General features: G+C 50.7%; 52 protein-coding genes, 11 tRNA genes, 3 rRNA genes, 1 other RNA gene and 1 pseudogene (2 of these 68 cut by a window edge). 58 read left to right on the plus strand and 10 right to left on the minus strand.

Annotated elements, in window-relative coordinates; translation table 11 throughout:
- From DCC85_RS00620 to rpmE, 5 genes are all read left to right on the plus strand, one after another.
- Positions 1 to 144, plus strand: the end of a protein-coding gene (locus tag DCC85_RS00620; RefSeq protein WP_108463833.1) for a class II fructose-bisphosphate aldolase. Its footprint begins 711 nt before the window's first position; 144 of the gene's 855 nt are visible here — the last part of the coding sequence; its start codon lies off the left edge, out of view; its stop codon occupies positions 142 to 144.
- Positions 145 to 290: 146 nt separating this feature from the next.
- The gene (locus DCC85_RS00625) at positions 291 to 1,544 is read left to right on the plus strand and encodes a UDP-N-acetylglucosamine 1-carboxyvinyltransferase (RefSeq protein WP_108463834.1); all 1,254 of its coding nucleotides are present in this window, start codon (positions 291 to 293) and stop codon (positions 1,542 to 1,544) included.
- Between the two features lie 255 nt (positions 1,545 to 1,799).
- Positions 1,800 to 3,122, plus strand: a complete 1,323-nt coding sequence (gene rho / locus DCC85_RS00630; RefSeq protein WP_108463835.1) for a transcription termination factor Rho — start codon at positions 1,800 to 1,802, stop codon at positions 3,120 to 3,122.
- Between the two features lie 60 nt (positions 3,123 to 3,182).
- Positions 3,183 to 4,460, plus strand: a complete 1,278-nt coding sequence (locus DCC85_RS00635) for a radical SAM family protein (RefSeq protein WP_108463836.1) — start codon at positions 3,183 to 3,185, stop codon at positions 4,458 to 4,460.
- Between the two features lie 105 nt (positions 4,461 to 4,565).
- Positions 4,566 to 4,763, plus strand: coding sequence for a 50S ribosomal protein L31 (gene rpmE / locus DCC85_RS00640; RefSeq protein ID WP_108463837.1), 198 nt, complete (start codon positions 4,566 to 4,568; stop codon positions 4,761 to 4,763).
- A 77-nt stretch (positions 4,764 to 4,840) separates the two neighbouring features.
- On the opposite strand, the gene DCC85_RS00645 is transcribed toward rpmE, so the two are convergent.
- Positions 4,841 to 6,103, minus strand: coding sequence for a stalk domain-containing protein (locus DCC85_RS00645; protein WP_108463838.1), 1,263 nt, complete (start codon positions 6,101 to 6,103; stop codon positions 4,841 to 4,843).
- A 178-nt stretch (positions 6,104 to 6,281) separates the two neighbouring features.
- Between DCC85_RS00645 and ffs the strand changes: the two genes are divergently transcribed.
- The 25 genes from ffs to DCC85_RS00770 all read left to right on the plus strand — a co-directional run bounded on the left by ffs (position 6,282) and on the right by DCC85_RS00770 (position 22,494).
- An RNA gene (gene ffs, locus DCC85_RS00650) (signal recognition particle sRNA large type) lies at positions 6,282 to 6,549 on the plus strand.
- A gap of 204 nt (positions 6,550 to 6,753) precedes the next feature.
- The gene (dnaX, locus tag DCC85_RS00655; RefSeq protein WP_108463839.1) at positions 6,754 to 8,499 is read left to right on the plus strand and encodes a DNA polymerase III subunit gamma/tau; all 1,746 of its coding nucleotides are present in this window, start codon (positions 6,754 to 6,756) and stop codon (positions 8,497 to 8,499) included.
- Between the two features lie 51 nt (positions 8,500 to 8,550).
- Positions 8,551 to 8,862, plus strand: a complete 312-nt coding sequence (locus DCC85_RS00660; RefSeq protein WP_108463840.1) for a YbaB/EbfC family nucleoid-associated protein — start codon at positions 8,551 to 8,553, stop codon at positions 8,860 to 8,862.
- A gap of 137 nt (positions 8,863 to 8,999) precedes the next feature.
- On the plus strand, positions 9,000 to 9,596 hold the full coding sequence (recR, locus tag DCC85_RS00665; protein WP_108463841.1) for a recombination mediator RecR: 597 nt from the start codon (positions 9,000 to 9,002) through the stop codon (positions 9,594 to 9,596).
- A 210-nt stretch (positions 9,597 to 9,806) separates the two neighbouring features.
- Positions 9,807 to 10,106 (plus strand): DUF2508 family protein, encoded by a 300-nt coding sequence (locus tag DCC85_RS00670; RefSeq protein WP_108463842.1) that lies wholly within the window; start codon positions 9,807 to 9,809, stop codon positions 10,104 to 10,106.
- A gap of 4 nt (positions 10,107 to 10,110) precedes the next feature.
- On the plus strand, positions 10,111 to 10,374 hold the full coding sequence (locus DCC85_RS00675) for a pro-sigmaK processing inhibitor BofA family protein (protein WP_108463843.1): 264 nt from the start codon (positions 10,111 to 10,113) through the stop codon (positions 10,372 to 10,374).
- Between the two features lie 298 nt (positions 10,375 to 10,672).
- Positions 10,673 to 12,228, plus strand: a 16S ribosomal RNA gene (locus tag DCC85_RS00680).
- A 108-nt stretch (positions 12,229 to 12,336) separates the two neighbouring features.
- Positions 12,337 to 12,453 (plus strand): 5S ribosomal RNA (rrf, locus tag DCC85_RS00685).
- Positions 12,454 to 12,492: 39 nt separating this feature from the next.
- Positions 12,493 to 12,569, plus strand: a tRNA-Ile gene (locus DCC85_RS00690).
- 17 nt (positions 12,570 to 12,586) lie between these two features.
- Positions 12,587 to 12,662, plus strand: a tRNA-Ala gene (locus tag DCC85_RS00695).
- Between the two features lie 229 nt (positions 12,663 to 12,891).
- Positions 12,892 to 15,822, plus strand: a 23S ribosomal RNA gene (locus DCC85_RS00700).
- Together the 16S, 23S and 5S rRNA genes with 10 tRNA genes alongside form the textbook arrangement of a ribosomal RNA operon.
- Before the next feature lie 68 nt (positions 15,823 to 15,890).
- Positions 15,891 to 15,982, plus strand: a tRNA-Ser gene (locus tag DCC85_RS00705).
- 32 nt (positions 15,983 to 16,014) lie between these two features.
- A tRNA-Met gene (locus tag DCC85_RS00710) sits at positions 16,015 to 16,091 on the plus strand.
- A 19-nt stretch (positions 16,092 to 16,110) separates the two neighbouring features.
- Positions 16,111 to 16,186, plus strand: a tRNA-Val gene (locus DCC85_RS00715).
- Between the two features lie 5 nt (positions 16,187 to 16,191).
- Positions 16,192 to 16,267 (plus strand) — tRNA-Thr (locus DCC85_RS00720).
- A 13-nt stretch (positions 16,268 to 16,280) separates the two neighbouring features.
- Positions 16,281 to 16,357: transfer RNA gene (locus DCC85_RS00725), tRNA-Asp, on the plus strand.
- Between the two features lie 82 nt (positions 16,358 to 16,439).
- Positions 16,440 to 16,512: transfer RNA gene (locus DCC85_RS00730), tRNA-Phe, on the plus strand.
- A gap of 11 nt (positions 16,513 to 16,523) precedes the next feature.
- Positions 16,524 to 16,608: transfer RNA gene (locus DCC85_RS00735), tRNA-Tyr, on the plus strand.
- 8 nt (positions 16,609 to 16,616) lie between these two features.
- Positions 16,617 to 16,689 (plus strand) — tRNA-Lys (locus DCC85_RS00740).
- Positions 16,690 to 16,844: 155 nt separating this feature from the next.
- Complete coding sequence (locus DCC85_RS00745) at positions 16,845 to 17,939, plus strand: PucR family transcriptional regulator (RefSeq protein ID WP_108463844.1); 1,095 nt, start codon at positions 16,845 to 16,847, stop codon at positions 17,937 to 17,939.
- 123 nt (positions 17,940 to 18,062) lie between these two features.
- Positions 18,063 to 19,184, plus strand: coding sequence for an ABC transporter ATP-binding protein (locus DCC85_RS00750; protein WP_108463845.1), 1,122 nt, complete (start codon positions 18,063 to 18,065; stop codon positions 19,182 to 19,184).
- Positions 19,185 to 19,347: 163 nt separating this feature from the next.
- Positions 19,348 to 20,289 (plus strand): HPr(Ser) kinase/phosphatase, encoded by a 942-nt coding sequence (gene hprK / locus DCC85_RS00755; protein WP_108463846.1) that lies wholly within the window; start codon positions 19,348 to 19,350, stop codon positions 20,287 to 20,289.
- Positions 20,290 to 20,300: 11 nt separating this feature from the next.
- Positions 20,301 to 21,335 carry a prolipoprotein diacylglyceryl transferase gene (gene lgt / locus DCC85_RS00760; protein WP_108463847.1) on the plus strand — a complete coding sequence of 345 codons (1,035 nt, stop codon included), beginning with the start codon at positions 20,301 to 20,303 and terminating at the stop codon, positions 21,333 to 21,335.
- A gap of 5 nt (positions 21,336 to 21,340) precedes the next feature.
- The gene (ppaX, locus tag DCC85_RS00765) at positions 21,341 to 22,006 is read left to right on the plus strand and encodes a pyrophosphatase PpaX (RefSeq protein ID WP_108463848.1); all 666 of its coding nucleotides are present in this window, start codon (positions 21,341 to 21,343) and stop codon (positions 22,004 to 22,006) included.
- A complete protein-coding gene (locus tag DCC85_RS00770; RefSeq protein ID WP_199909959.1) occupies positions 22,003 to 22,494 on the plus strand; it encodes an acyltransferase in 492 nt (163 codons plus the stop codon). The genes ppaX and DCC85_RS00770 overlap by 4 nt, the downstream gene beginning before the upstream one ends.
- 50 nt (positions 22,495 to 22,544) lie before the next feature.
- Here the strand turns inward: DCC85_RS00770 and DCC85_RS00775 are convergent, their stop codons facing one another.
- Entirely contained in the window at positions 22,545 to 23,960 is a 1,416-nt protein-coding gene (locus DCC85_RS00775) for a DUF4179 domain-containing protein (protein WP_159081728.1), read from the minus strand.
- Positions 23,953 to 24,475: pseudogene (locus DCC85_RS00780) on the minus strand (sigma-70 family RNA polymerase sigma factor). The gene DCC85_RS00775 and the pseudogene DCC85_RS00780 overlap by 8 nt, the downstream one beginning before the upstream one ends.
- Positions 24,476 to 24,783: 308 nt before the next feature.
- On the opposite strand from DCC85_RS00780, the gene DCC85_RS23230 reads away from it, so the two are divergent.
- The 13 genes from DCC85_RS23230 (at position 24,784) to trxB (ending at position 37,179) form a co-directional block, all read left to right on the plus strand.
- A complete protein-coding gene (locus tag DCC85_RS23230; protein ID WP_234414286.1) occupies positions 24,784 to 25,185 on the plus strand; it encodes an acyltransferase family protein in 402 nt (133 codons plus the stop codon).
- 402 nt (positions 25,186 to 25,587) lie between these two features.
- A complete protein-coding gene (locus DCC85_RS00790; RefSeq protein ID WP_108463851.1) occupies positions 25,588 to 26,766 on the plus strand; it encodes an ATP phosphoribosyltransferase regulatory subunit in 1,179 nt (392 codons plus the stop codon).
- 25 nt (positions 26,767 to 26,791) lie between these two features.
- On the plus strand, positions 26,792 to 27,427 hold the full coding sequence (gene hisG, locus DCC85_RS00795) for an ATP phosphoribosyltransferase (RefSeq protein WP_108467649.1): 636 nt from the start codon (positions 26,792 to 26,794) through the stop codon (positions 27,425 to 27,427).
- A gap of 37 nt (positions 27,428 to 27,464) precedes the next feature.
- A complete protein-coding gene (gene hisD / locus DCC85_RS00800; RefSeq protein ID WP_108463852.1) occupies positions 27,465 to 28,775 on the plus strand; it encodes a histidinol dehydrogenase in 1,311 nt (436 codons plus the stop codon).
- Entirely contained in the window at positions 28,772 to 29,398 is a 627-nt protein-coding gene (hisB, locus tag DCC85_RS00805; RefSeq protein WP_108463853.1) for an imidazoleglycerol-phosphate dehydratase HisB, read from the plus strand. The genes hisD and hisB overlap by 4 nt, the downstream gene beginning before the upstream one ends.
- Before the next feature lie 4 nt (positions 29,399 to 29,402).
- A complete protein-coding gene (hisH, locus tag DCC85_RS00810; protein ID WP_108463854.1) occupies positions 29,403 to 30,044 on the plus strand; it encodes an imidazole glycerol phosphate synthase subunit HisH in 642 nt (213 codons plus the stop codon).
- Between the two features lie 134 nt (positions 30,045 to 30,178).
- A complete protein-coding gene (gene hisA / locus DCC85_RS00815) occupies positions 30,179 to 30,922 on the plus strand; it encodes a 1-(5-phosphoribosyl)-5-[(5-phosphoribosylamino)methylideneamino]imidazole-4-carboxamide isomerase (protein WP_108463855.1) in 744 nt (247 codons plus the stop codon).
- 50 nt (positions 30,923 to 30,972) lie between these two features.
- On the plus strand, positions 30,973 to 31,731 hold the full coding sequence (gene hisF, locus DCC85_RS00820; protein ID WP_108463856.1) for an imidazole glycerol phosphate synthase subunit HisF: 759 nt from the start codon (positions 30,973 to 30,975) through the stop codon (positions 31,729 to 31,731).
- Positions 31,728 to 32,429, plus strand: coding sequence for a bifunctional phosphoribosyl-AMP cyclohydrolase/phosphoribosyl-ATP diphosphatase HisIE (hisIE, locus tag DCC85_RS00825; protein WP_108463857.1), 702 nt, complete (start codon positions 31,728 to 31,730; stop codon positions 32,427 to 32,429). The genes hisF and hisIE overlap by 4 nt, the downstream gene beginning before the upstream one ends.
- Before the next feature lie 15 nt (positions 32,430 to 32,444).
- Positions 32,445 to 33,269: a histidinol-phosphatase HisJ gene (gene hisJ / locus DCC85_RS00830; protein ID WP_108463858.1), complete on the plus strand. Its 825-nt coding sequence runs from the start codon at positions 32,445 to 32,447 to the stop codon at positions 33,267 to 33,269.
- A gap of 66 nt (positions 33,270 to 33,335) precedes the next feature.
- Positions 33,336 to 34,283 (plus strand): ribose-phosphate diphosphokinase, encoded by a 948-nt coding sequence (locus tag DCC85_RS00835; protein WP_108463859.1) that lies wholly within the window; start codon positions 33,336 to 33,338, stop codon positions 34,281 to 34,283.
- Positions 34,284 to 34,426: 143 nt separating this feature from the next.
- Entirely contained in the window at positions 34,427 to 36,154 is a 1,728-nt protein-coding gene (locus tag DCC85_RS00840; protein ID WP_108463860.1) for a tetratricopeptide repeat protein, read from the plus strand.
- Positions 36,155 to 36,222: 68 nt separating this feature from the next.
- A complete protein-coding gene (trxB, locus tag DCC85_RS00845; protein ID WP_108463861.1) occupies positions 36,223 to 37,179 on the plus strand; it encodes a thioredoxin-disulfide reductase in 957 nt (318 codons plus the stop codon).
- 136 nt (positions 37,180 to 37,315) lie between these two features.
- Here the strand turns inward: trxB and DCC85_RS00850 are convergent, their stop codons facing one another.
- From DCC85_RS00850 to DCC85_RS00870, 5 genes are all read right to left on the minus strand, one after another.
- Positions 37,316 to 38,053, minus strand: a complete 738-nt coding sequence (locus DCC85_RS00850; protein WP_108463862.1) for an ABC transporter permease — start codon at positions 38,051 to 38,053, stop codon at positions 37,316 to 37,318.
- 2 nt (positions 38,054 to 38,055) lie between these two features.
- Entirely contained in the window at positions 38,056 to 38,772 is a 717-nt protein-coding gene (locus DCC85_RS00855; RefSeq protein ID WP_108463863.1) for an ABC transporter permease, read from the minus strand.
- Positions 38,769 to 39,683 carry an ABC transporter ATP-binding protein gene (locus DCC85_RS00860; protein ID WP_108463864.1) on the minus strand — a complete coding sequence of 305 codons (915 nt, stop codon included), beginning with the start codon at positions 39,681 to 39,683 and terminating at the stop codon, positions 38,769 to 38,771. Before DCC85_RS00860 ends, DCC85_RS00855 begins: the two co-directional genes overlap by 4 nt.
- Positions 39,684 to 39,826: 143 nt before the next feature.
- Positions 39,827 to 41,221: a sensor histidine kinase gene (locus tag DCC85_RS00865; RefSeq protein ID WP_108463865.1), complete on the minus strand. Its 1,395-nt coding sequence runs from the start codon at positions 41,219 to 41,221 to the stop codon at positions 39,827 to 39,829.
- Positions 41,218 to 41,898 (minus strand): response regulator transcription factor, encoded by a 681-nt coding sequence (locus DCC85_RS00870; protein WP_234414287.1) that lies wholly within the window; start codon positions 41,896 to 41,898, stop codon positions 41,218 to 41,220. The genes DCC85_RS00865 and DCC85_RS00870 overlap by 4 nt, the downstream gene beginning before the upstream one ends.
- 258 nt (positions 41,899 to 42,156) lie before the next feature.
- On the opposite strand from DCC85_RS00870, the gene DCC85_RS00875 reads away from it, so the two are divergent.
- The 14 genes from DCC85_RS00875 (at position 42,157) to DCC85_RS00940 (ending at position 55,183) form a co-directional block, all read left to right on the plus strand.
- On the plus strand, positions 42,157 to 43,398 hold the full coding sequence (locus DCC85_RS00875; RefSeq protein ID WP_108463867.1) for a DUF438 domain-containing protein: 1,242 nt from the start codon (positions 42,157 to 42,159) through the stop codon (positions 43,396 to 43,398).
- A gap of 254 nt (positions 43,399 to 43,652) precedes the next feature.
- Positions 43,653 to 44,603, plus strand: a complete 951-nt coding sequence (locus DCC85_RS00880; RefSeq protein WP_108463868.1) for an ROK family glucokinase — start codon at positions 43,653 to 43,655, stop codon at positions 44,601 to 44,603.
- Between the two features lie 56 nt (positions 44,604 to 44,659).
- Positions 44,660 to 45,553: an RNase adapter RapZ gene (rapZ, locus tag DCC85_RS00885; protein ID WP_108463869.1), complete on the plus strand. Its 894-nt coding sequence runs from the start codon at positions 44,660 to 44,662 to the stop codon at positions 45,551 to 45,553.
- 58 nt (positions 45,554 to 45,611) lie between these two features.
- Positions 45,612 to 46,556, plus strand: a complete 945-nt coding sequence (locus DCC85_RS00890) for a gluconeogenesis factor YvcK family protein (RefSeq protein WP_159081955.1) — start codon at positions 45,612 to 45,614, stop codon at positions 46,554 to 46,556.
- Positions 46,557 to 46,561: 5 nt separating this feature from the next.
- Positions 46,562 to 47,491: a DNA-binding protein WhiA gene (whiA, locus tag DCC85_RS00895; RefSeq protein WP_108463871.1), complete on the plus strand. Its 930-nt coding sequence runs from the start codon at positions 46,562 to 46,564 to the stop codon at positions 47,489 to 47,491.
- Positions 47,492 to 47,586: 95 nt separating this feature from the next.
- Positions 47,587 to 47,856: an HPr family phosphocarrier protein gene (locus tag DCC85_RS00900; RefSeq protein WP_108463872.1), complete on the plus strand. Its 270-nt coding sequence runs from the start codon at positions 47,587 to 47,589 to the stop codon at positions 47,854 to 47,856.
- 216 nt (positions 47,857 to 48,072) lie between these two features.
- The gene (locus DCC85_RS00905) at positions 48,073 to 48,831 is read left to right on the plus strand and encodes an SIMPL domain-containing protein (RefSeq protein ID WP_108463873.1); all 759 of its coding nucleotides are present in this window, start codon (positions 48,073 to 48,075) and stop codon (positions 48,829 to 48,831) included.
- A gap of 304 nt (positions 48,832 to 49,135) precedes the next feature.
- Positions 49,136 to 50,104 carry an ABC transporter ATP-binding protein gene (locus DCC85_RS00910; protein WP_108463874.1) on the plus strand — a complete coding sequence of 323 codons (969 nt, stop codon included), beginning with the start codon at positions 49,136 to 49,138 and terminating at the stop codon, positions 50,102 to 50,104.
- Positions 50,101 to 50,955, plus strand: coding sequence for an ABC transporter permease (locus DCC85_RS00915; protein WP_108463875.1), 855 nt, complete (start codon positions 50,101 to 50,103; stop codon positions 50,953 to 50,955). The genes DCC85_RS00910 and DCC85_RS00915 overlap by 4 nt, the downstream gene beginning before the upstream one ends.
- Positions 50,952 to 51,758 carry an ABC transporter permease gene (locus DCC85_RS00920; protein WP_108463876.1) on the plus strand — a complete coding sequence of 269 codons (807 nt, stop codon included), beginning with the start codon at positions 50,952 to 50,954 and terminating at the stop codon, positions 51,756 to 51,758. Before DCC85_RS00915 ends, DCC85_RS00920 begins: the two co-directional genes overlap by 4 nt.
- A gap of 64 nt (positions 51,759 to 51,822) precedes the next feature.
- Entirely contained in the window at positions 51,823 to 52,830 is a 1,008-nt protein-coding gene (locus tag DCC85_RS00925) for a polyamine ABC transporter substrate-binding protein (RefSeq protein WP_108467650.1), read from the plus strand.
- 143 nt (positions 52,831 to 52,973) lie between these two features.
- Positions 52,974 to 53,606 (plus strand): GDSL-type esterase/lipase family protein, encoded by a 633-nt coding sequence (locus DCC85_RS00930; RefSeq protein WP_108463877.1) that lies wholly within the window; start codon positions 52,974 to 52,976, stop codon positions 53,604 to 53,606.
- 218 nt (positions 53,607 to 53,824) lie between these two features.
- Complete coding sequence (locus tag DCC85_RS00935; RefSeq protein WP_108463878.1) at positions 53,825 to 54,913, plus strand: PdaC/SigV domain-containing protein; 1,089 nt, start codon at positions 53,825 to 53,827, stop codon at positions 54,911 to 54,913.
- A 27-nt stretch (positions 54,914 to 54,940) separates the two neighbouring features.
- Positions 54,941 to 55,183: a YciI family protein gene (locus DCC85_RS00940; protein ID WP_234414288.1), complete on the plus strand. Its 243-nt coding sequence runs from the start codon at positions 54,941 to 54,943 to the stop codon at positions 55,181 to 55,183.
- Positions 55,184 to 55,266: 83 nt separating this feature from the next.
- Here DCC85_RS00940 and clpP read toward each other — a convergent pair whose 3' ends face one another.
- Both clpP and DCC85_RS00950 read right to left on the minus strand, forming a co-directional pair.
- Entirely contained in the window at positions 55,267 to 55,863 is a 597-nt protein-coding gene (gene clpP, locus DCC85_RS00945) for an ATP-dependent Clp endopeptidase proteolytic subunit ClpP (protein ID WP_108463879.1), read from the minus strand.
- Positions 55,864 to 56,154: 291 nt separating this feature from the next.
- Positions 56,155 to 56,229 (minus strand) — tRNA-Arg (locus DCC85_RS00950).
- A gap of 255 nt (positions 56,230 to 56,484) precedes the next feature.
- Here DCC85_RS00950 and DCC85_RS00955 point away from each other — a divergent pair.
- Positions 56,485 to 57,182 carry the 5' portion of a sugar-binding transcriptional regulator gene (locus tag DCC85_RS00955; RefSeq protein WP_108463880.1) on the plus strand. Its footprint extends 331 nt past the window's final position, so only the first 698 of its 1,029 coding nucleotides appear in the window; its start codon is at positions 56,485 to 56,487; its stop codon lies beyond the right edge, outside the window.

The following is a 57,182-nucleotide window of genomic DNA, read 5'->3' on the forward strand; positions in this document are numbered from 1 at the left end:
GTATTCACGAAGACTGTTCGTGAAGTGCTTGCAGCTAAGCCAGATGTTTACGATCCACGTAAATACATCGTTCCAGGCCGCGACGCTATCAAAGAAACCGTAATCGGCAAAATTCGCGAATTTGGTACAAGCAACAAGGCTTAATTTACCGCTTCAATCCATAATCTAGATAACAATTTCCGGGGAAATTCACCGCTTGGTGCGGTGTCTTTCCCTTTTGTTTGTTTAAGTGGTATTATGGTAGGGTATTATTAGAACCTTTTAATAGCTGCAGGGGGAACTTTAAAGATATGGAAAAGTTAATGATCAGCGGCGGTCGTCCACTGCAGGGGACCGTACAGATCAGTGGCGCCAAGAACAGTGCCATTGCGCTGCTTCCTGCTGCGATTTTGGCAGAGAGTGAAGTAGTACTGGATAATTTACCGCAATTGAGCGATGTCGCGGTTTATACGGAAATATTGGAGGACCTGGGAGCTAAGGTATCCTGGGCAGAGAATCAGATCAAGATTGATCCCAGCCAAATTCGTTCTATTCCGATGCCGAATGGTCCGGTAAAGAAGCTACGCGCTTCTTATTACATGATGGGGGCGCTGCTTGGACGATTTGGTGAAGCGACGATCGGACTTCCAGGGGGATGTAACTTTGAACCTCGTCCGATTGATCAGCATATCAAGGGATTTGAAGCCTTAGGTGCGACCGTAACCAATGAGCACGGAGCGATTCATCTTCATGCCAAGCAGCTGCGTGGGGCCAGAATTTATCTGGATGTATCCAGTGTAGGGGCTACGATTAATATCATGCTGGCTGCCGCCAGAGCAGCTGGTTCAACCGTAATCGAGAATGCGGCCAAAGAGCCTGAGATTATAGATGTAGCCACGCTTCTGAACTCTATGGGGGCGAGCATTAAGGGTGCCGGGACGGAGACGATCCGTATCGAAGGCGTCAAAGAAATGCACGGCTGCAGACACTCCATTATTCCGGATCGAATTCAGGCCGGAACCTATATGATTGCTGCCGCTGCTACGCGGGGTAATGTACTCATAGACAATGTTATTCCGAAGCATCTTGAAGCGTTAACTGCTAAGCTGGTAGAGATGGGCGTGAAGGTGGAAGAGCTTGATGAATCTATCCGGGTAATCGGCGCGTCCAGCTATGGGCATGTCGATGTGAAGGCATTGGTTTATCCAGGGTTTCCAACAGATCTACAGTCACCGATGACCAGCTTGCTTACTCAGACTGAGGGTGTGAGCGTACTCAGTGATTTTGTCTACAGCAGCAGATTTAAGCATGTGCCTGAGCTTGTTCGTATGGGTGCTAAAATTCGAGTGGAAGGAAGATCTGCAGTCATTGAGGGCGGCCAGCTGAATGCGGCCAAGGTGAAGGCTTCTGACCTCAGAGCGGGTGCAGCCCTTGTCATTGCGGGTCTCACCGTTAATGAGGGGATCACTGAAGTATCCGGTGTCGAATATATCGACAGAGGATATGATCATCTGGTTACAAATCTCCGTGAATTAGGCGCGGATGTATGGCGTCAGGCGGAGTAAGAGTTAAGGGCTGCTAAGTTTCTTATTTGTATGTCTATCATGAGGAGCCAGGCCGAACTGCGGTTTGTGCCTTGCTCCATTTGGGCAATTCCCCGACGTTTTTTTACACTTGTCCGCATAACTCCTCTCTTAGGCGGGTATAACTATCATTATCAGATATTGATAGATTCCCGTACTCATAGAATCGTTCTGCAACATTATAAATAAGTTCTCTAACCGAAATGCGGTTAACCAAATTGAATAGGTGGTTATTACATGGATCTTCAAATTGCCGACTTGGAAGAAAAGAAGCTGACGGATCTATATAAGCTGGCAAAGCAGTATCAGATCCCTTATTATGGTCAGCTGAAGAAAAAAGAGCTGATCTTTGCTATTCTCCGGGCGCAGGCTGAGCACAGCGGTCTGATGTTCATGGAGGGTGTACTTGAAATTTTGCCGGAGGGCTTCGGCTTTCTAAGACCCATCAATTATTTGCCGAGCACAGAGGATATTTATATTTCGGCATCCCAGATTCGTAAATTTGACCTTCGAACAGGCGATCTAGTGTCTGGCAAATGTCGTGCTCCCAAAGAGAATGAGCGTTATTTTGGCCTGCTCCAGGTCAACGCCGTAAACGGAGAGAGTCCGGAGCTTGCGGCAGAACGTCTTCATTTCCCGGCTTTAACCCCGCTATATCCTCAGGAAAAGCTTGCACTCGAAACCGATTCGACTCGTCTGTCTACACGCATTATGGACTTGCTGGCTCCCGTTGGCTTGGGACAGCGCGGCTTGATTGTTGCGCCTCCTAAGGCGGGTAAGACTTTGTTGCTGAAAGAGATTGCCAACAGTATCTCCACGAATCGTCCGGATATTGCTCTGTTTGTGCTGCTCATTGACGAGCGGCCAGAGGAAGTGACAGATATGCAGCGCTCGGTAAAAGGGGAGGTTATTGCTTCTACCTTTGATGAGCTGCCTGAGAATCATATCAAAGTGGCAGAGCTAGTACTTCAGCGCGCCTTACGCTTGGTAGAGCATAAGAAAGATGTAGTTATCCTGATGGATAGTATCACGCGTCTTGCCCGTGCCTATAATCTGGTTGTTCCACCTTCTGGCCGTACACTCAGCGGGGGGATTGATCCGGCTGCGTTTCACCGTCCGAAGCGCTTCTTCGGCTCGGCCCGCAATGTAGAAGAGGGCGGGAGCTTGACCATTTTAGCAACAGCGCTTGTTGATACCGGTTCCCGGATGGACGACATCATTTATGAAGAGTTTAAGGGAACAGGTAATATGGAGCTTCATCTGGACCGTAAGCTGGCAGAACGCCGGATTTTTCCGGCAATTGATATCCGCCGGTCGGGCACCCGTCGGGAAGAGGCTCTTCTTAGCAAGGAAGCGCTGGATACCATCTGGGCCATTCGCAAAAATATGAACGATTCGTATGATTTTGTAGAAGGATTCCTGAAGAAGCTGCGTGCCTCCAAGAACAATGAGGAATTTATTGCTTCGTTCGATGCGACCACGCCAGCCTCTTCAACAAATGGCGGAAATCGCCGCAATACGCGTCCATCCGCTTCATCGACTTCACCGTCAGGAGCTTAAAAATACTAGAGGCTCGGGTGCCCTGCAAGCGCCGAGCCTTTAACCATAGAGGAGAACAACATGTATCTGGTATACGCAGATGAGCAAGGAAATGTGTTCGATCATCCGTCTCTGTACGGCCTGGCCCGAAGCGGGGAGATGATCGTAGAGATTTTGGAGGACGAGTTGATTCCGCTGCCAGATGGGGCTACGCTGGTTGGGCTGCCAAGCACTCGTCCGATTGGCATGGACCCGGATACGGGGGAAATGCTGCCGCTGCCCGGAGCTGTGCAGGCGGTCGGCGCCCTGCTGCCGCAGGGCTTCACCCGGCTTTGTCTGCCAGGCTATGTGAAGACAGACAAAGATTATAAGCTTCCGCTATTTGGTTATTCTGCGGTGGTTTGGAAGGATGGCAGCTTCTATGTGACGGCCCGGTTGAGTGATGATCCGGAGAAATGGAACCCGCTGAATTGCGATCCGCTTGAATTAAAGCAGGGGGTAAAGCAGCTAACCTCCAAATATCCGGAGAACAGACTTTATGAGCATCTTTCCAACTGTGCGCTTGGTTATGAGTGCTTAACGGCTTCGAACACCTTCTTGAATCGTTGGGAGGGCGCGGTCCCTGTATCCTATTCCTGCAATGCCGGGTGCTTCGGCTGTATTTCCGAACAGCCCGATGATAGCGGATTTGTCTCTCCGCAGACCCGGATGAACTTCCGCCCGCGTGTGGAAGAACTTGTTGAGGTGATGCTGGAGCATCTTAAGACGCCTGAATCCATCATCAGCTTCGGGCAGGGGTGCGAAGGAGAACCATCAACACAAGCCAAGCTTATTATAGATTCCATCCGTCAGGTTCGTGAGATTACTGATATGGGATATATTAATATCAATACGAATGCTGGCCTCAGCGACCATATTCGCGGCATTGTGGACGCGGGGCTTGATTTGATGCGGGTTAGCACCATCAGTGCGCTGGACGATCATTACAACGCCTACTATAAGCCGCGCGGGTACACCTTGGCTAACGTAGAGAAGTCTCTTCGCTATGCAGCAGAACAAGGAGTATATACCTCCATCAACTATTTGATCTTCCCGGGAGTTACGGATCGCGAAGAGGAAGTCGAAGCGATGGTTGAATTTGCTCGCCGCACCAAGCTTAAGCTGATTCAGCTGCGGAACCTGAACATTGATCCGGAGAGCTATTTGGAGCTGATCCCCAAGGCCAAGGGGGACATGCTTGGCATGAAGCAGGCGATCGAAATTTTTCAGGAAGAGCTGCCTGATGTGGTGATTGGCTCCTATACGCATGTGCCTCCGGCGGAGCTGGCTAGAGCAAAGCGGAGACTGGCGCGGCCCTAGAGAATTTACTATTGCCCCTCTGCTTCGGCCTGTGCTATAATTCCGCTTGTGTGTCAAATAACTCTGGGTCCGCATGAGGCTCAGGGCGGCAGAGAGGTGAACGTAATGAATCAAGCTATTCAACCTAAGTTTCACGTAACTACAGTGACCTGTGCTTGCGGAAATACTTTTGAGACCGGTTCTATCAAGGAAGAGCTTCGCGTGGAAATTTGCTCCGCTTGCCATCCTTACTTTACTGGGAAACAGAAATTCCTGGATGCCGGTGGCCGTGTTGATCGATTCAAGAAGAAATACGGAATCTAATATCCACTTAAAGAATCAATCCCCTGCTCCTTCTGGAGACAGGGGATTTTTTTGTGCGCTTTTTTTGGGGGGGTATACTATGATCTGAACTCAATGGACTGCTCCATCGCATTCCAGACAGCTTCTTTAGTCTTGAGTCCAAGTCTCCACAAGGCGATGCCTTTCAGGTCGTATCGCTTAGCGAGACCAATCTTGGCATTGACAGAATCCGCCTGTTCACTGGCGAGGGAAATACCCAGGACAAGCTTGCGCTTGTCCACTTCCTTCATAGCTAATTTAATAGCCTCGTCCACTTTGTTCGTCGGTTCAGGGCTCTTCTGATCCCCATAGGCATAAGCCATAATAATGAGCTCGTCGGCCGTTTTTCCAAGGGCCGAATAGTCATAGCCTTTGTAGGCGCCATTCAAAGGATGCAGAGCCAAGGCTACCTTTAATCCAGAGGCATGGGCGAGAGCTACTATTTCTTTGACAAAGGCAGTATAAGCGTTTTGTGCAGCCTTCTTTTCACCGGTTAAGCCAAGTCCCTCCATATCCAATAGAACACCTTTGAAGCCCTTCTCAGATGCTGTATCCGTGATTTGCTTAGCTGCTGCTTGCCGCTTGGAAGCATTGCTGATCAGCGTGGTCAGCTCGAGCTTGGAGTCCACTGAATATACCATGAGGTAAGGCGAGGTCTCGCCGGCGGCTGCATCCGTAATCAGCTTCTCCGGAGTGATATCTCCGGCAGCTTCAGGCCATTGATATTCTTTGCCGGTCAGGGTGAAGTTCCCTTGATCATCAATCCGGCTCCAGCCAAAAGCAACAGCGTTCAGGTCTGCGATTCGTTTCCGCTCCCAAAATGATCCCAGCGCGTAAAAGCCGAGCGTGTACATGCTCTCTTTAGGCGAGACGATGGAGACCGTCTGTGTTTGCGCATTCCATTTCACATTGGCGCCAAATTGCTGGCTGAAGAAGCTGAGGGGAATCATTGTATTGCCCTTGATGGATCGGGGAGCTACAGCTAACGTGACCTTCTGCCTATCTGCAAAGGCGATGCGGCTGCCAAGGGTCAGCGTGACCTGTTTGCTTGTTTGTTCGACCTGTTTCTGGCCTATGATCTGTTGCGTTTTGGCATTCCAGGTTACCTTAATCCCTAATGCCTCTGAAATTGCGCGAAAGGGTACCAGTGTCGTTCCCTCAATGACTACAGGGCTTGCAGGGAAAGGGAGAGGGTAACCATCCAATTGAATTTGCACAGATGGAGCTGCCTTAACAGGTCCGGCCCAAGGGGTAAGGGCTACCGTGCTGAAACCAATCGCCAGAGAAAGAAGAACTTTTCCGAGACGTCCTCTAATATGCATATTAATAATGCCTCCTCTATACCTATCAAATTAGGCCACTCTATTAATATATCAGCTGAATGAGTAGATTCCAATTTCAGGATATGAGGTTATGAATAGTCAAGTATAGGATTGTATTTCTTGTAAGGTTCTTCCCCTTGGTTGCATTTTGGACGGGTATGGGATATACTTATTTTCGCCGTGCTAGATGGGGAGGTAGCGGTGCCCTGTAACTCGCAATCCGCTATAGCGAGGTTGAATTCCTGTTAGAGGTCTTGTCGATGTAAGGCCTGGTCCTTACAGTCAATGTTGACGGTTGGGTCCTCCGCAATGAGTAACTGTGAACCTGGTCAGGTCCGGAAGGAAGCAGCCATAAGCAGTCCCACTCTTGTGCCGGAGGGTTGCCTAACCCGAGTTGTACTGTAAGGGTGCCGCTTGGATCGCAATGATCAATAACAGGTGCACGGTATAACATATTCAATTAATAATGACGGACATCTCCGCTATGCAGGCGGGGATGTTTTTGTATGTCCAAATGATGTATGTGGAAACATAATATAAGTTTTTCTCGCTGGCCGGAGTATAGTATAATAAGGAAGCGGCGTATGTTTATGGACAGTTCCCATATATCCATAATTAGAATGCTCGCTTAGGAAAGAAGGTGCCGCAAAGTGGAACATGTTGCCTTGTACCGTGCTTGGCGGCCGCAGTCGTTTCAAGACATGGTGGGACAACAGCATATTATTCGTACACTACAGAATGCAATTCGCGAAGATCGGCTCTCCCATGCTTATCTGTTCAGCGGGCCCCGGGGGACGGGGAAGACCAGTGCGGCCAAGATCTTGGCCAAAGCAGTGAACTGTGAGCGCGGGCCAGGCCCTGAGCCTTGCAATGAATGCGAATCCTGCCGCCGTATTACGGCGGGAGCTGTAATGGATGTGCTAGAAATTGATGCTGCATCCAACCGGGGGGTTGAGGAAATCCGCGACCTCCGTGAGAAGGTGAAGTATGCTCCAACCGAAGTGCGGCAGAAGGTTTATATAATCGATGAAGTCCATATGCTTACAACTGAGGCGTTCAATGCTTTGCTAAAGACACTCGAAGAGCCGCCTCCTCATGTAATGTTCATATTGGCGACTACAGAGCCGCATCGCTTGCCGGCAACGGTGATTTCCAGGTGTCAGCGCTTCGACTTTCGGCGTGTATCGCTGGATGAGCAGTCCGAACGTCTGCAGCAAATTTGTACAGAAGAAGGAATCACAGCCGATGCGGAGGCGATCCAGTATATTGCCAGACTTTCCGATGGCGGGATGCGTGATGCACTCAGCATTCTGGATCAGATCTCCTCGTTTACAGACGGTCATGTCTCTTATCAGCAAGTGCTGGATATGACGGGAGGCATTCCTTCTAGGCAGTTTGCTGAGATTGCCGGGACTTTGGTTCGCGGGGACATCGGTGGTATGCTGCAAATGATCGAGCGCCTGATGCAGGAGGGCAAGAGCGCGGATAAGTGCATGGAGAACCTCCTCTATTACTTCCGCGACTTGCTCATGATTAAGATGGTGCCGCAGGCTGATAAGCTTACCGAACGGGTGCTTGATCCGGCAGACTTTCAAGAGGTAGCCAAGACTTTTACACGGGGACAGCTCTTTCGGATTATCGATACGCTTAACCATTATCAGACGGAGATGAAATATGCTGTTCAGCCACAGATGCTGTTTGAAGTTGCCTTGCTTAAGCTTTGCAGCATAGCGGAAACTCCTGAGGCAGAGGAACACTTAGGTGCTGCTCCTGCCCCGGAAGCGGCGGTGAAGAGTGGATCGACGGATGTAGACCAGCTTCGCAAGCAGCTTGCTGAGCTTGAGAAGAAGCTGGAACGCGCAATCCAGTCGGGGGTCTCATCCGGTGCTGGTGCCGAGCCCGAAAGGTCGCGTCCACGCAGCCCGGCTCCTCGAATTTCCTCCGCAGCGAAGATCCCATCAGGGCTCGATCGCTATATTGCGGCACGCAGTAACCCTGAATTCACGGCGGTGTTAAATAAGTGGAATCAGGTGCTTCAGGCCGTGAAGGAAGAGAAAGTCACTATTCACGCTTGGTTTGTAAATGGAGATCCAGTATCCGTGCTGGAGGATGCTGTGCTCGTTGCCTTCAAGAATGATATTCACCGGGAGACAACCGAGAAGCCGGCCAACAAGCAGGTGATTGAACGCGTCATGCAGCAGCAGCTGGGTAAGCCCTTGCGTTTAGTTACCATGATGTTGAAGGATTGGAATGAGGCTATTGAGGGCGCGGCTAAGCCGGACAAAGAGCCCTTTGAATTGGAACTTCCGGAGTCTGAGGGCGATCAGGGCAAAGAACCGTGGGTTGATGAGGCTCTTCAAATGTTTGGGGATGACCTTGTTGTTATAAAGGATTAAATAATGATTCAGACAAATGGGTAGTGAATTTGATAAAGGAGTTGTGAGTCAATGAATAATATGAATCAGATGATGAAGCAGGTTAAGAAGATGCAGGAGCAAATGCTGAAGGCTCAAGAGGAGCTTGCAGACAAGGTCGTAGAGGGAACCTCTGGCGGCGGGGTAGTTACTGTTCAAGTCAACGGTCATAAGAAAGTGCTGTCCATTACAATCAAACCGGAAGCCGTTGATCCGGATGATGTAGAAATGCTGCAGGACTTGGTGCTTACAGCTGTTAATGACGGATTGACCAAAGCTGAAGAGATTGCTAACCAGGATATGGGCAAATTTACTGGCGGCATGAAGATTCCAGGCTTGTTCTAAGCTGTACAATTTACAGCCTGCTTAGGCTGTCTTTATTAGGAATGATGATAAACTTCGGGGGCTTTTCGCTTTCGAAGTTTATTCATTATTTTGAGTACGGAAAGCTATTTATTCCATGATTAAAGGAGAACGCTCATTTGTATTATCCTGAACCGATAGCTAAGCTGATTGATGCGTTTACCCATTTACCGGGGATTGGCCCTAAGACGGCTGCACGGCTTGCATTTCATGTGTTAAGAATGAAAGATGACGACGTTATTGATTTTGCTAAGGCGCTTGTGAGCGTGAAGCGGAATTTGCACTACTGTTCTGTGTGCTGCAATATCACGGATACCGATCCGTGCCGGATTTGCCAGGATAAGACGCGAGATGCCTCTGTGATCTGTGTAGTTCAAGAATCTAAGGATTTGGTTGCTATGGAGCGCACTAAGGAGTTTGATGGTTATTATCATGTGCTCCAGGGGGCCATCTCACCCATGGAAGGGATTGGTCCTGACGATATCCGTCTTAAAGAGCTGCTGACCCGTCTAAGTGATGAGAAGGTGAAGGAGTTAATCCTGGCGACAAACCCTAACATTGAGGGGGAAGCGACGGCTATGTATATTTCTAGGCTGGTGAAGCCGTTTGAGCTCAAGGTGACTCGTATTGCTCACGGGCTGCCGGTCGGCGGAGATCTTGAATATGCAGACGAAGTAACCTTGTCTAAGGCCTTGGAAGGTCGGCGTGAATTATAGCCAAGCGATGAAGAGGTTGAGATATAAGTTGTTGTAAATTTATCTGTTAGAGCGGAGCCCATGAGGGGCTCTTTTTTTGTTTATTCTTTCGGATGGGTCTTTTGCCCGGCATGCTGTCGTATGGTTCTAAGTTTGTCCTATTCCCATATGAATGAGAATAAGGGGTCTGATTAAGGCCTGCATTTTCTTTGTGGAGGGAGCAGTGGGCAGATGAACTTTTTGAAAAGGTGGATTTGGACCCTAACTCAGGGGAGACGTCCAAGCCCGGAAGAAGAACGGCGTGATGAGTTGTATGAAGAGCTTCGAAAAGCACATAGGGAATGGGAGCGGGCACGAATGTGCTTCGAGCATGCGCGCGGAAAGGATGAGGTCGATTATGCAATCTATATCTTGGAGGCAGCAGAACGTAAATATCAAATCCATTTGAAGGAGGCTAAGAAGTCTGATTTGCAGTGGGGAGCATTCAAGTACGGTCAATTTGTTGAGAAAAGAATAGCGGAGAGGGAGTGAGGACATGAACTGGATTGGGCTGGCCGTCCTGTTAGTGTCGAGTGTGCTTCTGCTTTATATCTGGATATCGCGAAGGCTTGGCGTAGCATGGCTTACTAAACTAGGCCTGCAAATTGTCCTGGCGGCTGTTGCGATATATGCAGTTAATTATGCTGGCTTCTTTGGAAGCTTTCATATTCCGATGAATCCAGTAACGATCAGTACTGTCCTTGTGCTTGGACTGCCAGGGGTGGGTTTATTGATCAGCCTAAAATTGACAGGGATTTAGTTGTTGACTCGGCTTTGGGATCTGTGATACATTAATACTCGTTCCTTTGTTGGTTGTACCATTCAAAAGGCAAGCAAAAAAAGATTTTAAAAAAAGTGCTTGACTGCTAACAAGAGAATATGATATATTATAAAAGTCGCCGCTGAGATACAGCGGACGATGAAATGAGAAGTTTGATCTTTGAAAACTGAACAACGAGTGAGATATAAATGAGAATTAACGGATGAATTTTAAGTCCATCTCGACTTGAAATTCGATCCTTTCTCGTCAGTTTCAAAATGAGTCACAAGCTTTACCTTTAATGGAGAGTTTGATCCTGGCTCAGGACGAACGCTGGCGGCGTGCCTAATACATGCAAGTCGAGCGGAGTTATTTAGAAGCTTGCTTCTAAATAACTTAGCGGCGGACGGGTGAGTAACACGTAGGCAACCTGCCTGTAAGACTGGGATAACTACCGGAAACGGTAGCTAATACCGGATACACAAGTTCCTCGCATGAGGGATTTGGGAAAGACGGAGCAATCTGTCACTTACGGATGGGCCTGCGGCGCATTAGCTAGTTGGTGGGGTAACGGCTCACCAAGGCGACGATGCGTAGCCGACCTGAGAGGGTGAACGGCCACACTGGGACTGAGACACGGCCCAGACTCCTACGGGAGGCAGCAGTAGGGAATCTTCCGCAATGGACGAAAGTCTGACGGAGCAACGCCGCGTGAGTGATGAAGGTTTTCGGATCGTAAAGCTCTGTTGCCAGGGAAGAACGCTTGAGAGAGTAACTGCTCTTGAGGTGACGGTACCTGAGAAGAAAGCCCCGGCTAACTACGTGCCAGCAGCCGCGGTAATACGTAGGGGGCAAGCGTTGTCCGGAATTATTGGGCGTAAAGCGCGCGCAGGCGGCCATTTAAGTCTGGTGTTTAATCCTGGAGCTCAACTCCGGGTCGCACTGGAAACTGGGTGGCTTGAGTGCAGAAGAGGAGAGTGGAATTCCACGTGTAGCGGTGAAATGCGTAGAGATGTGGAGGAACACCAGTGGCGAAGGCGACTCTCTGGGCTGTAACTGACGCTGAGGCGCGAAAGCGTGGGGAGCAAACAGGATTAGATACCCTGGTAGTCCACGCCGTAAACGATGAATGCTAGGTGTTAGGGGTTTCGATACCCTTGGTGCCGAAGTTAACACATTAAGCATTCCGCCTGGGGAGTACGGTCGCAAGACTGAAACTCAAAGGAATTGACGGGGACCCGCACAAGCAGTGGAGTATGTGGTTTAATTCGAAGCAACGCGAAGAACCTTACCAGGTCTTGACATCCCTCTGACCGGTACAGAGATGTACCTTTCTTTCGGGACAGAGGAGACAGGTGGTGCATGGTTGTCGTCAGCTCGTGTCGTGAGATGTTGGGTTAAGTCCCGCAACGAGCGCAACCCTTAACTTTAGTTGCCAGCAGGTCGAGCTGGGCACTCTAGAGTGACTGCCGGTGACAAACCGGAGGAAGGTGGGGATGACGTCAAATCATCATGCCCCTTATGACCTGGGCTACACACGTACTACAATGGCCGGTACAACGGGAAGCGAAGGAGCGATCTGGAGCGAATCCTAGAAAAGCCGGTCTCAGTTCGGATTGCAGGCTGCAACTCGCCTGCATGAAGTCGGAATTGCTAGTAATCGCGGATCAGCATGCCGCGGTGAATACGTTCCCGGGTCTTGTACACACCGCCCGTCACACCACGAGAGTTTACAACACCCGAAGTCGGTGAGGTAACCCGCAAGGGGGCCAGCCGCCGAAGGTGGGGTAGACGATTGGGGTGAAGTCGTAACAAGGTAGCCGTATCGGAAGGTGCGGCTGGATCACCTCCTTTCTATGGAGAATCGTCTTCGGTGGTGAAGACATTCAAATATCGGTTAACCTGGAGTTAACCAAACGATCTCACTCGTTGGTCAGTTTTGAGAGTTCGAACTCTCATGCGTTTGGTGATGATGGCGGAGGGGTTCCACACGTACCCATCCCGAACACGACCGTTAAGCCCTCCAGCGCCAATGGTACTTGGACCGCAGGGTCCTGGGAGAGTAGGACGTCGCCAAGCGCAACCCGTTTTTTGGGTTACATTAATTGCATAATGTTAGGGCCCTTAGCTCAGCTGGTTAGAGCGCACCCCTGATAAGGGTGAGGTCGGTGGTTCGAGTCCACTAGGGCCCACCATTCCTAACAAATAATATGGGGCCATAGCTCAGCTGGGAGAGCGCCTGCCTTGCAAGCAGGAGGTCAGCGGTTCGATCCCGCTTGGCTCCACCATAAAAGTTCTAATTCTTGATCCTTGAAAACTGGATAACGAAACGAAATTGCGTTTTAGAAACATCTCTTTAGCTGAAACTTGTGATCGAAGAGAACAAGTGAAGTGATAGCTACAGAGCGAGGTATTTTGGAGACGATCGATCCTTTGTGAGTGGGTTTCAACCTTGATTCATTTCAATCGAGAAACCAAGGAACAACAGAACGTGTCGGTCCAAAATCCGAGCGATTAGGTTAAGCTATTAAGAGCACACGGAGGATGCCTAGGCGCTAGGAGCCGAAGAAGGACGTGGCGAACAACGATACGGCCTCGGGGAGCTGTAAGCAAGCTTTGATCCGGGGATGTCCGAATGGGGAAACCCGGCTGGTGTAATAGCCAGTCACTCATACCTGAATACATAGGGTGTGAAGAGGCAGACCAGGGGAACTGAAACATCTAAGTACCCTGAGGAAGAGAAAACAAGAGTGATTCCGTCAGTAGCGGCGAGCGAACGCGGAACAGCCTAAACCAGAGAGCTTGCTCTCTGGGGTTGTGGGACGTCTCACATGGAGTTACAAAGGAACAGGTTAGTTGAAGAGGTCTGGAAAGGCCCGCCAGAGAAGGTAAAAGCCCTGTAGGTGAAAATGTGTTCCCTCCGAGACGGATCCCGAGTAGTGCGGGGCACGTGAAACCCCGTATGAATCCGCCAGGACCATCTGGTAAGGCTAAATACTCCCTAGCGACCGATAGCGAAGCAGTACCGTGAGGGAAAGGTGAAAAGCACCCCGGAAGGGGAGTGAAACAGAACCTGAAACCGTGTGCTTACAAGAAGTCAGAGTCCTCTATATGGATGATGGCGTGCCTTTTGTAGAATGAACCGGCGAGTTACGTTCCCGTGCAAGGTTAAGGTGAAGAGCCGAAGCCGCAGCGAAAGCGAGTCTGAATAGGGCGAATTGAGTACGTGGGCGTAGACCCGAAACCGTGTGATCTACCCCTGTCCAGGGTGAAGGTGCGGTAACACGCACTGGAGGCCCGAACCCACGAACGTTGAAAAGTTCGGGGATGAGGTGGGGGTAGCGGAGAAATTCCAATCGAACTCGGAGATAGCTGGTTCTCCCCGAAATAGCTTTAGGGCTAGCCTCGGAAGAAAAGAGTCGTGGAGGTAGAGCACTGATTGGGTGCGGGGCCCGCCAAGGGTTACCAAGCTCAGTCAAACTCCGAATGCCATGGACTCATATCCGGGAGTCAGACAGTGAGTGCTAAGATCCATTGTCAAAAGGGAAACAGCCCAGACCATCAGCTAAGGTCCCCAAGTGTGTGTTAAGTGGGAAAGGATGTGGAGTTGCACAGACAACCAGGATGTTGGCTTAGAAGCAGCCACCATTTAAAGAGTGCGTAATAGCTCACTGGTCGAGTGACTCTGCGCCGAAAATGTAACGGGGCTAAACACACCACCGAAGCTATGGCTTGATGCTTTGCATCAGGGGTAGGGGAGCGTTGTGTATGCGTTGAAGGTGTACCGTAAGGAGCGCTGGAGAGTACACAAGTGAGAATGCCGGTATGAGTAACGAAAAGATCAGTGAGAATCTGATCCGCCGAAAGCCTAAGGGTTCCTGAGGAAGGTTCGTCCGCTCAGGGTAAGTCGGGACCTAAGGCGAGGCCGAAAGGCGTAGTCGAAGGACAACAGGTGGAAATTCCTGTACCACCGTAAACCGTTATGAGCGATGGGGTGACGCAGCAGGGTAGTGACGCGGACTGATGGATGTCCGTCCAAGCAGTGAGGCTGGTGTGTAGGCAAATCCGCACACTTTAAGGCTGGGCTGTGATGGGGAGTGAAAATTACAGTAGCGAAGGTCATGATCTCACACTGCCAAGAAAAGCCTCTAGCCAGGTGAAGGTGCCCGTACCGTAAACCGACACAGGTAGGCGAGAAGAGAATTCTAAGGCGCGCGGAAGAACTCTCGTTAAGGAACTCGGCAAAATGACCCCGTAACTTCGGGAGAAGGGGTGCCTCGGTAGGGTGAATAGCCCGAGGGGGCCGCAGTGAAAAGGCCCAAGCGACTGTTTAGCAAAAACACAGGTCTGTGCGAAGCCGCAAGGCGAAGTATACGGGCTGACGCCTGCCCGGTGCTGGAAGGTTAAGGGGAGCGGTTAGGGAGTAATCCCGAAGCTGTGAACCGAAGCCCCAGTAAACGGCGGCCGTAACTATAACGGTCCTAAGGTAGCGAAATTCCTTGTCAGGTAAATTCTGACCCGCACGAATGGCGTAACGACTTGGGCGCTGTCTCAACGAGAGATCCGGTGAAATTTTAATACCTGTGAAGATGCAGGTTACCCGCGACAAGACGGAAAGACCCCATGGAGCTTTACTGCAGCTTGATATTGGACTTTGATACGATTTGTACAGGATAGGTGGGAGCCTAGGAAGCCGGAGCGCCAGCTTCGGTGGAGGCGACGTTGGGATACCACCCTGATCGTATCGGAGTTCTAACCTGGTACCGTAATCCGGTGCGGGGACAGTGTCAGGTGGGCAGTTTGACTGGGGCGGTCGCCTCCTAAAGAGTAACGGAGGCGCCCCAAGGTTCCCTCAGAATGGTTGGAAATCATTCGAAGAGTGCAAAGGCAAAAGGGAGCTTGACTGCGAGACTGACAAGTCGAGCAGGGACGAAAGTCGGGCTTAGTGATCCGGTGGTACCGCATGGAAGGGCCATCGCTCAACGGATAAAAGCTACCCTGGGGATAACAGGCTTATCTCCCCCAAGAGTCCACATCGACGGGGAGGTTTGGCACCTCGATGTCGGCTCATCGCATCCTGGGGCTGAAGTAGGTCCCAAGGGTTGGGCTGTTCGCCCATTAAAGCGGTACGCGAGCTGGGTTCAGAACGTCGTGAGACAGTTCGGTCCCTATCTGTCGTGGGCGTAGGAAATTTGAGAGGAGCTGTCCTTAGTACGAGAGGACCGGGATGGACGCACCGCTGGTGCACCAGTTGTTCCGCCAGGAGCACAGCTGGGTAGCTAAGTGCGGAAGGGATAAGCGCTGAAAGCATCTAAGCGTGAAGCCCCCCTCAAGATGAGATTTCCCAATTAGTAAGACCCCTTGAAGACGACGAGGTAGATAGGCTGGAGGTGGAAGTGCAGCAATGCATGGAGCTGACCAGTACTAATCGGTCGAGGGCTTATCCTATTTAGAGTGTAAAGCGCAATGACGTTTCGTATCCAGTTTTCAAGGATCAACTTGAATGTATTGCTTTTGGAGAGATACCCAAGTGGCTATAAGGGGACCCTCTGCTAAGGGGTTAGACTGCGTAAGTGGTGCGAGGGTTCGAATCCCTCTCTCTCCGCCATCGAACAATCATTCATGGAACTTGAATATTATGGCGGCGTAGCTCAGCTGGCTAGAGCGTACGGTTCATACCCGTGAGGTCGGGGGTTCGATCCCCTCCGCCGCTACCAATAACTATATATAACATATGGAGGCTTAGCTCAGCTGGGAGAGCATCTGCCTTACAAGCAGAGGGTCGGGGGTTCGAACCCCTCAGCCTCCACCATATGTGCCGGTGTAGCTCAACTGGTAGAGCAACTGACTTGTAATCAGTAGGTTGGGGGTTCAAGTCCTCTCGCCGGCACCATTATGAATATTGCGGAACCGTGGTGTAGAGGCCTAACATGCCTGCCTGTCACGCAGGAGATCGCGGGTTCGAATCCCGTCGGTTCCGCCATTCATATCCCAATTGCTTGGTCGAACACGTAAGTGGGGAGGTTCATAGCCGCCACTTTATTTTTTTGACTAAATAGTATTATGGCTCGGTAGCTCAGTCGGTAGAGCAGAGGACTGAAAATCCTCGTGTCGGCGGTTCGATTCCGTCCCGAGCCACTTTTTGTTTTGGAGGCTTAGCGAAGTGGCCAAACGCAGCAGACTGTAAATCTGTTCTCGTCGAGTTCGGTGGTTCGAATCCATCAGCCTCCACCAGTAAGTAAGAGCCATTAGCTCAGTTGGTAGAGCACCTGACTTTTAATCAGGGTGTCGAAGGTTCGAGTCCTTCATGGCTCATCCGCTGTACAAGAGACCGTTAACCATTTGGTTAGCGGTTTTTTGTTATGTTTAAGTCCTTTGTGTCTAAGCTGTATAAATTCATAAAGGTGAGGTCTGGCATTGGATGTGTTAAAATGAACCATATTCCAAAATAGATAGGAAAGGCGTTTTTTATGGAGATATTGATCCTTAAACAGCAGTTGGAAAACGTACTTGGTCAGCCTCTTCAAGAGAGAGCGATGGATCTGCAGCAATGGACGCGAGTAACCGGGGATGCGGGGAATAGTTCTGCCGAGCGGGCAGGCAAGCTTCTTTTTCCATGGAAGTATGAGAATTCCTCCGTTTTGTTGTGGGAGATGGATGCATCTAGCTTAACTGAATCTGAGCGAAAGCTGGTGGAGCTTCTTCTTCAGACGGCAGCGAAGTCGGGGGAAGCATCGCCAGCCTTTGTGAAGAGTGATGAGGAAACCGTCATGAGGCAGTTTGGCCACTGGCTTCATCAGCAGCTAAAGAGTGGTAATCTGAGCACTGATATTCCTGAAGAGATGACACTCAAGTCGAAATTATCGAGTTCTGCTGTGCCATTTCTACTCAGCTGTGAAAGCAGCCTCAGTGCAGAAATGGGCTATACCAAGTTGAACAAGCTTTTGCGGAGCTATTTTGGCGTGGATGTAATCTTAATACCCCTGCAGGATCAAGAATGGATTATTCTTGCAAGGGAGAACCAACTAGAAGGGCTTATCGAGGAAAGCGAAGAAGGAACTGAGGCCGAACGGGCGATGCTTCTCGATTTGTGCCAAGGGATTTATGAATTGATCTCCAATGAGTGGGTAGGTAACTTCCATCTGTCTGTAGCCCAGCCGATAGTGCCGCTGCGTACGCTTACCGAGACGGCGCTGCTCTTACGAGAGACCGTGCTGATGGGGCGGATGTTCCATGTGTCTGAGCATATTCATCTTCCGTGGGATCTCTATCTGGAGCGTTTGATTTACAGCATTCCAGATAGTCAGCGTAAGCTCTTTATAGAGCAGATGGGTGTAGGAACCGGCATCTTCAATGATGCAGAGACGCTTACGACACTAGAGACCTTCTTTCAATTGGACTGCAATGTAAGTGAGACGGCGAAGCGCCTATACATTCATCGTAATACGCTGCTGTACCGCATGGATAAGATTAAGCAGGAGACCGGACTTGATGTGAGAAGCTTCCGGGATGCGGTTCTTGTGAAGCTAACTCTATTATTGTATAAAGTGACGAAAAGAAAATAGGTTTTTTGTGCAGTTTGTTGGTGGTAACCTAACAACGAATGGTTTAATATAAACTTATAAATTGTATCCGATTTCATTTCTGATCATTCTTATTATTAAATTTTACCTTAGGGGGCAAATCTCATGGCAGGTGTACGTTTAGAACATATCTACAAGAAATATGCTGGTTCCGACAAAGCAACCGTTGTTGATGTTAATTTGGATATCGCAGACAAGGAGTTCCTTGTACTGGTTGGTCCTTCCGGCTGTGGTAAGTCTACAACACTGCGTATGATCGCAGGTCTTGAAGAAATTTCTGAAGGTAAGCTGTATATTGGAGATCGCGTTGTTAACGACGTAGCTCCTAAGGATCGCGATATTGCAATGGTATTCCAATCCTATGCCTTGTATCCTCATATGAACGTATACCAAAACATGGCGTTTGGTCTGAAGCTTCGTAAGACGAAGAAGGAAGAGATCGACCAACGCGTACGTGAAGCGGCTAAGATTCTCGATATCGAGCATTTGCTTGATCGTAAACCAAAAGCACTCTCCGGTGGTCAACGTCAACGGGTAGCCTTGGGACGCGCGATTGTGCGTAACCCGCAAGTGTTCCTGATGGACGAACCGCTCTCCAACTTGGATGCGAAACTTCGCGGTCAGATGCGTGCCGAAATTACAAAGCTGGTTAAACGTCTTGAAACCACTTGTATTTACGTAACGCACGATCAGATCGAAGCGATGACAATGGGTGACCGTATCGTCGTTATGAAGGACGGCATCATTCAACAGGCAGCTTCTCCAGAAGAACTTTACAACCAACCGACCAACATCTTCGTTGCCGGATTTATTGGTTCCCCGACGATGAACTTCATCAACGGTCAGCTTACAGAAGAGAACGGTGCTGTGATCTTTACTTCCAGCGGCCTCAAAGTAGAGGTACCGCAAGGTAAAGCAGGACTGCTTAAACAAGGCGGATACATTGGTAAAGAAGTGATCATGGGCGTTCGTCCTGAGGATATCCATGAAGAGCCAGTATTCCTGGAAGCATCTCCTGGAACTATCTTCACAGGTCGCGTAGACGTTACTGAGAACCTTGGCCATGAAATGCTCCTCTACTTGAGCGGCGTAGGTAATGATACAGTTATTGGCCGTGTAGATGGACGTTCGACTACACGTGAAGGTGACAATGTGAAGCTGGCGATTGATATGAACAAGATTCATATCTTTGACAAAGAAACTGAGTTGAACGTATTCTTCAACTAATATAGGATTCACAGAAAAGGCCGCCCTACTGGGCGGCCTTTTGGCATTCTTTTTCTTGAAAGCGCATGCGAAAAAAGACGGTTGTAATTGATTTACCGCTCATTTTCCGATAGGATGAATACAATGACAGGTAGCCCCGATTTTTGGGAAAAGGAGAACAAACATGGCTAAAAAAGTAAAAGTGTCAGAATTGGTGAACCAATTTGGACTAGAGGTCGTCTCAGGTGAACAAGGCCTCAAACGGTCGATTACCGTAGATGATTTGTATCGCCCAGGACTGGAAATGGCCGGTTACTTCGAATATCACCCGCCAGAACGGGTACAAATTCTAGGGAAGACAGAGCTTGCCTTCTTTCATATGCTTCCGGAGGAGGAGCGCAGAGACCGTATGGAACGGCTGTGCAGCAGTGAGCTTACGCCATGCATTATTTTGACGCGCTCTCTGGATGTGCCGGAGGAATTAATCAAAGTCAGCGCAGAGAAGGATGTCCCTGTGCTGCGCAGCAATATGGCTACAACCATTCTCTCCAGCCGGATTACAGGCTTCCTTGAGCGTAAACTCGCACCCACGGCAACGATTCATGGCGTGCTTGTGGATGTCTATGGCGTCGGGATGCTTATTACGGGAAGCAGCGGAATTGGTAAGAGTGAAACGGCTCTGGAACTTGTTAAACGAGGTCATCGACTTATTGCGGATGATGCGGTGGAGATTCGCCAAACTTCGGATAACCAGCTTCACGGCACAGCTCCGGAACTGATCCGTCATCTACTGGAAATCCGCGGGGTAGGCATCATTAATGTCATGACCTTGTTCGGTGCCGGCGCCATTCGAAACAATAAACGAATCACGCTGGTGATCCGGCTCGAAGCCTGGCAGCAGGAGAAGCAGTATGACCGACTCGGGCTGGATGAAGAAACGACGCGAATTATTGATACGGATGTACCGCTTGTTACCGTGCCGGTTCGTCCAGGTCGTAACCTTGCTGTCATTATTGAGGTGGCAGCTATGAATTTCCGTCTCAAACGGATGGGCTATAATGCAGCTCTTCAGTTCACAGCAAAGCTGACGGAGACCATAGCGGAAGATATCGACGATTTGGATTAGGAGTGTGAACTGTGGGAACATTGTTATTAAATCCGATCGCCTTTTCGATCGGTAGTTTGGATGTACATTGGTACGGACTGATCTTAGGAACTGGAGCGCTTGTAGGCTTGCTTCTGGCTATCCGCGAAGGCAAGCGCTTCGGCATCCCGCAGGACTTCTTTATGGATTTGCTTCTGCTGGGCGTCCCTTCGGCGATCATCGCAGCCCGGATCTACTTCGTCGCCTTCAAATGGGACGAATATAAGAATAATTTCTGGGACGTATTTAAAATATGGAATGGCGGTATAGCCATATATGGAGCACTCATCGGGGCCATCATATGTGCGGTCATATTTGTACGTGTGAAGGGCTACAATTTCTGGAGAATTGTAGATATTTGTGCACCGTCGCTGATCGCAGGACAAATGATTGGCCGCTGGGGGAACTTCGTGAACCAAGAGGCTTACGGGGGGCCAACCACGCAGACCTTTTTGAGGGAACATCTTCATCTGCCTTCTTTTATTGTGGATCAGATGAATGTAGAAGGCGTGTATCATCACCCTACTTTCTTGTATGAGTCCTTATGGAACTTGCTTGGCATTATTCTGCTGTTCGTCCTGCGTCGTCAGAAGTTTATGCGCGCCGGGGAACTGTTTTTTACTTACTTCATCTGGTACTCGATCGGTCGCTTCTATATCGAAGGGCTGCGAACAGACAGCTTGGCCTTTCAAGGCCCAGACTGGTTAGCCACGCTGGTCAACGGCTTGTGGAAGCCGCTTGAATGGTTTGGGTTTGAGCATGGAGCGCTTGACCCGGCTTACGGAAATGTCCGAATCTCGCAATTGCTGGCTGTTCTGATTGTAATTGGTGCTATGCTGCTGATTATTTACAGACGGACGCGTAATCCTAAGCCTCCGCGTTACAGTGATCCGATTATTTCCTCAAGACAAAAGGACGATCATGTTGGAGAGGCAGCTGCAAATCAGACAACGGCTCAAACCACTACTCAGCCTGCGAAGCTGGAGGGGGCGAAAGCCAAGGATAGGGATGAAGAAACAAAGGAGTAGCTTACATGATAGACACCATACTGTTTGATTTGGATGGAACCATTGTAGATACAAATGAGTTAATCATTACGTCTTTCTTACATGTTCTTGAGAAACATGGCGCTTCCACACCAGAACAGCCTTATACAAGGGAGCAAATTATCCCTTATATGGGGATGACGCTGGAGCAGCAGCTTCAGCAGTTCACAGGTGCCGGAGATCTGACCCAACTGGTGAAGGATTACCGGGCTTATAATACAGAGCATCATGACCATATGGTTAAGGAATTTCCTCATGTATATGAGGTTATCTCCAAGCTGCATGAGAAGGGGATTACGCTTGGTGTGGTGACTACGAAGATGAAGCCATCGACGATGCGGGTGCTTGAGCTGTTCGGATTGTTGAAATTCATGGATACCATCGTGACCCTTAACGATGTCGAACACCCCAAGCCCGACCCAGAGCCGGTGCTAACGGCTGTAGACCGTTTGAAGGCCGACCCGGCCCGTACACTCATGGTAGGCGATAGCCCGGCGGATATTTTGTCCGCCAAAGCCGCAGGCGTTCATTCGGCTGCTGTGGCTTGGTCGCTCAAGGGAGCGGAGAAGCTGAAGACGTATGAGCCGGACTATATTTTGAAGGATATGACCGATTTATATGACTTGCTTGGATGGGAGCCAGCGAATCTGTGAGGAAAGTAACCAGACATCCGGTAGACGGCCCAAATGCGTTGTGGCAAATTTACCGGACCGTCAGCCCTTGGAAAGGGGTAAAGAACTTCATATTCATTCAGCTGGCACGCTATTGCCCGGTCCTATCCTTGAAGAACTGGATATATCGCCGGATTCTTGGCATGCGGATAGGGGAGTATACGGCTTTTGGCCTGATGGTGATGGTGGATGTGTTCTTTCCAGAGAAAATCACGATCGGGAGAAACTCCATCATCGGCTATAATACGACCATTCTTGCCCATGAATACCTGATTAAAGAATACAGGCTGGGAGAAGTAATCATTGGGGATGAGGTCATGATTGGGGCGAACTGCACGATTCTTCCCGGTGTTACCATCGGGGACGGTGCGGTAGTGGCCGCTGGTTCTGTTGTCCATAAGGACGTAGCGCCCGGCAGCTTTGTCGGCGGGAATCCGCTAAGGGTGATTGAACGGAAAGCGGATGAATAGGTTCAGGAAACAAAATAAAGGTATCGGCGATGAGGCCGATACCTTTATTTTTATGGGTGAAAATTAACGGTGAAGTCCTTCTTGATCTTAAGGCCCGGATAATTCTGAAGCGTAAAGGTTAGGGGCTGAGCATAATTCCCTTTAGGGATGGTGAATTCTATGCTAGCCGTGGGATCGGAGGTGTAAGCTCGATATTGCAAATCCAGGAGTGAATGCTTTTGCCCTTGGCCATCGGTGAATTGATGTATTGCATTATCTTCGTTGTAATATTGTTTGGTTGTCGGGATAGGAAACTCTGTTTCATCAAATATCAATTTGACTATGGTTCCTTTCTCATTCTCGGTGACGCTCCCAAAGTGCATTCGGGGGTCCGGTGAATTAATGAGCTTCTGTTGCTTGGTGTCCACTTTAAATTGAAGTTCATCCCCTAAAGACTGCTCAATGCCGTTCGCCATTATGGAGAAGGCTGGAGATTGACTATATTCAAAGTAGCTTCCTTTATAAGTAAAAATATAGGGCTCCTTCGATTTGGAGCTAGAGTCTGGGTTTAGAGGCATACGAATTTCCCTTCGATCCTTACCCTTACCTACATACACTTGAAGATGATAGAAATCCTTTAACTTCTTGGCACTATTTTGGTCCATTGATAAATATATTTTTGTAGATAACGGGCTAAGGACAGCTTTCGTTACGGTAAACCGAACATCGCCAATTTGTTGCTCTTGATTAGCATATAAGGTTTGAGTAAATTTCCCTGGATCAATATGGATTGGAGGGATTTCTAAAAAATTAGATTGATTGGTTGGGTGATTATCTAAACCTAGTTTGGCTTTAAAATGTATGACATCCGGAACAGGGTGCGATTCGTCAAATACATAATGGAGAACTAAGTTAGCTACATTAGGAGAGCTGTTGGAGTCATTGTCTTCGCCTGACTTGAAAACTAATGGGTCTCCATGTTCATCAGTAGTTTCGAAGCCAAAAAAAGATACCTTTTCTTTATCAAGCGTGTTGTTACCAGTTATAAATAAAATCAGATTCGAGGAATCTGCTAAAACACCATTGACCGTTAATTTAAACTTGCCATCCTCTTTAGATTGATTTACAGGCTGATACAGTCCATTCTTATAAGCAGTTTGCCAGTCGGAATGATCTCCGATGTTAAATATAGCTTCTTTAACACCAGGGTCTAGCGCAGGTACTTGAGAAGAATCAGGCGCAGCGGTTGTGGCTGAACCCGGCCAAATCGTATGATTATACAGGATAATGACCGCTAGGCAAGCTGCGAGCATGCTGGCTGCCGTCCCGCCAATCTGCCACCTGCGCCGAACTTTGCGGCGCTGCTTACGCCCAAGCTCCAACCCCAGGCGGATAGCTCTATCTAGTCTTTCCTCACTTACATGCTGCTCTGCTTCATGCAGCTCGTTCGTCAATTGTTCGAACCTCATATCTCTTGGCTTATTCATACCGATGTCCACCCCCATAGTTCATATATTGATTCAGCAGCTTTAGCCCTTGGCGCAGCCAAGTCTTGACGGTACCCTCCGGGTGGCCGAGGACCTCGGCAATTTGTGGGACGGTCATGTCTTGATAGTATTTTAAAATGACAGGGTGTCTGTATTTCGGCTTTAAGCGCTCCATCGCTCTTTCCAGATCAAGCTTGTGGTCACTGATCATCATCGCCGATCCTTCGCGCTCTATCTCTAGCGGAAGCTGCCGCTTGTGGCGCTTCAATTCATCCATGCAGCAGTGGATCAGAATACGGATAAGCCAAGGGACAAAGGCATCAGGATCGCTTCAGCCTGCTGCACTTCACCCAAGCGCGGCAGACGGTCTCCTGCAGGGCTTCCAGTGCATCTTCTTCATTATGCAGGTAGCTGTAGGCAATGCCGTAAAGCTTGCGCCTATGTAGGGACACGATTCTGTAAAAGGCTTCTTCATCCCCCTGGCATGCAGCACAGGCCAACTCTTTCTCGTTCAAGGTTAAGGCTCCTTCCGTTATGGCGTATAACCGGCCGGTTATTCATTCCATATGTATAAGACTCCCTGGAAAGATAATTCGATTTAAAAATTGATGAAAATTTTACAAAAGGCGGAACAACTCTTGGTTCGGGAGCAGAGTCTAATTCAATAGGTAGAGGTAAAAAAGAAGGTAAGTGAAAAATGTGTTCGATTGCTCCCCGGCAGAGGTGAACGGTCAAGAAGCATCCTTTATTAACCGAGTAAGGAGGGTGATGAAGTCTGTTTTGTTGGTCAGCCATTTTCGCCACACAAAATTAAGCGAATCTTATGAAGGAAGTTCTGCATCGAAGAATTATTGGAAGCGATCACGTGAAATCAGCCCTCAAGGAGAGGCTGCCTCAGCTGGATTTATTTCGTGCTATTGCAATTCTAGGTGTCATCCATGTACATGCAACCTCGGTAGCCGCTGGGGGACAAGCCATGAACTCCCCGTATTACGTCTTCATCAATTGGGTGAACATTTTCTTCAAGTTCGGAACACCATGCTTCATCTTCTTAAGCAGCTTTGTTCTTTTTTACAACTATATGAACCACCCGGCGGGCCGCCAGCTAGTGAGTAAATTTTATAAGAGAAGATTACTCTATATTATTATCCCTTACCTCGTTGCTTCCTGCTGTTATTATGCGTTGAATACATATCTATACGGTGATTGGGAGCGTTGGGAATAGGAATATTAACTGGCTCAGCTTATACGCATTTATATTTCGTGTTTATTAACGTGCAGTTTTACTTGCTGTTTCCTCTGCTGCTGTTGCTTTTTCAGAAAAATCAGAGACTGTCCAATTGGGCTCTTCCATTGGGACTAATCATTCAATGGAGAATCCCTCGCGGCAGGCGCATAAACCATACGTACCCAACGAAGAAGCCATGCGGATGCTTAAACCCGCTTGGCTTTTGTTATGCATGCTGAAGAAAGTTGGCATACTTTGAACATTGAATATCACGATGTAGCCATTGACGCTAGCTAAAGAAATATGGTAAGATTTCGTTACTCTTTACTTTGGTAGTATGGTAGCACTTTACCAAGTAAAAGCAACTATGGAACGACTGAAGACTAAGGGGTGAGCCGATTGTCTAAACCGAAAGGATTTGAGAAGCCGGCCGGGGTCCGGGATTATCTCCCCTATGCCACGCAGAAGCTGCGTGCCATTGAGCATCAAGTGCTGGCATGCATGTCTAGATGGGGATACCGTCAAATTATGACTCCGTCGATGGAGTATTATGACACGGTCGGCGTGGCCAGCTCCACGTCAGATCAGAAGCTGTTCAAGCTGTTGAATAACCGGGGGACCACGATGGTCCTTCGATCAGATATGACCTCACCGATTGCTAGACTGGCTTCTTCGCTGTTGAAGGAAGAGCCGCTGCCGCTGAGGCTTTCCTATCATGCGAATGTCTTTCGCGCCATTGAAGAAGAGGCTGGCCGGGAGGCGGAGTTCTTCCAGACGGGTGTGGAGCTGATTGGCGATGCTTCTCCAGAAGCGGATGCTGAGGTTGTAGCGCTGGCGATTGCTTCCCTGCAAGCGGCGGGTGTCAGCACATTCCGGATTGCTCTAGGGCATGTGGGCTTCTTAACAGGATTGCTGGAGGAGTCCATATCAGCAGAGCAGACGGACGTCCGCGAGACATTAAGAGCAGGGCTGCTCCAGCGCGATTATGTCGGTTACCGGGAAACGCTGGCCAAGCTTGAGCTTAGCCCGTCCCAGCGGCTAGAGCTGGAAGGAATTCTTCGCTTGCGGGGCGGCCGTGAGATTTGCGGACAGGCGCTGGAATTAAGCGCAAGTCCGCTTGCCCAGGCCTCCATTATGCATCTGTGCAAGGTATATGATGTGCTGGAGGATTACGGGGTAGCCGAGCATGTGGTGATCGATTTAACGATGATTGGGGATTTCTCCTATTATACAGGCCTTATTTTTGAAGGATATGCTGCGGATGTCGGATTCCCGGTGTGCAGCGGAGGCAGATACGATAATCTGCTCCAGCAGTTTGGCCGTCCGGCACCGGCCACAGGGTTTGCTCTGAAGACGAACCGGATTCTGGATGGAGCCGGGGGATTAAAGCCGGAGGAACAGAAGACAGTGCTGTTGGTATATACCGCTGATCATAGACAGGGGGCGCTGCGTGAGGCTGAACGTTTGCGGGCCGCAGGGCAGGTGGTAGTAACGATGCTGCAAGGCTCCGAGGAGGCAAGCCAGCTGACGGCAAGTCATGCTTACGGCGAGATCAGAAGCTTCGGCGCGGAAGAATAGACAGGGAGGAGCGAAGTGGCTAGGGATGCAGACGATAAAGGTTGCGATGCCCAAAGGGCGCATTTATAAAAAAGCTTCGGCGCTGTTCCGGGAAGCGGGATTGCCAATTCCTCTAGATGTCGACGAATCACGCAAATTGGTTATTCCGTTGCCGGGGGCTGGAATGGAGTTTATTCTCGCTAAGCCGGTCGATGTCCCGACTTATGTAGAATACGGAGTCGCTGACATTGGCATTGTAGGCAAGGATGTACTTATGGAAGAGAATAGGGACGTATATGAGCTGCTTGATCTAGGCATTGCGCGATGCCGGATGTCGGTGATCGGCCTGCCAGATTGGCAGCCGGGGATTCAGCAGCGGGTAGCTACGAAGTATCCCAATGTAGCCTCCCAGTATTTCCGTGAACAGGGCCAGCAGGTTGAGGTGATCAAGCTGAATGGATCGATTGAGCTGGCTCCTCTAATCGGACTGGCAGATCGGATTGTGGATATGGTGGAGACAGGTCAGACGCTGCGGGAGAATGGCCTGGTAGAGATGGAGCGGATTTTTGATATTACAAGCCGCCTGGTGGCGAACCGGGTTAGCTATCGAATGAAGAATGCGGAGATTCAGGGCGTCTGCGATGTTTTGGAGCGTGTCGTTCGTTCATCTATCAAGGATTGAGGAGCTGGAAGGACCAATCAGTTAGGGGGTTTACAGGATGAGGATCTTATCCGCAACAGATTTTGATCTTCGGCGCGAGGTCGAGTATGGTTCGCCCGAGCAGAATGCAGCAGTGAAAAGTATCGTTGCAGAGGTTAAGAAGGAAGGAGATGCGGCGCTTCTGCGCTATACTGAGCGCTTTGACGGCGTCAAGCTCGCGCCAGAGCAGCTGCGGGTGTCGGACGAGGAGCTTCAAGCGGCCTATAGCCTGGTTGAAGACACCTTTGTCAAGGCCATTCGTGCAGCTGCAGCCAACATACGGGCATTTCATCAGCGGGAAAAAAGAAATTCGTGGATGGATCTTCAGCCGGACGGTACGCTGCTGGGCCAAATTATCCGCCCGCTGCGGCGGGTCGGTGTCTATGTCCCGGGCGGCAAAGCTGCTTACCCATCCTCCGTGCTGATGAATGTCATTCCCGCCCAGGTTGCCAGAGTACCCGAGATCGTGATGGTCACGCCTCCGGCTACCGGCGGACAAGAGGGGATCGATCCTTACATTCTGGTAGCGGCCGCAGAGGCCGGAGTCCGCGAGATTTACCGGGTTGGCGGGGCGCAGGCTATCGCCGCCCTGGCTTATGGCACGGACAGCATCGCGCCCGTGGACAAAATCTGCGGGCCCGGCAATATCTATGTAGCCCTCGCCAAGCGTGAGGTTTACGGTGTCGTGGACATCGACAGCATTGCGGGCCCGAGTGAGATCGCCGTGCTCGCCGATGACCAGGCGAACCCGGCGTATGTCGCGGCCGATCTGCTCTCGCAGGCCGAGCATGATGAGATGGCTTCGGCGATTCTTGTGACGACATCCAGCGAATTTGCGGAGCGCTGCAGGTCGGAAGTTGAACGCCAGCTCTCAGAGCTGCCGCGGCGGGAGATTGCCGCCGCATCCATTCGCGACTACGGCGCCATTCTGCTAGTCGATTCCATCGAGGAGGGCATCCGCACGATCAATCGTCTGGCGCCGGAGCACTTCGAGCTGCTTGTGGAAGAGCCAATGCGCTACCTGGGACTGGTAGAGAACGCAGGGGCGATCTTCCTGGGACCTTACAGCTCAGAGCCGGTAGGCGACTATTTTGCGGGACCGAATCATATTATCCCGACCAACGGTACCGCGAGGTTCTCTTCTCCGGTCGATGTGGATGATTTTATTAAGAAATCAAGTCTAATCTATTACAGCAAGCAAGCCTTGCTTGAGAATGCAGATAATATTATGGAACTGGCGCGCCGGGAAGGTCTCGAAGGCCATGCAAGAGCGATTGAAATCCGGCTCCAGCAGCTCCAGCAAGAAGGAAGGCAGGAGGGGTATAGATGACAACAGATGCAACAGAAGCAACGGAAGCAAATGCACCACGCCGTGAGGGTCAAATCACCCGAAAAACCAATGAGACGGATATTCAGCTTGCTTTTAATATAGACGGCACCGGTCAGTCCAAGCTGGAGACGGACGTTCCGTTCCTGAATCATATGCTCGATTTATTCACGAAGCACGGCCAGTTCGACCTTACTGTTAAAGCCAAGGGTGATATAGAAATTGATGACCATCATACCGTAGAGGATATCGGCATCTGCCTAGGGGCAGTCATTCAGGAGGCTCTGGGCGACAAGAAGGGGATTAAGCGCTATGCCAGCGTCTTCGTCCCGATGGATGAGGCTCTGGCCCAGGTGGTGATCGACCTCAGCAATCGCCCGCACTTCGAATATCGGGCCGAGTATCCTTCTTCCCAGGTAGGCAGTTTCAGCACCGAGCTTGTACATGAGTTCTTGTGGAAGCTGGCGCTGGAAGCGCGGATGACGCTGCATGTCATCGTTCACTATGGACAGAATACGCACCACATGATCGAGGCGGTATTCAAGGCGCTGGGACGGGCCTTGGACGAGGCTACCCGGATTGACCCCCGCGTAAGCGGTGTGCCTTCGACGAAGGGAGTGCTCTAAAGCTATGGCTATCGCAATCGTCGATTACGGCATGGGCAACCTGCACAGCGTGAGCAAGGCGATCGAGCGTCTGGGCTATGACGCTGTGATCACCGGCGATCCGGCTCAGATCCTGGCCGCGGATGGCGTGCTGCTGCCAGGCGTGGGCGCCTTCGGCGACGCGATGGAGCAGCTGCGTTCAAGCGGGCTTGCCGAGACCGTCCGCGCTGCGGCCTCGGCCGGGCAACCGCTGCTGGGCATCTGCCTCGGGATGCAGCTGCTCTTCGATGAGAGCGAAGAGCACGGGCACCACCAAGGCCTCGGGCTGCTGCCCGGCAAGGTGGTGCGGTTCGCAGGCGGCAGCTATAAAGTGCCGCATATGGGCTGGAACCGGCTGGAATATGTGCAGCCGGAGCACCCGCTGCTGCAGGGCGTTCAGGAAGGGCACGTCTATTTCGTGCACTCCTACCATGCCCTGCCAGAGCTTGCGTCCGACCTTGTAGCCGTCACCGATTATGAGCAGAAGGTGACAGCGATTGTGGGACGCGGCAATGTGTACGGGATGCAGTTCCATCCCGAGAAGAGCGGGGAGCTCGGCATGACATTGCTCCGCAATTTTCTGGAGCTGGCAGCAGGCCCGCGGCAAGCGGGAGAGCGCCTGGCGTAAAGTCTACAGAAGCGGCTACCCGATGGGGGCGGGCCACTTCTTTTTTTATAGCGGCCCTAGCGGGACCTGCATATGTCTCATAATTAGCGGAAGTTGGGAGTTCAACACTGGAGAATGGAAGGGGCAATAGAAGGATGTCATCATTTACAATTTATCCTGCGATTGATATTCGGGGAGGCAAATGCGTCCGTCTCGTCCAAGGGGACTATGCCCGTGAGACGGTATATAACGAGAATCCGATAGAAGTGGCAAAATCCTGGGAGACCGAGGGCGGTTCTTATATCCATCTGGTTGATCTGGATGGAGCCAAGGCCGGCCAACCGGTGAACGCTGAGCTGATCGGGCAAATTGCCAAAGCCGTGCAGGTCCCGGTCCAGGTGGGCGGCGGGCTTCGTTCTCTTGCTGATGTTGAACGGCTGCTTGGGCTGGGTGTTCAGCGTGTCATTATCGGTACCGCAGCCATCGAGGATCGTGAGTTCACCGAGGCGGTCCTTGGCCGCTACGGCGACCGGGTGGCGATCGGCATTGATGCTCGCAATGGACTTGTGGCGACAAGGGGCTGGCTGGAGACCTCGGAGGTGGAGGCCGAGGCGCTGGCGAAGGAGCTTGCGTCTAAGGGAGCTGAGACGTTTATCTTTACGGATATATCCCGCGATGGCATGATGCAGGGGCCGAATGTGGATGCGATCGTATCGCTGGCGCAAGCCTCCGGCCGTACGGTTATTGCCTCGGGCGGGGTGACCGTCCAGGATGATCTGCTGCGGCTGGCTGAGCATGCGGCTGAGGGCGTCGGCGGAGCCATCGTCGGCAAGGCGCTGTATACCGGCAATATTCGGCTGTCTGAAGCCGTAGCGGCCGTACAGGCAGGCAAGCGATAAGAGGTCATCGAATAGGTGCGGCTTTATGCCGCTAAAAGGGGAGAACGAGCATGCTTGCAAAGCGAATCATTCCGTGCCTGGATGTAAAGGACGGGCGTGTCGTGAAGGGTGTGAATTTCGAAAATTTACGTGACGCCGGAGATCCGGTAGAGCTGGCGGCATTGTACGACCGTGAAGGGGCCGACGAACTGGTCTTCCTCGACATTTCTGCCTCGGCCGAAGGCCGGGCCACGATGGTTGAAGTGGTGAAGCAGACCGCGGGTGAGATTGCGATTCCTTTTACCGTGGGCGGAGGCATCTCGCATGTGGATGACATGAAGCGGATTCTGCGTGCCGGCGCGGACAAGATCGGGATCAATACCGCGGCCGTCTTGCAGCCGCAGCTGATCACGGAGGGAGCGAGACGCTTTGGATCCCAGTGCATCGTAGTAGCTGTAGATGCGAAATACAATGAGGCCTGGGGCGAATGGGAGGTTTATACGCATGGCGGCCGCAAGCCGACAGGGCTGCGTGCGCTGGCCTGGGTGAAGGAAGCGGAGCAGCGCGGGGCGGGGGAAATTCTGCTGACCAGTATGGACGCAGACGGAACCAAGGACGGGTTCGATCTTCCGCTGACTAAGGCTGTATCGGAGGCTTTGACGATTCCGGTGATCGCCTCTGGCGGTGCGGGAACTGAAGCGCACTTTTATGACGTGTTTACGGAAGCTAAGGCGGATGCGGCGCTGGCTGCTACTATTTTCCATTATAAAGAGATCTCGGTTCCGGATTTGAAAAAAGACCTGAAGAGCAGAGGAGTGGAAGTTCGATGAGTCAGTCACTGGAAAATCAACTTGCGCAGGGCGAGCTTGCAGCCATTATCAAGTGGGATGAGAAGGGCCTTGTTCCGGCCATTGTTCAGGATGCAAGCAGCTTGGATGTATTGACCCTGGCCTATATGAATCGGGAGTCGCTGGCGAAGTCGCTGGAATCGGGAGAGACCTGGTTCTGGAGCCGTTCACGGAGCGAGCTGTGGCATAAAGGGGCAACCTCTGGGAACACTCAGCGGATTGTAGAGCTTAAATACGATTGTGATGGCGACACCCTGCTGGTGCTGATTGATCGGGAGGGTCCGGCGTGCCATACAGGCGAGGAGAGCTGCTTCTTCAGAACAGCCGCAGTACGACCTGGCCGCATGAAGGGGCAGAAGGAGCAGGCAAGTGCGGACGGCGGTCGCTTTGCAGTGCTGGCCACGCTAGAGCAGGTGATTGCGGAGCGCTATGAGCAGCGTCCCGAGGGGGCATATACCACTTATCTGTTTGATAAAGGCATTGATAAAATTCTGAAAAAGGTAGGAGAGGAAACCGCGGAGTCGATCATCGCTGCCAAGAATGGGGACAATGATGAGCTGCGACTGGAGGTAAGCGACCTGATCTACCACCTGCTTGTGCTGCTGCAGGAGAGAAAGCTGCCGCTGGACGAAGTGATGCAGGAGCTGGACCGTCGTCATGAGCGGCCGCGCCGGGACTAAGGGGTGAAGCTTGAGATGCTTATTGACTACCATACGCATCATGCGCGCTGCGGTCATGCGATCGGCAGTCTGGAGGAGTATGTAAAGCGCGGCATTGCAATTGGACTGGGCCACATTGGATTGTCTGACCATATGCCTCTTCTGCATGTGGACCCGGCCAGCTATTATCCGGAAATGGCCATGCCGATGGAGGAGCTGCCGAGATATGTGGAGGAGTGCTTGGCGCTGAAGGAGAAGTACCGGGGCCAGATTGAAGTCCGGGTAGGCCTGGAAGCCGACTATATCGAAGGCTGGGAAGAGGAGATTGAGCGGATTGTGAAGGCTTATCCGTGGGATTATGTGATTGGCTCTGTACATTTTCTCGGAACATGGGACATCTCCGATTACCGCCAGACTGGGGGATGGGAAGGCAAGGATGTCTTTGCCGTATATGAGCGCTATTATGATGCCGTATGCAAGGCTTGTGCCACAGGCTTCTATGATATTACGGGCCACCTTGATGTGATCAAGCGATTTAACTATAAGCCGGATGGGTCAAGAAGCGCTGAGGTGCTTGAGCTGGAGAATGCTGCGCTGCGGGCGGTATGTGATGCCGGAATGGCGATGGAGCTTAATGCGTCGGGCCTGTCCAAGGCCTGCGCGGAGATGTTCCCCAGCCGGCGGATTCTAGAAGAAGCATACAAGCTTGGGATTCCGCTGACCTTGGGCTCGGATGCGCATGATCCGCTGAAGCTTAGCGAGAATCTGGATCAGGCCAGGGGGCTTCTTGGCGACATCGGCTTCCGGGAGGTGGCGATCTTCGAAGGCCGCAGAAGAAGCATGATTCCTTTGGTAATCTAGCAGTCAGAGGGCTATAATAGAGACAAGACTAATGGATGGGCAGATCAACAGAAACGGAGGATCTCTATGGAACCCAGGCTGCGAATTTTCTCTGGATCATCAAATCCCGAACTTACGGCAGAGGTATGCCGGCGGCTCGGCACCGAGCCCGGCCGGATCAAGCTGTCCCGCTTCAAGAGCGGGGAGATCTATGTGCATTATGAAGAAAGCATCCGCAACTGTGATGTGTTTATTGTTCAGTCCTTGTCACACCCGATCAACGAGATGTTTGTCGAGCTTCTTGTGATGATTGATGCAGCCAAACGGGCTTCCGCCCACACCGTGAATATTGTCGTGCCCTACTATGGGTATGCGAGACAAGAACGTAAATCGGCCCCTCGTGAACCGATCTCCGCCAAAATGGTGGCAGACGTCCTAACCACGGCAGGGGCAACTCGTGTGATTACGCTGGATCTGCATGCTCCTGCCATCCAAGGCTTCTTCAACATTCCGGTTGATCACTTAACGGCACTCGATCTCATGACGGAGTATCTCAAGGCCAAGCATATCCCAAATCCGGTTGTTGTCTCGCCGGATGCGGGGAGGGCATCGATGGCGGAGAAGCTGGCCAGCGGGCTTGATTCCCCGTTCGCCATCATGATTAAGAAGCGGCCGGCCCATAACGAATCGGTCATTACGCATGTGATCGGAGAAGTGGAAGGGCTTACGCCAATTATTATTGAGGATTTAATCGATACAGGAAGCACAATTGTCCAAGTGGTGGAAGGACTGAAGGAGCGGGGAGCACAAGACGCCTATGTCTGCGCCACTCATGGACTCTTCTCAGATGATGCCGTACAGCGGCTCGATCATCCTCATATTCGCGAGGTGGTTGTGACAGACTCGATTGCTCTTCCTGAGGAAGCCTCATCCCGGTTCCACGTGCTGACGGTCGCCCCTATGCTCTCAAGGGCAATCCAGTATATCAAGGAAGGCGGCTCGATCGCCACGATGTTCCGCAATCGCGGAATCTAAGCAGCTTGATGGATCTATCTATGGTCAGGCGGAGGAAGCTACCTCCGCTTATTTGCATTTTCTGCATGGCCGTGGTATAGATGCTTTTCTCTTGCTGTATGGTATACTGGGTTAGAGAAATGAAGTTTAAGGAGGTGCCTTGCTTGAAAGAGGAAAAACAGCGTGACCGAGTTGCGGACAGAAAAGTTGTGCCGCTTCGCAGGGACGCGGGCTTTTTCTTTGAGAAAGCCGTCTCATCACTGGACCGCTATCAATATGACAAGGCATTGAAATATTTTCGCAAGGCTGTGGAATACGAACCTGATAATCCTGTGAACCATTGCAATATGGCGGGGATTCTGTCCGAAATGGGGAATTATGAGGCCTCCAATGAGGTGCTGCTCTCCGTGCTCAAGGACGTGGACCCGAACATGACGGAGTGTTATTTCTACTTGGCGAATAACTATGCCAATATGGAGCAATTTGAAGCAGCGGAAGAAGCGCTGATTACTTATTTAGAAGAGGATCCAAGCGGGCAGTTCCTGTCCGAGGCGGAGGAAATGATGGATCTGCTGCATTACGAGCTGAACCGCCCAGCTAAAGTGAAATATATTAAGTCGCGCGAAGGAATGGCAGAGCATGATGAGGCCCGCGCTATGCTTGAGGAGGGCAAGTTCTCCGGAGCCGTGAAGCTGCTGGAGAGCATCGTTGAGGAGCATCCCGATTTCCTCGCGGCCCGCAACAATTTGGCACTCGGTTATTACTATTTGGGTATGTTCCCTCAAGCAATGGAGGCGATTCATGGGGTCTTGGAGCGTGAGCCTGGGAATCTGCATGGCCTGTGCAACCTAGCCGTATTTATTCAGCATGACGGGGACCAAGCTTCGCTGCAGGAGCTGGCACAGCGGCTGCGAAGCATTGTGCCGTTCCATCAGGAGCATGTGTTCAAACTGGCGACGACCATGGGCATTCTCGGTGAGCATGAGGCAGCGTTTGGACACTTCAGCCGCCTGCTGCACGATGAGGAAGTCAATTACGATCCTTGCCTGTTTCACTATACAGCCGTGGCAGCCTATAATACGGGCCGCTACTCTGATGCCAAACGGCTGTGGAGACATGCAGCAAAGCTGGACCCAGGCTCGGAAATTCCAGTATTCTATCTGGACCGGCTGGAACGCTTGCAGGAGCACGGGCGCGAGGTGAAGATCAGCTATCATTATCATCTTCCTTTTGAAGAGCAGTTGAAGCTGTGGGACAAATGGGGCGAGAGTATTCCAGATGCGATCAAGGAAGACCCGCTAATCCGCTCCTCCTTCTTCTGGGCACTGCGTCATGGCGACGCTCAAACCAAGCTTCAGGTTATTCAGGCTTTCAGCCTGATTGCGGATGCTGAGGTGAAGGAGGCGCTGCAGGCGTTCCTGCTGGAACCTGGGGAGGAGAAATACCTGAAGGATCTAGCCGTGTTTGTGCTGCGCACCCTCGGTGTTACCGATCCGCTGCCGATTTGCCTGGATGGGAAGACACAGGAGGTTGCTCCTGGCTTCGTATCGGCCCGGCTGCCTGTATGGGAGCCCCAATGGCAGGCTGTTCTGGATGAGGCAAGACGAAGAATGGCCAAACGCTATAGTGTGCTGCAGCAGCATGATGCCGAGACGATCTGGGTAGAGTTTATCACCCGTTCTTATCCCGAGGCGCCCAGTACGGCGCATGTTGGAGGATGGGCAGCTGCAGTTGAGTATTTGACAGCCAAGATGCATCGCCGTCCGGTCACCTATGAGGAAGTGGCCAAGCGCTACGGAGTGTCGGTATCCACGGCAAGCCGGTGTACGCGCCGGGTGGATGAGGTATGCGGAATTAAAGAAAAGATGAATGCTATGTTTCCTTCGGGTTAATAAATAGAAGGGTATAAGTTTGTCCTATAGCAGAGACATTTATTACTTTCTTAAGGAGGGTTCGCCTTATGTATAAATCAATCGTTATTGGTACAGGTCCATCCGGGCTGACAGCCGCGATCTATCTGGCCCGTGCCAATCTGAATCCGCTTGTGATTGAAGGCATTCAGCCCGGAGGGCAGCTGACAACCACAACTGAGGTTGAGAACTTCCCTGGCTTCCCGGATGGCATTATGGGACCGGAGCTGATGGATAACATGCGTAAGCAGGCTGAGCGGTTCGGCGCTGAGTTCCGGAATGGTTGGGTGGAAGAGGTAGACTTCTCGAAGCGGCCTTTTACTATTAAGGTAGAGGGCGGCGAGTCGCTGCAAGCCGAGACGGTGATTATCTCGACAGGAGCCTCCGCGCGTTACCTAGGCATTCCAGGGGAGCAGGAGAATGTGGGCCGCGGCGTAAGTACTTGCGCCACTTGTGACGGTTTCTTTTTCCGTGGGAAAAAGATCATCGTTGTGGGCGGTGGAGATTCCGCCATGGAGGAAGCCAGCTTCCTGACCCGCTTCGCTTCTACGGTTACACTGGTACACCGCAGAGATGAGCTTCGCGCTTCGAAGATTATGCAGGACCGCGCCAAGGACAACGAGAAGATTGAATGGGCCCTTAATCGTACGCCGCTGGAAGTGGCGACAGATGAGAACGGAACAGTGAAGGGCCTGAAGGTGAAGAATAACAGTACGAATCAGGAAGAGCTGGTTGCTGCGGATGGTGTGTTCGTCGCGATCGGCCATACGCCGAATACCGGCTTCCTGGGCGGGCAAATCCGTACAGATGAGCACGGTTATATCATGGTGAAGCCAGGGACAACCCAGACGAATATTCCAGGTGTCTTCGCCTGCGGAGATGTGCAGGATACCCGCTACCGTCAAGCGATTACGGCTGCCGGATCAGGCTGTATGGCGGCGATGGATTGTGAGAAGTATCTGGAAGGCGATATGGTGCATGACTGGAGTGAGACGCTGGACCGATAAGTGCGTTACGGGAAGCTGTAGTCCACATAACCTGCGAATTATAGATAAAAGCGTGCTGTTCCATCCACAAAAAGGATGGGACAGCACGCTTTCTTTCTATAGTTTGATTTAATTCGTTAGGCCTTAGGCCCATTCATTAGATTTCCTTGCGATTGAAATAAATTAACCCGGCCGCAAAGAAGAGGATAAAGCTGCCGACCACGGTGAACATTAGAGTTTCAAAGGATAAGTTAAATGCCCCAAAGTCATAGCCCGGGCCTCCCTTAGGAATCATGGTCAGGAAGGGTTGAGCCCAAGGGTAATACGGGCCGTAAGTTGCCGATTGAGCCACAAGTATGTTCGGAATGGTGAAGATGATATTGACCACAAGCGGGCCGGCAAAGCTGGCCCAGCGCAGGGATGCGAACATTTGCAGCGCGGCCAGCGGCAGACAGGCAATCCAGCCCCCGATCAGAGTCTCGGCCAGTAAACCCCAAGGGATAGGCGCCGTAAAATGTTGGAAGTAGGAAGCTGCCAGGATCGGAGCCAGCATCAGCAGCTGGGTAATCCCCAGCATGACGGCAACAATGGTGAACTTGGCTAGGTAAACAGCCGTCCTGGAGACAGGCAGGGCGACCAAGGCCTTCCATCCGCCATTCATGTGTTCGTAGCGGCAAATGAACGAAGAGAATAAACCTGTGAGTACAGGCAGAAACAGCATGGAATGAAAAGTAAGCTGAGTAATCAGCAGACTATACCAGTTATTTTTAATGTCAGCACCGTCTAGAAGGCCGATCAGCATAGCTAGAGCCGGACTTCCTAAGATGAGCAGCCACAGATGGGACTTCGACATTTTGAGCCGTTCGGAGGAGAGGACTTTAAAGTAAGTGCTCATGTTTAGTCCACATCCTTTCGTGTGAAGTGAATAAGCCCAATCAGCGTCAGTATCAGGCCGAATCCTAGCCCCAGGCCCATGAAGACCCCTTGGTTTATACCCTCCAACACGGCCTTGGGCCAATTCAGGGGAAAGGCCTCTGATATGCCGGCGGTAAATACGGATCCTAGGGCCATGGAAAGGCCCAGCGTAACCGGCAGAACTTGATTCTTGAAGCTCAGTGACAGCCATAGCTGCAAGGCTAATACCGGGAGTGATGCTATAAAGGGATAGAACCCTATAATGGCCAAATCCGCATAGGGAATTTGATTCGGGTCGCAGCCTAGCGCGAGCCCAAGGCCTGCTGTGCCGAACGACAACAAGATGCAGGAGACAAACAGCAGCAGAATCGTCATGATATATTTGGACACGAATACAGCTGTTCGGGAAATCGGCAGGGCAAGCAGCTGCTTCCAGGAGCTAAGCTGATGCTCTACCCCGGCGATCAAGGAACCGACCAGGGTAGCCCCGAGGTAGAGAGCGATGGGAACGAAATTACCTACGTTTTTGATCACTCCGCCCCATAGGTCATCTCTATATTGCTTGGTCAAATAATCGTAGCGCAGCCCAAAGTTCAGCGCTTGCATGGCGATGATTCCAATAGGGGCCAGGAAAATCAGGAACCAGATGCCCTTGCCGCGGATCTTCAGAAAATCGGCAGACAGTGCGCGCAGCATCATAGCGATCTTCCTTCCCCGACAACCTGCATGAAGATATCCTCGAGCGATTTGCGATGCTCCTCTACCCGGTATATGTCATGCTGATTCTCAACCAAGCGTCTTACCAGCAAAGCGACCTGGGCGTCATTGAGCCCGCCGAATTGCAGCAGGCCGTCCCGGTACTGCCCGATCATCCCCGATTCGCGCGCGATCCAGAGCGCGGACTCCGGCTCGGAGACGCTTAGATTGATGCCGCCGACAGCCTTCATGCGAAGGTTCTGGATGGTATCCTGGAATACCATCTGGCCCTGACGGATGATGCCGACGGTTCCGGCCATCTGCTCCACTTCGCCGAGCAGGTGGCTGCTGACGAGGACGGTGATCCCGTGCTCGGTAGGCATCGCCTTGATGAGCTCGCGGATCTCATGGATCCCGGAAGGGTCCAGACCGTTCGTGGGCTCATCCAGAATAAGCAGCTCGGGGGAGCCGAGCAGAGCGGACGCGATGCCGAGCCGCTGCTTCATCCCGAGCGAGTAGCCCTTAACCGCCCGCTTGGCCTCTTTGGTCAGAGATACAATGTCCAGCACCTCGGCAATTCTTGACTTAGGCACATCCAGGATGCGCCGGATCGCTTCAAGGTTCTCAATGGCGTTCAGATGTCCGTAGTAAGACGGGTACTCGACCAGGGAGCCTACACGGCGTAGAATACTGATTTTCTCGCGGCGCAGGTCCTTGCCCAGCAGCTCAACCGTGCCCTTGGTGGGACGGATGAGTCCAAGCAGCATACGGATTGTGGTCGTCTTGCCAGCCCCGTTGGGTCCCAAGAATCCATAAATCTCGCCCTTGGCTATTTGCAAATCCAAATTGTCTACAGCGGCTCTGCCGCGGTACTTCTTCGTTAATCCTTTTGTGCGAATGACGTAATCGCTCATTCTTATCACCTCGTAAACCAGCATAAGTTGCCAAGTTTAAAGCTAGAGGTTAGACAAGTTTAAGTTTTGTTTAAAAAAATTGCGCGCAGGTCCAGTGCTTAAGCTCGCGTGAGCCAAAAAAAGAACCGGAAGAAGCTGAAGTATCAGCTCCCCGGTTCTGGGAAGATTCGAATGCAGGTGCCTTCGGACGTACTGCTGACCTCTTTAACTAGCTTCTGCTCCCGAAGGAGCAGCTCGACAATGGTCAGGCCCAGTCCGGCCCCTTTATCAGGGCTGTCTGCCGTCATACCCGGTCCTCGGTCGGTGATGATAAGGGCCGTCTGTGCTCCTTGTGGCTCTGCCCGAATCCCCACATAGCCTCCCGATCTGGCATGGCGGATAATGTTCTGGAACAGGTTATCAAGCACCCGGCGGAAGGCCAGCTCATCGACCATCCAATATACCGGCTGTTCGGGCAGCTCAATGTCCGGTGTAAGTCCCTCCTTCTCCCACAGCGGATACCAGGCAGCTGCGCTCTGGCGCACAAGGCGCAGGATATCCAGCCGCTTCCGGGTGATGGAGTATCTTCCGCTGCTGAGCAGGTTGTAAGAAAGCAGGTGATCGATCAGATGATCCAGGTCGCTCATTTTGGTCTCCATAAGCGTAAGAGATTGCTTCCCCTGGTCGGAGAGGCTCTCCTGCCGCAGGGAGTAGATGTGGCTGCCGATCACAGTTAGCGGAGTGCGGAGATCATGAGACAGGTTGCCGATGAGGCGCTTGCGCAGCTCTTCCTCCTCACGCTCCCGGCGGCGGCTGTCCCCGAGCTGATATACCATCGAGTTAAAGGCCTGCTCCAGCATGCCGATCTCATCCGGCTTCCCCACCTGGGTCGGGAGAGGCAGCCCGTCCTCTGCGGGGGAGGTCATCGCGGATTCCAGATTAAGCAGCCGTTTGCGAATCCGGCGGATGAACAAATAAGAAACGACAGTGAAAAAGATCAGGAAGGCCACTAGGAAGAAAATATAGTAACGGTCACCGTTATCCCCATACACGCTAGTTTGCTTCAGAAATGAGCGGGGCAGCTCCAGCACCATGAAGCCCTGCTTCAGATTATCGCTGCCACCGATAAAGGCAACAACCGTAAAGGGATCGCTGTAGTCCTGCCGCTGCTTCATGAACTGGATCAGCTGCTCGGGGGCCCAGGTGGCGGGCAGATTGCTTTGCTCCGGCAGCTGCAGACGGGTTGTCCCGGCGTGATCCACCCAGAAGATGAGGGCATCCTTGTATTTATCTTTCAGCTTACGGAGCTGGAGTTCAATCTCTGAATCACTGCGTCCCCCAAGTTTTTTGGCTTCCTGATGCCATGCCTGCTCAATTTGTTGCCCATTTCCATAAGGCAGGGAGACCTTGACAGGAGGCCCGTTAACAATCTGGTTTACAATCCAAGCGGTGATCAAGCCACCTGGAAACACGATAGGAATAAACAGCAATGCCATCAGGATAATTAGCATATACCGCGAAAGCAGGGATTGATGAAATCTGGCTCGTCGCAGCTTCATGCCCGCACCCGGTAACCAACGCCGCGAATGGTCTCTACAATTTCTGGAGCGGCGGGGTCCAGCTCAATTTTTTCACGAAGATAACGGATGTGTACCATTAAAGTCTTATCGCCATCCAAATAGGGTTCTCCCCATACCCCCTCGTAAATCTGCTCTTTGGTCAGGATTTGGCCGAGGTGTCGCAGGAGGTAGAAGAAGATTTGGTACTGCTTGCCCGTGAGGATAATCTCCTCGCCGTTGTCCTGACGTACAATTCGATTCTCATGTTCGTAGACAAGCAGATGCTTGAGCAGCAGGGGCTGATTCGCATGGGCGCCTGACCTGCGAAGGAGCACCTCGATGCGTGCAGCCAATTCGTCCGGGTGAAAAGGTTTGGTTAGATAATCATCGGCGAATTGAAGGCCCTGCAGTTTATCATCGATAGAAGTCCGTGCGGACAGCATTAGTATGGGCATATCCGGGTAACTCCGCTTCAGCCGCTGGCCTACGGTGAACCCGTCAAGTCCGGGCAGCATCACGTCCAGAATGGCCAGGCAGCAGCCTTGGCCAGACTCTACAGCCTGATCCCCGCTTGTAAGCCATATGATCTCATAGCCGCGTTCCTTCAGATTGTCCGACACCCATCTGCCGATCTCCGCATCGTCCTCGATATATAAGAGCTTTAATCCTGTACTCACACTACAGTCATCCCTTTCCTCCATAATCCAATTTGTCTGCATTATACCATGCGTGTGTAATCCGTAAAGAAAGCGGAAACCCCATGGTTGACCCTAGTGACTGAAATCACAAGGAGGCTTACCCACCCGTGTTATCTTGGTGTTGAGAAGAGTTCTCATTTCAATTTACAGTCAGAACATTGAAGAAAATTCGTCACATTTTTGTTAAATAACCTTTATTTTTCATAAAAACCTGAGAGGCAGAGAGGAGTGGGCAAGATGAGTGAGCTGATTAACAACCGTGAAACTGGGGCCCAGGAGACAACAAAGCGGCAGGAGATGCTGAAGGAGATTATCAAGGAACTTCATCAGGGCAAAAGCGTGGAGGAGGTCAAAGCCAAGTTCGAGCAGGCCGTAGGCGATGTATCGGTGGAGGAGATTTCCGCGATGGAGCATGCGCTCATGGAAGAAGAGGGAATTCCCGTGGAAGAGGTGCAGCGTTTGTGCTCTGTGCACACGGCTCTTTTTAAAGGGTCCATAGAAGACATTCACCGTCCTTCCAAGCCTGAGGAGCAGCCGGGGCATCCGGTGCATACCTTCAAGCTGGAGAATCGCGAGATTGAGAGACTGGCCCGCTTTAGCTTGAGCCTGCATAAAGACAAGTATGTTAGGGAGCGCAGCGAGGAGTATGTCTATAAGCTGCTTGAGGATCTTAATCTGCTGATGGATGTTGACAAGCACTACAGCCGAAAAGAGAATCTGCTGTTTCCGTATCTTGAGAAATACGGCATTTTCGGGCCGACCAAGGTGATGTGGGGCATTGACGACGGCATCCGGGCTATGATCAAGGAAGCGAAGCAGCTTCTAACGAATGAGCCGAGAGATGCGGAAGCCATTGGTGCCTTGCTGGATAAAATCGTGACAGAAGTGACCGAGATGATCTACAAGGAAGAGAACATTCTGCTGCCGATGGCGCTGAACAAGCTTACTGAGGATGAGTGGCTCAAGATTGCTCACGAGAGTGAAGAGATCGGCTATTGTCTCACAGCTCCGGAAGTAGAATGGAAGCCGGACCGGGCGCCTGAACCGCAAGAAGCGGCTGGGGCTGATCCCAAACAAGGGTATGTCCGTTTTGAGACAGGCTTGCTGTCCGTTCAGCAGCTTGAAGCGATCATGAACCACCTGCCTGTGGATCTGACCTTCATCGATCAGGATGATGTGGTCCGCTATTTCTCTCATGGAAAGGAACGGATCTTCGCCAGAACCAAGGCGGTGATTGGGCGTACGGTGCAGAACTGCCATCCGCCGCAAAGCGTGCATGTCGTGAACGAGCTGCTGGAGGATTTCAAAGCCGGACGCAAGGACGTGGAGGACTTTTGGATTCCGATAAAAGATAAATTTGTATATATCCGTTACTTCGCTATTCGCGATGAAGATGGCCGTTATATGGGAACTCTGGAATTCACGCAGAATATTGCTCCTATTCGGGCCTTGGAGGGACAGAAGCGGATATTATCTTAGAGCAATAGACATAGCCTAGAAGTTGCGTACAAGAGCAGCGGGATGATGAGCTTTCGAGAGACATCCCCACTGCTCTTTTTGGTCATGGAGCTAAGGCCCATTCACCAAGGGTCCTTTTGCCATCTGTTTAGGTAAAAAAGCCTTATTTTAGGCCTAGTTTTGCCCTGTCCCTGTCTCTTGACCAAGGGGATGGGTTCGCTTATAGTGGGTAACGTAGGTGCAAGTATTTTATATTAGATAAGGTGGCTTGTGAAATGTCTGAACAAATCTACGTGGGTGTCGATCTGGGCGGTACGGCGATCAAAGTCGGGATCTGCAACGAGCAAGGGAAGCTTCTTCACACATACGAAGGACCGACCGAGGTTGAAAAGGGCGTGGATACCGTTATTGACAATATCGAACGGTATGTTCGCCAAATCGTTGAGGAATCTCCTTTTAATTGGGATCAGTTGGCCGGGGTAGGTGCCGGTGTAGCCGGGTTTACCAATGTCCAGGAAGGTATTATTATTCTCGCGCCCAATGTAGGTTTCCGGGATGTTCCGATTCGCGCGATTCTGGAAGAGCGGCTCGGCAAGCCAGTCAAGATAGATAATGATGCCAATGTTGCAGCCTTGGGCGAAGTATGGGGCGGCGCTGGCAAGGGCGTGGATCACTGTGTATGCTATACGCTGGGAACGGGTGTAGGCGGAGGAATCATTATCGGCGGTAAGATTTATCAAGGCTTCTCAGGCCTTGCAGGGGAGCTTGGACATATGTCCGTTGTTCCGGATTTGGAAGCGATTCAGTGCGGCTGCGGCAAGATGGGCTGCCTGGAGACAGTATCGTCCGCTACAGGCATTATCCGTATGGCCAAAGATGCCGTAGAGCGTGGAGACCGCACTTCGCTGGCGACAGTTGAGAATATTATGGCCAAGGACGTATTCGATGCGGCTAAGCAAGGTGATGAAGCTGCTTTGCGTATTGTGAACCGGGCAGCCTTTTATTTGGGCAAATCGCTTGCAGCTGTATCGACCGTTCTGAATCCAGAGCGTTATATCATTGGCGGCGGTGTCTCCAAGGCAGGGGAAATCCTGTTCCAAGAGGTGCGTGCCGTATTTGCCAAATTCACACCGGAGCCGCTGCAGGAGAAGGTTGAGATTGTTCCTGCTATTCTTGGCAACGATGCAGGCATGGTTGGTGCTGCCGGTCTGTTCCTTCGCTCTTAAATAACGGGGATAGCCGGAATTAAATAGAGAAAGAGACTGTGAGGGAGGAAATGGCGATGCCGGAGAAGGAACATACTTCGTTAGCGAACTTGATCATTATTACAGGTATGTCGGGAGCCGGAAAGTCACTGGCTGTTCGCAGCCTGGAGGATCTAGGATTTTTCTGTGTGGACAATTTGCCCCCGGTACTGATTCCGAAATTTGCCGAGCTCATCGAGCAATCGAAGGGTAAGATCGCCAAGGTCGCGCTGGTTATTGATTTGCGCGGGCGGGAATTTTTTACGGCGCTTTCTGAATCACTGAACTTTATTAAGGATCACTTTACGATTCACAGCGAAATTTTGTTTCTGGACGCTACCGATTCCGTACTGGTGCAGCGTTACAAGGAAAGCCGGCGCCGTCATCCACTTGCCCCACAAGGTATGCCGCTTGATGGGATTCGCCTGGAGCGGAAGATGCTTGAGGAATTAAAGCACTCAGCCACACAGGTGCTGGATACAAGCAATATGAAGCCGGCACAGCTTCGGGAGAAGATTATATCTAGATTCTCGCATTTGGAAAGCAGCAATTTATCCGTTAATATTACTTCATTCGGATTTAAATATGGCATACCTATAGACGCCGATCTGGTATTCGATGTGCGCTTTCTGCCGAATCCTCATTATATCGAGCAGCTGCGCCCGCACACTGGACAAGACAGCGACGTATATGAATATGTAATGAAATGGCCTGAGACGCAGAGTTTCTTGACCAAGCTACTGGATATGCTTCATTTCCTGCTTCCGCAGTATCATAAAGAGGGCAAGAGCCAGGTAATTATCGGCATCGGTTGTACGGGCGGTAAACACCGTTCTGTGGCGATCGCTGAATATTTGGGCCGGATGCTTGGATCAAGCGAGACGGAGACGGTCCGTGTGAGCCATCGGGATGCTGACCGAGACCGGCCCTAAGAGGTGAATAAAATTGATCATTCGGTCTCATAAAGAAAGGGTGCCGCGCATCGTTGTGATGGGCGGCGGCACCGGTCTGTCTGTGATGCTGCGCGGCTTGAAAGAGAAGCCGCTGGACATCACAGCCATCGTGACCGTAGCGGACGATGGAGGGAGCTCCGGCATCCTGCGCAGCGAGCTGCAAATGCCCCCTCCGGGCGACATTCGCAACGTGCTGACGGCGCTTGCCGATGTAGAGCCGCTGTTGTCTGATATGCTGAGCTACCGTTTTTCAAGCGGCTCCGGACTTGCCGGACACAGCCTCGGCAATCTGATTTTGGCCGCGATGACAGATATCTCCGGCGATTTTGTGACGGCGGTGCGCGAGCTGAGCCGTGTATTTGCTGTCCGCGGACGCGTGCTTCCGGCTGCCGGGCAGGCGGTTGTACTGCATGCGGAGATGGAAGATGGACGTGTAATAACAGGTGAATCTAAGATTCCTGAAGCTTTGGGCCGGATCAAACGCATTTTTCTTGAACCGGAACAGGTGGAGCCGTTGCCTGAGGCTTGCCGGGCTATTGAAGAGGCCGACGCGATCCTTATTGGCCCTGGAAGCCTGTATACCAGCATTATTCCAAACCTGTTAGTGCCAAAGCTGGCAGAAGCCGTATTGGGCAATACTGAGGCCATTAAAATTTTTATATGTAATGTTATGACACAGCCTGGGGAAACAGATAATTATACGGTGAGCGATCACCTTCAGGCGGTTTATGAGCATGTAGGCCATCATTTATTTGATTATGTCATTGTCAATGACGGTGAGATTCCTGCCCAGGTTCAAGACTTCTATGCCGAGAAGGGTGCGAAGCCCGTAGAGATTGACTGGGATGTCGTAACAGGAAGAGGATATAAGGTCATTGCAGACACGCTGGTGCTGTTCCGCCGTTATCTGCGTCATGATGCGGATAAGCTGAGCCACCACATCTACCAGCTGGTGCAGAACTGGATAATACGAAAGAGGTGAGTCCCTTGTCGTTTGCGGCGCAAACCAAAAAAGAACTGACCTTGGTCGAAGCCGACGCCTGCTGTGAGCGGGCCGAGCTGTCGGCGCTGATCCGGATGAATGGATCCGTGCAGCTGTCGAGCAAAAAGGTCATTTTGGATATTTCAACGGAAAATGCCGCGATTGCAAGGCGGATTTATTCTTTGATCAAAAAGTATTTTGAAGTGCATACCGAGCTTCTCGTCCGTAAAAAAATGCGTCTGAAGAAAAATAACGTCTACATTGTGCGGATTCCCGCCAAGGTGCAGGAAATTCTGAAGTCGCTCCATATTGTATCCGAGGGTTTTATTTTTACTCCCGGAATTCATGAGGAGCTAACGCAGAACAATTGTTGCAAACGTGCGTATTTGCGGGGAGCCTTCCTCGCTGGCGGTTCGGTGAACAATCCGGAAGGCTCTTCTTATCATTTGGAGATCGCTTCGATGTATGAGGAGCACTGCCAGGCGCTTGTGGAGCTGGCTTCGGAGTTTCATCTGAATGCCCGCTGTATTGAACGCAAGAAGGGCTTCATCTTCTACATCAAAGAAGGCGAGAAGATCATTGAGTTTTTAAGCATCATTGGCGCCCATCAGGCATTGTTCAAATTCGAGGACGTTCGGATTATGCGCGATATGCGCAATTCCGTGAACCGGATTGTGAACTGTGAGACGGCCAATCTGAATAAGACCATTGGAGCGGCCGTTCGCCAAATTGACAATATTAAGCTGATTCAGAAGGAGATCGGCCTGGATAACCTACCTGATAAGCTGCGGGAAGTTGCTGAGGTCAGACTCGCCTATCCGGACATCAATCTGAAGGAAGTTGGCGAGCTGCTCAAGGGCGGTGTCAGCAAGTCGGGAGTCAACCACAGGCTCCGCAAACTTGACGAGATGGCCGAAAAAATTCGCGGAAGCTAAATACTGGTTTGCAGCTAGGTATGTATGGTATAATTAGAAAAATAAAATGTTCAAGCTACTCAAGAGTGAATACGTAATAGGGGGTAAGGGTTTTCATGATCAAACACCCGGTAACCGTTCGTTTGAAGACAGGGCTTCATGCCCGGCCGGCAGCGCTTTTTGTTCAAGAAGCAAATAAATACTCGTCTGAGATCTTTGTTGAGAAAGACGATAAAAAAGTCAACGCCAAAAGCATCATGGGAATTATGAGCCTTGCCATCAGTACCGGAACTGAAATTAACATTAGTGCTGAAGGTGCGGATGCGGAACAGGCTGCAAACGCTTTAGTCAGTCTGGTCAGCAAGGAAGAATTGGAGAACCAATAAGCACTTACACTTTTTGCAATTGAAGAAGCGGCGAGCCCTGAACTTTCAGAGCGCCGCTTTTTTGCTATTCCTCTTACTAAATATGTCGTTACAACTTAACGGCTTAATAGATAGTATTCATTGGAAGCAATTCTACAGCCTGTGCAACCTTTGCCAAAAAACCTCCGTTTAGTAGTTAACAATTCAGGCATACTCTAAATTAGGAGGTATTTACAAATGAAGTTTTGGATCAAGCCTTTGGCAGTTACGGTAATCACAAGTGCTATGGTTTTTGGCGGTGCAACAGCGTCTATCTGGGGGCAGCAGGCTGCGGTAGCTTACGCAGATGAAGCTGTATCCCAGCAGAATACAGTTAACGTCGTAGGCACTGGCAAGCTGACGGTGAAGCCGGATGTGGCTTATATCTCCCTTGGGGTAGAGACGACAGCGGGCACTGCAGCAGAAGCTCAGAGTAAGAATGCAGCGATCATACAGAAGTTGAACACTCTGCTCAAGAACACGTGGAAGGTGGAGGCCAAGGATCTTCAGACGGGTCAATTCTACGTTCAGCCCAATTATGTATATAACGATAAAGACGGCCAAAAGGTGAACGGGTACATTGCTCGGCATACCCTGCAGGTGACTTATCGTCAGCTCGATAAGATCGGCCAGCTGCTGGACGATGCCTCTAAAGCAGGAGCGAACAAAATTGACAATATTCGCTTTACAGTAGAGGATGAGGATCAATTCCAGACAGAGGCAATCAACAAGGCGATGGCTAATGCCAGTATGAAAGCCAGTGCGATTGCTAAGGCGGCTAATCGTCAGCTTGGCAGTGTGCTGAACGTTACGCAGGGCAGCGGCGGAGTTGTGGCGCAATATGATCAAGCTTATAGTGTGAAAAGCACTGCGGAAAGCGCCAGTGCCTCCACCGTGGTGGAGCCTGGAACGATTGAACTTACTACGACCTTGAGTGTTCAATATGCACTAAAATAACAGCATTCAAGTGCCTGATATGCAAAGGCTGCCCCTTCTTTATAAGAAGGATGGCGGCCTTTGTTTATTATTGTCAAACTTAAATTTCTTTGGTCTGCTGGCGGGCGGATCCCAGAAAGTTGTTGTAACAGCGGTCAAAACACGGTATATTGGATATGCAAAAAAATGCACATAACCAGCTGCTAAATCTTGAACCTCTAAGTTCATTCGCAGCATTTGTCGATAAAGCCATACCCATGGATATGGCTTTTTTTACTTAATTAGGCCGGAAAGATGGACCGGTAATAAAGGAGTTGGTGCACCCATGATTGAGCTTCTGCAAGTGGAGAAGCGCTTTGCGGGACAGCTTGTTGTGCACCCGCTGTCGTTGACCATTAATGAAGGTGAGTTTCTCACTTTGCTGGGACCTAGCGGCTGCGGCAAAACAACAATTTTACGCATGATCGCAGGCTTTGAACAGCCTACAGACGGTCAAATTCTACTGGACGGACAAGATTTGACAGAACTTCCGCCGAATCGGCGTGATTTGAACCTTGTATTTCAACATTATGCTTTATTTCCGCATATGACGGTGGAAGATAATATTGCATTTGGTTTGAAGATGAAGAAGTTATCCAGAACCGAAATCGCTTCCCGTGTGGAAGAAGCCGTAGCCATGACGCAATTGACCCCGCTGGTCAAGCGTTATCCGCATCAGCTTTCCGGCGGGCAGCAGCAGCGTGTAGCTATCGCCCGCGCGATTGCGAATAAGCCGAAGGTACTCCTGCTTGATGAACCGCTTGGAGCGCTTGATCTTCAGCTGCGGAAGAACCTGCAGACCGAACTGAAGCAGCTGCAGCGAAGCCTTGGCATTACCTTTGTCTATGTCACGCATGATCAGGAAGAAGCCATGATGCTGTCAGACCGCATTGTGATTATGAATAACGGGCAAGTGGAACAGATTGGAACACCTCGTGAAATTTACGCTACGCCAACCACATTGTTTGCCGCTACCTTTGTGGGCGAGAATAATATTTTCTCCCAGGATGGGCGGCTGTTTGCTGTTCGGCCTGAGAAGCTTGTTCTGCTGCGGGACAGTCAGGGAGCGAAGCGGACCGGAGTTATTGAGGATGTGCTGTACCTGGGCAGCCTGCACAAGGTTGTAGTTCAGCTGGACAATGAGCCAATGAAGGTCTCCATTGCGCTTGACTTCAAGGACGAGCGCCCATGGGGAATCGGAGAGCAGGTAGGTGTGGGTTGGCAGTCTCAGGATGAGGTGGTTATCGGGGCATGAAGAAGAAGTCAGGACTTGTCGTACTGCCGGTAATGCTGTGGCTGGGCCTGTTTCTGGTTATTCCCATGCTGATTGTCGTAGGCATCTCTTTTATGCAGCGTGATGAGCTGGGCAATCTGGTCTATTCCTTTAGTCTTGAAGGCTACGCCCGGTTCTTTGATCCTTTATATTTAGGGATCTATTGGGATACCATTGTTCTGTCGGTTGTAACGACCGTGCTCTGTCTGCTGCTTAGCTACCCGCTGGCTTATTATATTGCCCGGTCGGGCCCAAGAATGCAGACATGGGGACTGGCGCTTGTGACCATCCCGTTCTGGATTAACTTCTTGATCAGGACTTATGCCTGGGTGCTGCTGCTTCGTACGCAAGGAGTAGTGAATGAACTGTTCTTAAATCTCGGCCTGATTGATGCCCCTATGCAGCTCTTGTATAACAAAGGCGCGGTGCTTCTCGGCATGGTGTATACCTTCTTGCCGTTCATGGTGCTGCCCATTTATGTGGCGATTGAACAAATGGACCGCCGCCTTCTGGAAGCGGCGAGCGATCTCGGTGCCTCTCCGTGGAAGGCATTCCGTCACATTACGCTGCCGCAGACCAAGTCTGGTATCATAACAGGATCGGTTCTGGTGTATGTCTCAACGACAGGGATGTTTGTAGTTACCGATATATTGGGCGGAGCTAAGTCATCTATGATTAGCAACATTATACAGAACCAATTCCTAGGGGCGCGCAACTGGCCCTTTGGTGCGGCGCTTTCCGTTATTTTTGTAATTACGTCGCTAGTGCTAATCATGCTGTTCAATAAAGCTATGTCATCTCGGCATTTGAGCGTGAAGGAGGGACGCGGATGAAGACGAAAAACAACCCATTACTGGGTATTCACTCGCTGCTCATGATGATCTTCATCTACGTGCCGATTGTGTTTATTGTTTTATTCTCATTTAATGATTCCAGGTTATCCGCGCAGTGGAGCGGATTTACTTTTGACTGGTACAGGTCCCTGCTGGACAATGAAAATGTCATGGATGCGCTGAGCAACAGTCTCATTGTCGCAGTAGTTTCGACTATTTTTGCTACGATTCTGGGGACGATGGCCGCACTGGCTATGCGTAACATCCGCAGCAAGTGGAAGGGTACGATGAGCGGGCTCTTATATCTTCCTGTTATTATTCCGGATATTATTATGGGCTTGTCCCTGCTGGTGCTGTTCACGCAATTCCATTTCTCACTTGGGAAGCTGACGGTAATTATCGCACATATTACGTTCAGTCTGTCATATGTGTATGTCATTGTGAATTCGCGCTTGGCAGGCATGGGAGCACAGCTGGAGGAAGCAGCACAGGACCTTGGTGCCAGCGGCTGGCAGACTTTCAGGCATGTGACCTTGCCGCAGATCATGCCGGGGATCATCTCAGGTGCGATCATTGCGTTTACGATGTCCATTGATGATTTCATGGTGAGCTTTTTTGTATCCGGTCCGGATTCAACGACCTTACCGATTTACATTTATGGTCAGGTCAAACGGGGTATTTCCCCGGAAATTAACGCATTATGTACGATTTTAATTGTGGTGAGTGTGCTACTCATCTTCTTGGCCCAATTTGTATTGAATCGGGGCAAGGGGCAGAAGAAACGCTCAATGCTACCTTTTTAGGTGAAAGAGAGGAGATAAAACGTTGAAAAAAGGATTCAAAGCACTGGCAGTACTGCTCGTTGCTATGCTGGCTACTCTGAGCCTAGCAGGTTGTGGGAGCTCGAAGGAAACGCTGAATATCTACAGCTGGGCGGATAACTTTGATGAGAATGTCCTGAAGGACTTTGAGAAAGAATTCAATGTTAAAGTTAATTACGCAGTCTATGCAAATAATGAGGATCTGCTTGCGAAGATTAAGGCTGGGGGCAGCGGATACGATCTGATTCAGCCTTCCGACTACATGGTGTCTACCATGATCAAGGAAAACCTGCTGGAGCCGCTGAACAAAGCGAATATCCCGAATATCGCCAACATTGCAGATACCTTTAAGAGCCCTTCTTTTGACCCAGATAATAAGTACTCCGTGGTGTATACATCCGGTGTAACGGGGATTGCTTATAACAAGAAGTACGTGAAGGACATTCCTAACAGTTGGGCCGATCTGTGGAAACCGGAGTATAAGGGGAAGCTGCTGCTGCTTGATGATAACCGCGAAGTGATCGGAATGGCGCTGAAGAAGAACGGCTTCTCGAACAGCTCCACGGATGAGAGCCAGATCAAGACGGCTGTAGACGACCTTAAGACACTGCTGCCAAGTGTGCTTGCCTTTGATACGGATACCATCAAACAGAAGATGATTCAGGAAGAAGGTTGGATCGGAACAGTATGGTCCGGTGATGCTTCTTATATTGCGAAGGAGAACCCTGATGTGGGTTATGTGGTGCCTAAGGAAGGTGGCACGATCTTCTCGGATAACTATGCCATTCCTAAGGGCGCTAAGCACAAGGATCTGGCCGAGAAGTTTATCAATTACATGCTCGATCCTAAAGTAAGTGCGAAGAACTATGAGAGCATCGGCTATAGCGATCCGAACGTGAAGGCGATGGAATTCCATGGTGCTGAATATAAAGCCGATAAGATGATTAACTTGTCCGAGGATGAGCTGACCCGCACAGAATGGCTTAAGGACGTAGGCAACACGCTGCAGACCTATGACCGTTATTGGACTGAGCTGAAGAGCGGACGCGAATAAATGAAATAAACTTAAAGGTTTGCCCCACTGGGGCAGGCCTTTTTTTATTTGGTCCGTTGATGTTGTAGGACAAATCCCCGGTCCGATCCCGCAAGACTATCATATGCTGATAAAGAGTCAGGATGTGAGGAAGGAGGGCATTTATGGGCTATCTCTATACAGCGATAGGCGATTCATTAACGACCGGATTCGGCGCTTTGCCGGGCAATGGCTTTGTCCCTGTCTATCGGCGAATGGCCGAGAATCGGCTACGCCAGCAAATCACCGTGAACAATCTCGGTGTGAACGGGCTAACCTCTGGAGCGCTGCTTGAGCGCATAGGCCACCCCGTGTATCGTCAGGCCCTTCAGCAAGCGCAGCTAATTACGATCTCCATTGGCGGGAATGATCTGATACAAGCTGCGAAAGCTGTGCGGAGAGAGCCGAAGCGGGAGGCAGAGATCTTTCGCAGTTCTCTAGCAGCTTGCATCAACCACTTCGATCGAATTATCCGATCGATTGGTTCTTTAAAGGCTGGATTCGCGTCTCCTTATATCGTGCGTGTTGTAGGGCTGTATAATCCGTATCCTCAAATTCAGGAGGCCAGCTCCTGGGTGACTCGCTTTAACCGTCAGGCCGGGGGATATAGTAGCTTGTCTTATGGATTTGCGGACGTCTATGGATTGTTCTATGGTCATGAAAAGTCGCTGCTGTCTTTCGATGGGATCCACCCAAATGGCCGTGGATACCGCAAAATTGCCGAACGGCTGAATAGCCTTGGCTATGGTCTGCTGTAAGGCAAATGAAGCCTGCTCTCTTTGGAAGATAGCTGAGAGCAGGCTATAATTCTGTCATTATTGTAGTCTGATCGTTACCTTCTGTGTAACTTCTCCTGGGGTAGATCGCAATATAATGGACCGAGGGAAAGGCAGATGGGTAATTAAATCCCCATATCTAAACCATCCAAACCATAACCAACTATAAATCATTAGCCAAAGGGGACAAGCAATTAATCATGAAATTGTATAGATCTGCGGCTTCTGCCGTACTTTCAGCGAGTTTATTATTAGGGGCTTCTGCTCTTCCGGCCCTGCCTGCCTGGGCTGCGCCAGTCGCTCCTGTTACAAAAGGGCAGCCTTCGGTGGCCCTTAGTCTAAATGGCCAGCTGCTGTCTCAGAAGGGAAGCATCGCAGAGGAGGGGACGCTGATTCCGCTTTCCGTTATTCGGGATGGCCTGGGACTCAAGATTTCTTATGAAGCGAAAACGAAGAGCTATGCTATTCAGCGCGGTACTACAATAGTAAGGCTTACACCGGGCCCCTCCAATTGGGCGGACACTTCAGTGAACGGCGCCAAACAGATAGAGGGATATCTATGGGTGAACAATAAAGGGCTGAATTCGGTCTCCGTGCGGGTACTCTCTGACCATCTTGGTTACCGCACCGAGTGGAACAATTCCACAAAGACGGTGAACCTCATCCCGCTCAAAACCAATGCGGTCACCGTTACTGCCGGCACCTTATCGGAGAGCAGCAAGACGATTGACATCTCTATTCAGTACCCGCAAATCTCCGGGCTTACGGATGCGAAGGTGCAATCCTCCATGAACCAGCAGTTTAAAGATCAAGCGGAAGCCTATCTGAAAGATGTCAAGAAGCGGGCAGCTGAATTGGGTCCGGCACAGAACGGTTTTAAAAATGAAGTGAAAGAGAGCTACTCTGTTACCTATAACCAAAATGGGATTATCAGCTTCCGGACACAGAGCTATGAATATTACGGTGGAGCTCATGGCATGAGCGTTCTAGGTGGCTTGACCTTTAACTTGAAGAGCGGTCAAAGTTTAAGCTTGAAAGATCTGCTTAAGTCTAATCCGGATTATGCAAAGGTTCTGAGCGCCAAGGTGAAGACCAAGCTGGAGAAGGAGCCGGGTTATTTCGGGGGCTTCAAGACATTGGGGGCAAACCCGGATTTCTATTTGAAGGACGAAGGAATCGTCATTTTCTTTCAGCAGTATGATTATGTGCCTTATGCAGCCGGGCTGCTGGAATATTATTTCCCGTTTGCTTCACTGCTTCCCCAGGGTGCTAATCCATTTGAACAATAACGTTAAGAGTAGAGGAGAAACTTAAAATTGTATTTACTCATCACGAAAAGAACGGATCAATTCAATGCGAGCTTTATTCAGCCGCATTATGATTATTTGAGTAAGCTTGAAGAAGAGGGGGTGTTAATCGACTTTGGCCCATTCGGGGACGGTTCAGGGGGAGCCTATCTGATCAAGTGTACTTCTTGGGAAGAAGCTCTGGAGACGGCGAATGCAGATCCCTTATCCAAAGCGGCTCCTCAACAGTGGAAGTTAAGGAGTGGAAGCTAAGCAAATTTAAGCAATGATATCTAAGCAAAAAGCCAGGTCCTTGGGTACAGGTCCTGGCTTTTCCGCTGTTTAGATCATTATAATTATACGCCCTCTGAAGTAACCTTCTCGATTACTTTATCTACAATGCCGTATTCTTTAGCTTCTGCAGCACTCATGAAATAGTCGCGGTCCGTGTCTTTCTCGATGCGTTCCAGCGGCTGGCCGGTACGTTCTGCGAGGATCTTGTTCAGGGAATCGCGCATTTTGAGAATGCGGCGGGCACGGATTTCGATATCCGTTGCTTGGCCTTCAGCTCCGCCCAGCGGCTGGTGAATCATGATCTCGCTGTTAGGCAGTGCGAAGCGCTTACCCTTGGCGCCGGCATTCAGCAGAAATGCTCCCATGGAAGCGGCCATACCTACACAGATCGTAGATACATCGGATTTGATGAACTGCATCGTATCGTAAATAGCCATGCCTGCGGTAATGGAGCCGCCAGGGCTGTTGATGTACAGATGAATATCCTTGCCAGGATCTTCAGCATCAAGGAACAGCATCTGAGCAATGATGGAGTTGGCCACCACGTCGTTCACTTGAGAGCCAAGGAAGATGATCCGGTCTTTGAGAAGTCTGGAATAAATGTCGTAAGCACGCTCACCGCGGTTACTTTGTTCGACGACCATAGGAATATAACTCACAATAAACCCTCCTAATAAAGTGTAATGGAGCCTGCTCTGTAGTTCTGTCTTGAGTAAGAAGGGAAAGCAGGTTGGTGCATGGATTCGTATCCGTCTCAGGATTGACCAAAATAGTGGAATTAAAACCCTGAGATAGAAGGAACCGCTGTTTTATAACCTCATCATATACAATTTCAAACATAAAGTCAAAGAAAGTCAAACTAATTGCATCAAAAAGGCCCGATCCCTCGGGCCATTGGTTAATTCATAATATAGGAATTTCTTCAAGATATGTAAGTTGTTGAATAATTATGGCGCGCCCGCGAGGAATCGAACCTCGATCTCAGGCTCCGGAGGCCTACGTCATATCCATTGGACCACGGGCGCACTAATTAAAGTGACAAAGATGATTATAGGACATTCATAAGCAAAAAGCAAGCCGAATTGCTAATTATCTTTGGAGGAAAATGAGCCCATAAAGTTGTTTTGAATAAATGAAGTAAATATTGTTTATTCTACGGTCGATAGGCTTGCAAGAGGCACAAAAATTGGTTAGAATACAGGTGGGACTTAAAAAGTTATCCCGGGACATTTTTGGACCACCCGAGAAGAGGAGACAGTCGAAGTTGCAGGAGTGAAGACATGCGAAATTTGTTGGAGATCCAAAAGCAGCTTTTGCCTGATCTCATGGACATTCTCAAAAAAAGGTACACCATACTTCATCAGATCATGCTTGAAGGAGTGATCGGCCGAAGAACTTTGGCCGGTGCCTTGAACATGACGGAACGCGTGCTGCGTGCCGAAACGGATCTTCTGAAGGCTCAGGGGCTGATTGAAATCGAGAATGTCGGTATGAGAATCAGCGATGCAGGGCGAAATCTGCTTGAGCTAATGGAACCGGTCGTGAACGAACTGTTCGGACTGGCCAATCTGGAAGATAGAATCCGCAAGGCTTACGGGCTGCGGAGGGTGATTGTGGTACCGGGGGATTCTGAAGATTCACCGCTGACCAAGCGAGAGCTTGGCCGGGCAGGCGCGAGGGCTCTTCTTAGCGTAATGGGTGAGAACGACGTCGTTGCCGTAACTGGAGGTTCAACACTGGCCGAGATGGCAGAGCAGTTAACACCGTCTTCATCTCCTATTAAAGGCAGCTGGTTTGTACCTGCACGCGGGGGATTAGGAGAGAGTCTGGAGATTCAAGCCAACACCATTGCTTCGGGTATGGCTAAGAGGGTTGGTGCCAGCTACCGGCTGTTGCATGTACCGGATCTGCTGGGCAGAGAAGCATACGACTCCTTAGTGCATGATCAGAATATCCAGGAAATCGTCAGCCTAATCCG

Source organism: Paenibacillus sp. CAA11, assembly GCF_003060825.1.
Classification (GTDB): domain Bacteria; phylum Bacillota; class Bacilli; order Paenibacillales; family Paenibacillaceae; genus Fontibacillus.

What these genes read in the sequence shown, in the direction of transcription:
- DCC85_RS00625 (WP_108463834.1), top strand. Translation starts at nt 291, where the DNA reads ATGGAAAAGTTAATGATCAGCGGCGGTCGTCCACTGCAGGGGACCGTA.
- rho (WP_108463835.1), top strand. Translation starts at nt 1,800, where the DNA reads ATGGATCTTCAAATTGCCGACTTGGAAGAAAAGAAGCTGACGGATCTA.
- DCC85_RS00635 (WP_108463836.1), top strand. Translation starts at nt 3,183, where the DNA reads ATGTATCTGGTATACGCAGATGAGCAAGGAAATGTGTTCGATCATCCG.
- rpmE (WP_108463837.1), top strand. Translation starts at nt 4,566, where the DNA reads ATGAATCAAGCTATTCAACCTAAGTTTCACGTAACTACAGTGACCTGT.
- DCC85_RS00645 (WP_108463838.1), bottom strand. Translation starts at nt 6,103, where the DNA reads ATGCATATTAGAGGACGTCTCGGAAAAGTTCTTCTTTCTCTGGCGATT.
- DCC85_RS00660 (WP_108463840.1), top strand. Translation starts at nt 8,551, where the DNA reads ATGAATAATATGAATCAGATGATGAAGCAGGTTAAGAAGATGCAGGAG.
- DCC85_RS00670 (WP_108463842.1), top strand. Translation starts at nt 9,807, where the DNA reads ATGAACTTTTTGAAAAGGTGGATTTGGACCCTAACTCAGGGGAGACGT.
- DCC85_RS00675 (WP_108463843.1), top strand. Translation starts at nt 10,111, where the DNA reads ATGAACTGGATTGGGCTGGCCGTCCTGTTAGTGTCGAGTGTGCTTCTG.
- DCC85_RS00745 (WP_108463844.1), top strand. Translation starts at nt 16,845, where the DNA reads ATGGAGATATTGATCCTTAAACAGCAGTTGGAAAACGTACTTGGTCAG.
- DCC85_RS00750 (WP_108463845.1), top strand. Translation starts at nt 18,063, where the DNA reads ATGGCAGGTGTACGTTTAGAACATATCTACAAGAAATATGCTGGTTCC.
- hprK (WP_108463846.1), top strand. Translation starts at nt 19,348, where the DNA reads ATGGCTAAAAAAGTAAAAGTGTCAGAATTGGTGAACCAATTTGGACTA.
- ppaX (WP_108463848.1), top strand. Translation starts at nt 21,341, where the DNA reads ATGATAGACACCATACTGTTTGATTTGGATGGAACCATTGTAGATACA.
- DCC85_RS00775 (WP_159081728.1), bottom strand. Translation starts at nt 23,960, where the DNA reads ATGAATAAGCCAAGAGATATGAGGTTCGAACAATTGACGAACGAGCTG.
- DCC85_RS23230 (WP_234414286.1), top strand. Translation starts at nt 24,784, where the DNA reads ATGAAGGAAGTTCTGCATCGAAGAATTATTGGAAGCGATCACGTGAAA.
- hisG (WP_108467649.1), top strand. Translation starts at nt 26,792, where the DNA reads ATGCAGACGATAAAGGTTGCGATGCCCAAAGGGCGCATTTATAAAAAA.
- hisD (WP_108463852.1), top strand. Translation starts at nt 27,465, where the DNA reads ATGAGGATCTTATCCGCAACAGATTTTGATCTTCGGCGCGAGGTCGAG.
- hisB (WP_108463853.1), top strand. Translation starts at nt 28,772, where the DNA reads ATGACAACAGATGCAACAGAAGCAACGGAAGCAAATGCACCACGCCGT.
- hisH (WP_108463854.1), top strand. Translation starts at nt 29,403, where the DNA reads ATGGCTATCGCAATCGTCGATTACGGCATGGGCAACCTGCACAGCGTG.
- hisA (WP_108463855.1), top strand. Translation starts at nt 30,179, where the DNA reads ATGTCATCATTTACAATTTATCCTGCGATTGATATTCGGGGAGGCAAA.
- hisF (WP_108463856.1), top strand. Translation starts at nt 30,973, where the DNA reads ATGCTTGCAAAGCGAATCATTCCGTGCCTGGATGTAAAGGACGGGCGT.
- hisIE (WP_108463857.1), top strand. Translation starts at nt 31,728, where the DNA reads ATGAGTCAGTCACTGGAAAATCAACTTGCGCAGGGCGAGCTTGCAGCC.
- hisJ (WP_108463858.1), top strand. Translation starts at nt 32,445, where the DNA reads ATGCTTATTGACTACCATACGCATCATGCGCGCTGCGGTCATGCGATC.
- DCC85_RS00835 (WP_108463859.1), top strand. Translation starts at nt 33,336, where the DNA reads ATGGAACCCAGGCTGCGAATTTTCTCTGGATCATCAAATCCCGAACTT.
- trxB (WP_108463861.1), top strand. Translation starts at nt 36,223, where the DNA reads ATGTATAAATCAATCGTTATTGGTACAGGTCCATCCGGGCTGACAGCC.
- DCC85_RS00850 (WP_108463862.1), bottom strand. Translation starts at nt 38,053, where the DNA reads ATGAGCACTTACTTTAAAGTCCTCTCCTCCGAACGGCTCAAAATGTCG.
- DCC85_RS00855 (WP_108463863.1), bottom strand. Translation starts at nt 38,772, where the DNA reads ATGATGCTGCGCGCACTGTCTGCCGATTTTCTGAAGATCCGCGGCAAG.
- DCC85_RS00860 (WP_108463864.1), bottom strand. Translation starts at nt 39,683, where the DNA reads ATGAGCGATTACGTCATTCGCACAAAAGGATTAACGAAGAAGTACCGC.
- DCC85_RS00865 (WP_108463865.1), bottom strand. Translation starts at nt 41,221, where the DNA reads ATGAAGCTGCGACGAGCCAGATTTCATCAATCCCTGCTTTCGCGGTAT.
- DCC85_RS00875 (WP_108463867.1), top strand. Translation starts at nt 42,157, where the DNA reads ATGAGTGAGCTGATTAACAACCGTGAAACTGGGGCCCAGGAGACAACA.
- DCC85_RS00880 (WP_108463868.1), top strand. Translation starts at nt 43,653, where the DNA reads ATGTCTGAACAAATCTACGTGGGTGTCGATCTGGGCGGTACGGCGATC.
- rapZ (WP_108463869.1), top strand. Translation starts at nt 44,660, where the DNA reads ATGCCGGAGAAGGAACATACTTCGTTAGCGAACTTGATCATTATTACA.
- DCC85_RS00890 (WP_159081955.1), top strand. Translation starts at nt 45,612, where the DNA reads ATGGGCGGCGGCACCGGTCTGTCTGTGATGCTGCGCGGCTTGAAAGAG.
- DCC85_RS00900 (WP_108463872.1), top strand. Translation starts at nt 47,587, where the DNA reads ATGATCAAACACCCGGTAACCGTTCGTTTGAAGACAGGGCTTCATGCC.
- DCC85_RS00905 (WP_108463873.1), top strand. Translation starts at nt 48,073, where the DNA reads ATGAAGTTTTGGATCAAGCCTTTGGCAGTTACGGTAATCACAAGTGCT.
- DCC85_RS00910 (WP_108463874.1), top strand. Translation starts at nt 49,136, where the DNA reads ATGATTGAGCTTCTGCAAGTGGAGAAGCGCTTTGCGGGACAGCTTGTT.
- DCC85_RS00915 (WP_108463875.1), top strand. Translation starts at nt 50,101, where the DNA reads ATGAAGAAGAAGTCAGGACTTGTCGTACTGCCGGTAATGCTGTGGCTG.
- DCC85_RS00920 (WP_108463876.1), top strand. Translation starts at nt 50,952, where the DNA reads ATGAAGACGAAAAACAACCCATTACTGGGTATTCACTCGCTGCTCATG.
- DCC85_RS00925 (WP_108467650.1), top strand. Translation starts at nt 51,823, where the DNA reads ATGCTGGCTACTCTGAGCCTAGCAGGTTGTGGGAGCTCGAAGGAAACG.
- DCC85_RS00930 (WP_108463877.1), top strand. Translation starts at nt 52,974, where the DNA reads ATGGGCTATCTCTATACAGCGATAGGCGATTCATTAACGACCGGATTC.
- DCC85_RS00935 (WP_108463878.1), top strand. Translation starts at nt 53,825, where the DNA reads ATGAAATTGTATAGATCTGCGGCTTCTGCCGTACTTTCAGCGAGTTTA.